The sequence below is a fragment of the Hymenobacter sp. CRA2 genome (assembly GCF_002007105.1).
Lineage (GTDB): Bacteria > Bacteroidota > Bacteroidia > Cytophagales > Hymenobacteraceae > Solirubrum.
This window is the reverse complement of the sequence record NZ_MVBC01000014.1, coordinates 1-57,671: the sequence shown is the minus strand read 5'-3', so window position 1 is coordinate 57,671 and position 57,671 is coordinate 1. Positions and strand designations below refer to the sequence as shown.

At 63.7% G+C, this 57,671-nt stretch carries 43 protein-coding genes and 1 other RNA gene (1 of these 44 running past the window's edge); 21 read left to right on the top strand and 23 right to left on the bottom strand.

Features of this window, described 5'->3' with window-relative positions:
• A protein-coding gene (locus B0919_RS19635) for a sensor histidine kinase (protein WP_078013993.1) crosses the window boundary here: on the top strand, positions 1 to 1,112 show its 3' portion. The gene continues 226 nt to the left of window position 1, outside the view; only the last 1,112 of its 1,338 coding nucleotides appear in the window; its start codon lies beyond the left edge, outside the window; the stop codon is at positions 1,110 to 1,112.
• An 83-nt stretch (positions 1,113 to 1,195) separates the two neighbouring features.
• Here B0919_RS19635 and B0919_RS19630 read toward each other — a convergent pair whose 3' ends face one another.
• Positions 1,196 to 1,606: an STAS/SEC14 domain-containing protein gene (locus B0919_RS19630; protein WP_078013992.1), complete on the bottom strand. Its 411-nt coding sequence runs from the start codon at positions 1,604 to 1,606 to the stop codon at positions 1,196 to 1,198.
• A gap of 67 nt (positions 1,607 to 1,673) precedes the next feature.
• Positions 1,674 to 2,093: a hypothetical protein gene (locus B0919_RS19625; protein WP_078013991.1), complete on the bottom strand. Its 420-nt coding sequence runs from the start codon at positions 2,091 to 2,093 to the stop codon at positions 1,674 to 1,676.
• Positions 2,094 to 2,539: 446 nt separating this feature from the next.
• On the opposite strand from B0919_RS19625, the gene B0919_RS19620 reads away from it, so the two are divergent.
• Positions 2,540 to 4,042 carry a M28 family peptidase gene (locus B0919_RS19620; RefSeq protein ID WP_078013990.1) on the top strand — a complete coding sequence of 501 codons (1,503 nt, stop codon included), beginning with the start codon at positions 2,540 to 2,542 and terminating at the stop codon, positions 4,040 to 4,042.
• Between the two features lie 115 nt (positions 4,043 to 4,157).
• Here the strand turns inward: B0919_RS19620 and B0919_RS19615 are convergent, their stop codons facing one another.
• On the bottom strand, positions 4,158 to 5,327 hold the full coding sequence (locus tag B0919_RS19615; RefSeq protein ID WP_078013989.1) for a tail fiber domain-containing protein: 1,170 nt from the start codon (positions 5,325 to 5,327) through the stop codon (positions 4,158 to 4,160).
• Positions 5,328 to 5,798: 471 nt separating this feature from the next.
• On the opposite strand from B0919_RS19615, the gene B0919_RS19610 reads away from it, so the two are divergent.
• Positions 5,799 to 6,953 carry a galactokinase gene (locus tag B0919_RS19610; RefSeq protein WP_078013988.1) on the top strand — a complete coding sequence of 385 codons (1,155 nt, stop codon included), beginning with the start codon at positions 5,799 to 5,801 and terminating at the stop codon, positions 6,951 to 6,953.
• A 26-nt stretch (positions 6,954 to 6,979) separates the two neighbouring features.
• On the opposite strand, the gene B0919_RS19605 is transcribed toward B0919_RS19610, so the two are convergent.
• Together B0919_RS19605 and gltB are read right to left on the bottom strand one after the other, a co-directional pair.
• Complete coding sequence (locus tag B0919_RS19605) at positions 6,980 to 8,452, bottom strand: glutamate synthase subunit beta (protein WP_078013987.1); 1,473 nt, start codon at positions 8,450 to 8,452, stop codon at positions 6,980 to 6,982.
• A 217-nt stretch (positions 8,453 to 8,669) separates the two neighbouring features.
• On the bottom strand, positions 8,670 to 13,193 hold the full coding sequence (gltB, locus tag B0919_RS19600) for a glutamate synthase large subunit (protein WP_078013986.1): 4,524 nt from the start codon (positions 13,191 to 13,193) through the stop codon (positions 8,670 to 8,672).
• Between the two features lie 286 nt (positions 13,194 to 13,479).
• Between gltB and B0919_RS19595 the strand changes: the two genes are divergently transcribed.
• From B0919_RS19595 to preA, 6 genes are all read left to right on the top strand, one after another.
• Positions 13,480 to 14,952, top strand: a complete 1,473-nt coding sequence (locus B0919_RS19595) for a CoA-acylating methylmalonate-semialdehyde dehydrogenase (protein WP_254846628.1) — start codon at positions 13,480 to 13,482, stop codon at positions 14,950 to 14,952.
• Positions 14,953 to 15,329: 377 nt separating this feature from the next.
• Positions 15,330 to 16,682: an aminotransferase class III-fold pyridoxal phosphate-dependent enzyme gene (locus B0919_RS19590; protein ID WP_078013985.1), complete on the top strand. Its 1,353-nt coding sequence runs from the start codon at positions 15,330 to 15,332 to the stop codon at positions 16,680 to 16,682.
• A 208-nt stretch (positions 16,683 to 16,890) separates the two neighbouring features.
• Positions 16,891 to 18,270 carry a dihydropyrimidinase gene (gene hydA / locus B0919_RS19585; protein ID WP_254846627.1) on the top strand — a complete coding sequence of 460 codons (1,380 nt, stop codon included), beginning with the start codon at positions 16,891 to 16,893 and terminating at the stop codon, positions 18,268 to 18,270.
• A 218-nt stretch (positions 18,271 to 18,488) separates the two neighbouring features.
• Positions 18,489 to 19,346 carry a nitrilase-related carbon-nitrogen hydrolase gene (locus B0919_RS19580; protein WP_254846626.1) on the top strand — a complete coding sequence of 286 codons (858 nt, stop codon included), beginning with the start codon at positions 18,489 to 18,491 and terminating at the stop codon, positions 19,344 to 19,346.
• Positions 19,347 to 19,522: 176 nt separating this feature from the next.
• Complete coding sequence (locus tag B0919_RS19575) at positions 19,523 to 20,851, top strand: FAD-dependent oxidoreductase (RefSeq protein ID WP_078013984.1); 1,329 nt, start codon at positions 19,523 to 19,525, stop codon at positions 20,849 to 20,851.
• Positions 20,852 to 20,995: 144 nt separating this feature from the next.
• Positions 20,996 to 22,414 carry an NAD-dependent dihydropyrimidine dehydrogenase subunit PreA gene (preA, locus tag B0919_RS19570; RefSeq protein ID WP_078013983.1) on the top strand — a complete coding sequence of 473 codons (1,419 nt, stop codon included), beginning with the start codon at positions 20,996 to 20,998 and terminating at the stop codon, positions 22,412 to 22,414.
• A 72-nt stretch (positions 22,415 to 22,486) separates the two neighbouring features.
• Here preA and B0919_RS19565 read toward each other — a convergent pair whose 3' ends face one another.
• From B0919_RS19565 to B0919_RS19540, 6 genes are all read right to left on the bottom strand, one after another.
• Positions 22,487 to 22,696 carry a PID-CTERM protein-sorting domain-containing protein gene (locus B0919_RS19565; protein WP_078013982.1) on the bottom strand — a complete coding sequence of 70 codons (210 nt, stop codon included), beginning with the start codon at positions 22,694 to 22,696 and terminating at the stop codon, positions 22,487 to 22,489.
• A gap of 15 nt (positions 22,697 to 22,711) precedes the next feature.
• Positions 22,712 to 26,248, bottom strand: coding sequence for a LamG-like jellyroll fold domain-containing protein (locus B0919_RS19560; RefSeq protein ID WP_078013981.1), 3,537 nt, complete (start codon positions 26,246 to 26,248; stop codon positions 22,712 to 22,714).
• A gap of 297 nt (positions 26,249 to 26,545) precedes the next feature.
• Positions 26,546 to 27,853, bottom strand: coding sequence for a chloride channel protein (locus B0919_RS19555; RefSeq protein ID WP_078013980.1), 1,308 nt, complete (start codon positions 27,851 to 27,853; stop codon positions 26,546 to 26,548).
• Between the two features lie 193 nt (positions 27,854 to 28,046).
• A complete protein-coding gene (locus tag B0919_RS19550) occupies positions 28,047 to 30,296 on the bottom strand; it encodes a xanthine dehydrogenase family protein molybdopterin-binding subunit (RefSeq protein ID WP_078013979.1) in 2,250 nt (749 codons plus the stop codon).
• Positions 30,297 to 30,303: 7 nt separating this feature from the next.
• Positions 30,304 to 31,287, bottom strand: a complete 984-nt coding sequence (locus tag B0919_RS19545) for an FAD binding domain-containing protein (protein ID WP_078013978.1) — start codon at positions 31,285 to 31,287, stop codon at positions 30,304 to 30,306.
• 11 nt (positions 31,288 to 31,298) lie between these two features.
• Entirely contained in the window at positions 31,299 to 31,940 is a 642-nt protein-coding gene (locus B0919_RS19540; protein ID WP_078013977.1) for a (2Fe-2S)-binding protein, read from the bottom strand.
• Positions 31,941 to 32,126: 186 nt separating this feature from the next.
• On the opposite strand from B0919_RS19540, the gene B0919_RS19535 reads away from it, so the two are divergent.
• The 6 genes from B0919_RS19535 to B0919_RS19510 all read left to right on the top strand — a co-directional run bounded on the left by B0919_RS19535 (position 32,127) and on the right by B0919_RS19510 (position 38,219).
• Positions 32,127 to 32,735: an NTP transferase domain-containing protein gene (locus B0919_RS19535; protein ID WP_078013976.1), complete on the top strand. Its 609-nt coding sequence runs from the start codon at positions 32,127 to 32,129 to the stop codon at positions 32,733 to 32,735.
• 325 nt (positions 32,736 to 33,060) lie between these two features.
• The gene (locus tag B0919_RS19530; RefSeq protein WP_078013975.1) at positions 33,061 to 33,492 is read left to right on the top strand and encodes an HU family DNA-binding protein; all 432 of its coding nucleotides are present in this window, start codon (positions 33,061 to 33,063) and stop codon (positions 33,490 to 33,492) included.
• A 298-nt stretch (positions 33,493 to 33,790) separates the two neighbouring features.
• On the top strand, positions 33,791 to 35,245 hold the full coding sequence (locus B0919_RS25975) for an AAA family ATPase (RefSeq protein ID WP_078013974.1): 1,455 nt from the start codon (positions 33,791 to 33,793) through the stop codon (positions 35,243 to 35,245).
• On the top strand, positions 35,242 to 36,075 hold the full coding sequence (locus B0919_RS19520) for a hypothetical protein (RefSeq protein ID WP_078013973.1): 834 nt from the start codon (positions 35,242 to 35,244) through the stop codon (positions 36,073 to 36,075). The genes B0919_RS25975 and B0919_RS19520 overlap by 4 nt, the downstream gene beginning before the upstream one ends.
• A 76-nt stretch (positions 36,076 to 36,151) precedes the next feature.
• Positions 36,152 to 37,576 (top strand): MFS transporter, encoded by a 1,425-nt coding sequence (locus tag B0919_RS19515; protein ID WP_078013972.1) that lies wholly within the window; start codon positions 36,152 to 36,154, stop codon positions 37,574 to 37,576.
• A gap of 130 nt (positions 37,577 to 37,706) precedes the next feature.
• On the top strand, positions 37,707 to 38,219 hold the full coding sequence (locus B0919_RS19510) for a DinB family protein (protein ID WP_078013971.1): 513 nt from the start codon (positions 37,707 to 37,709) through the stop codon (positions 38,217 to 38,219).
• A 72-nt stretch (positions 38,220 to 38,291) separates the two neighbouring features.
• On the opposite strand, the gene B0919_RS19505 is transcribed toward B0919_RS19510, so the two are convergent.
• From B0919_RS19505 to B0919_RS19495, 3 genes are all read right to left on the bottom strand, one after another.
• Positions 38,292 to 39,968, bottom strand: a complete 1,677-nt coding sequence (locus tag B0919_RS19505; RefSeq protein ID WP_078013970.1) for an amidohydrolase — start codon at positions 39,966 to 39,968, stop codon at positions 38,292 to 38,294.
• Positions 39,969 to 39,997: 29 nt separating this feature from the next.
• The gene (locus B0919_RS19500) at positions 39,998 to 40,432 is read right to left on the bottom strand and encodes a hypothetical protein (RefSeq protein WP_078013969.1); all 435 of its coding nucleotides are present in this window, start codon (positions 40,430 to 40,432) and stop codon (positions 39,998 to 40,000) included.
• Positions 40,433 to 40,529: 97 nt separating this feature from the next.
• Positions 40,530 to 41,303 (bottom strand): AMP nucleosidase, encoded by a 774-nt coding sequence (locus tag B0919_RS19495; protein WP_078013968.1) that lies wholly within the window; start codon positions 41,301 to 41,303, stop codon positions 40,530 to 40,532.
• Between the two features lie 181 nt (positions 41,304 to 41,484).
• Between B0919_RS19495 and B0919_RS19490 the strand changes: the two genes are divergently transcribed.
• Together B0919_RS19490 and B0919_RS19485 are read left to right on the top strand one after the other, a co-directional pair.
• On the top strand, positions 41,485 to 41,964 hold the full coding sequence (locus B0919_RS19490; protein ID WP_078014069.1) for a type I restriction enzyme HsdR N-terminal domain-containing protein: 480 nt from the start codon (positions 41,485 to 41,487) through the stop codon (positions 41,962 to 41,964).
• 98 nt (positions 41,965 to 42,062) lie between these two features.
• Complete coding sequence (locus B0919_RS19485) at positions 42,063 to 42,575, top strand: archaemetzincin (protein ID WP_176133141.1); 513 nt, start codon at positions 42,063 to 42,065, stop codon at positions 42,573 to 42,575.
• A 12-nt stretch (positions 42,576 to 42,587) separates the two neighbouring features.
• Here B0919_RS19485 and B0919_RS19480 read toward each other — a convergent pair whose 3' ends face one another.
• From B0919_RS19480 to B0919_RS24880, 5 genes are all read right to left on the bottom strand, one after another.
• Positions 42,588 to 44,519: an LTA synthase family protein gene (locus B0919_RS19480; RefSeq protein WP_078013966.1), complete on the bottom strand. Its 1,932-nt coding sequence runs from the start codon at positions 44,517 to 44,519 to the stop codon at positions 42,588 to 42,590.
• 102 nt (positions 44,520 to 44,621) lie between these two features.
• A complete protein-coding gene (locus B0919_RS19475; RefSeq protein ID WP_078013965.1) occupies positions 44,622 to 45,224 on the bottom strand; it encodes an SMI1/KNR4 family protein in 603 nt (200 codons plus the stop codon).
• Positions 45,225 to 45,364: 140 nt separating this feature from the next.
• A complete protein-coding gene (gene ald / locus B0919_RS19470) occupies positions 45,365 to 46,495 on the bottom strand; it encodes an alanine dehydrogenase (RefSeq protein ID WP_078013964.1) in 1,131 nt (376 codons plus the stop codon).
• Positions 46,496 to 46,701: 206 nt separating this feature from the next.
• The gene (locus tag B0919_RS19465) at positions 46,702 to 47,199 is read right to left on the bottom strand and encodes a hypothetical protein (RefSeq protein ID WP_078013963.1); all 498 of its coding nucleotides are present in this window, start codon (positions 47,197 to 47,199) and stop codon (positions 46,702 to 46,704) included.
• A gap of 201 nt (positions 47,200 to 47,400) precedes the next feature.
• Entirely contained in the window at positions 47,401 to 48,195 is a 795-nt protein-coding gene (locus tag B0919_RS24880) for a DUF1573 domain-containing protein (protein ID WP_139362268.1), read from the bottom strand.
• Positions 48,196 to 48,465: 270 nt separating this feature from the next.
• Here B0919_RS24880 and B0919_RS19455 point away from each other — a divergent pair, with 270 nt between their 5' ends.
• Entirely contained in the window at positions 48,466 to 50,886 is a 2,421-nt protein-coding gene (locus tag B0919_RS19455) for a thiamine pyrophosphate-dependent enzyme (protein ID WP_078013962.1), read from the top strand.
• A 92-nt stretch (positions 50,887 to 50,978) separates the two neighbouring features.
• On the opposite strand, the gene B0919_RS19450 is transcribed toward B0919_RS19455, so the two are convergent.
• On the bottom strand, positions 50,979 to 51,512 hold the full coding sequence (locus B0919_RS19450) for a hypothetical protein (RefSeq protein WP_139362267.1): 534 nt from the start codon (positions 51,510 to 51,512) through the stop codon (positions 50,979 to 50,981).
• Positions 51,513 to 51,629: 117 nt separating this feature from the next.
• Between B0919_RS19450 and B0919_RS19445 the strand changes: the two genes are divergently transcribed.
• Positions 51,630 to 52,649 carry an acyl transferase gene (locus B0919_RS19445; RefSeq protein ID WP_078013960.1) on the top strand — a complete coding sequence of 340 codons (1,020 nt, stop codon included), beginning with the start codon at positions 51,630 to 51,632 and terminating at the stop codon, positions 52,647 to 52,649.
• A 221-nt stretch (positions 52,650 to 52,870) separates the two neighbouring features.
• Here B0919_RS19445 and B0919_RS19440 read toward each other — a convergent pair whose 3' ends face one another.
• On the bottom strand, positions 52,871 to 54,028 hold the full coding sequence (locus B0919_RS19440; RefSeq protein ID WP_078013959.1) for a sigma-54-dependent transcriptional regulator: 1,158 nt from the start codon (positions 54,026 to 54,028) through the stop codon (positions 52,871 to 52,873).
• Positions 54,029 to 54,495: 467 nt separating this feature from the next.
• Here B0919_RS19440 and B0919_RS19435 point away from each other — a divergent pair, with 467 nt between their 5' ends.
• On the top strand, positions 54,496 to 55,776 hold the full coding sequence (locus B0919_RS19435) for a PQQ-dependent sugar dehydrogenase (RefSeq protein WP_078013958.1): 1,281 nt from the start codon (positions 54,496 to 54,498) through the stop codon (positions 55,774 to 55,776).
• A 7-nt stretch (positions 55,777 to 55,783) separates the two neighbouring features.
• Positions 55,784 to 56,242: a c-type cytochrome gene (locus B0919_RS19430; protein ID WP_078013957.1), complete on the top strand. Its 459-nt coding sequence runs from the start codon at positions 55,784 to 55,786 to the stop codon at positions 56,240 to 56,242.
• Between the two features lie 336 nt (positions 56,243 to 56,578).
• Here B0919_RS19430 and rnpB read toward each other — a convergent pair.
• Both rnpB and B0919_RS19420 read right to left on the bottom strand, forming a co-directional pair.
• Positions 56,579 to 57,053, bottom strand: an RNA gene (gene rnpB / locus B0919_RS19425) — RNase P RNA component class A.
• A gap of 18 nt (positions 57,054 to 57,071) precedes the next feature.
• Positions 57,072 to 57,509 (bottom strand): hypothetical protein, encoded by a 438-nt coding sequence (locus B0919_RS19420; protein WP_078013956.1) that lies wholly within the window; start codon positions 57,507 to 57,509, stop codon positions 57,072 to 57,074.
• Between the last annotated feature and the right edge of the window lie 162 nt (positions 57,510 to 57,671).

Genomic DNA, 57,671 nt, shown 5'->3' with positions numbered 1-57,671 from the left:
ACGGCCGGCAGCAGCACCGGCCCGAACTGCAGCTGCTGCACGCGCACTTCCGGGAAATCAACGCGGCCTTCCGCGCCATGAGCCTGGAAAAGGAAACGCAGTACCAGCACCTGCAGAGCATGCTGGAGCTGATCAACACCGGCATCCTGTCCTACGAGCCGGATACCGGCGCCGTGTGGTGGCTGAACGGTGCCCTGAAGGAGCAGCTGCGCCTGCCGCACCTCAAGAACATCAGCGGCCTGGCCCGGCGCTACCCCGAGCTGACCGCCCAGCTAACCGAGCTGCGCCCCGGCCCGCCGCAGGTGGTCAGCGTGCCCGTGGGGCCGAGCACCGTACGGTTGCTACTAGCCGCCAGCGTGTTTCAGACCGACGGGCGGCAGTACAAACTGGTAGCGTTTCAGAACGTGGGCGAGGCCCTGGACGAAACCGAGGCCGACGCCTGGCAGAAGCTGCTGCGGGTGCTCACTCACGAAATCATGAACTCGGTGGCGCCCATTGCCTCCTTGGCCGAAACCCTGCAGCAGCGCCTGCACGCCGCCGGCCCCAAGCCGCCCGATGCCGAAATGCGCGAAGACCTGGAGCTGGGCATCGAAACCATTAAGCGGCGCAGCGACGGACTGCTGCAATTTGCCAGTACCTACCGCAGCCTCAGCAAGATTGCCGCGCCCACTCTGCAGCCGCTGCGCGTGTACGAGGTGTTCGACGCGGTGCTCCACCTGCTGCAGCCCAAGCTGGAGCAAAAGGGCATCGGGGTGGAGCTCCTGCTGCCCGACCCGGAGCTGACCCTGCAGGCCGACCGGGTGCTGCTCGAACAAGTGCTGATCAATCTCATGGTCAATGCCATGGATGCGGTGGCCGGGCGCCCCGAGCCGCGTATCACGCTCACGGCCACGGCGCCGGCCGGCAGTCGGCCGTTGGTCAGCGTCACCGACAACGGCGCGGGCATGGACCTGGAGGTGCTCGACAAAGTATTCGTGCCCTTTTTCACCACCAAGAAGAACGGCAGCGGCATCGGGCTGAGCCTGTGCAAGCAAATTATGCTGCTCCACAAAGGCAGCATACAGGTACGCTCGGCGCCCGAGGTGGGTACGGCCGTGGTACTGCAGTTTTAGGCGGGTAGCGGAAGGGGCAAAGCGTCTGGGTTAAGGATATGACTTGTCGCTGAGGCCGGGAGGCAGCGCAACGGTCTGGCCGGCTAGTTTTGCATCACGCTGCGCAGCCATGCCTCGGCCGCCTGCCGCGAGGTAAACACCTGGGCTTTGAAGGCGGTGAGCTGGTCGTAGAACGCGGCTGCCGAGCCTTCGGCCAGTGTTTCGGGCGAGGTAATCATGGCGAAGTAGCGCAGGCCGGCCTTAGCCGCGTTCGGCGCCCATTCGTTGATAACCCAATCCATGGAATGGTCCCAGGGGCCGCGCACCTCGCGCGTATCGTTGATGACACACGCAAACCCGGCCTTGGCCAAGGCCGTGGTGTAAGCGTGGGCACCTTCCTGGATGTTGCTGGCGGTAAGGTAGCCCTGCCAGTTCACGTCAATCCAGCGGTTCTCGGTATCGGTAGTCACGGTCAGGAATACCCTGCCCAGCGACGATTTAAGCTCTTGCGTCATGCAATAGGGAAGCTCACGGTGGCCAACCCAGCGGTGCCGGCGGCGGTTATGAGGTAATGCTACGTGATTAAGCGGTAAAAGGTGAAGCCAGCTCGGTGGCCCAGGTGCGGGCGCTGGTCAGGTCGGCAAAAGACTGCTCCTGCAGGGGCAGGGCAGGGGTGACGTTCTGGTACATGTGCCCGATGAGCATGCGGTTCAGCGTTTCCTGAGCTTCGAGCCGGGCAAAGCGCACCACGCCCAGCTCCGCCAGGGTCGGCAGCACGTGCTCGGCTACCCAGCGCAGGTCGGTGGGGCGCACGGCCCCGAGCAGCTGGTCATTGGCAATCCAGCCCCGTACCCGGTGCTGGCGGGCCAGCTCCAACGCCGCGGTGAGGTAGCGGCGAAAGTCTTTGCTGCCGGTAAAGCCCAGCCATTCGGTTTCGAGGGCGGGGCTGGGGCCGGAGTGCAGGTGCAGTACCAGGGTGGGAAACGAAGCGAGTATGGACATGGGTGGAGCTGACGAACGTGCCGCCTTGAACGGCGGGAACACCCCTGGGGGTTCCCGCACTGGCCGCAGTTGTAGCCACTAGCCGGCGCGGCGCGTACTTTTCAGGCCCGCTTGGATGCTGCCGGGCAAGTTGGGGCACCTCGTGCGGCCGCCGATACGCCGGCACGTATCACGGCTGGGCTTTGAACCATGAACTTCCAACGTTAGTCCGCGGGGTGCCTCGGTTGCGCTCGGCAGGGCGGGCTTTGCCGGTTCAGGCGAAGCCGCAGGCGCGCTCGTTATGACAGCCTACAGGTTGAGCGGGGACTGCCTGAACAGAAGTGCTTTTTACTCGCCGGGGCGCTGCCGCACGCGAAAGTGCCGACGCTGGTGTAACATTGCTTTTCCCGGGTCGCCCGCACCGATAAGCAGCCGGCCTCGCAGCTCCGGGAATACTTTATCTGCCTATGAAACCCTTATTTCCCACAACCAAAACCTGGCTTACGGCCAGCCTGGCGCTGGCTTTGGCCCTGCCGCTGCACGCGCAGAAGAAGCCGCGCAAAACCAGCTCCGCCAGCGGCGCCGAATCGGCCATCCGCGAAAGCGACATCAAGCGCGACCTGTTTGCCCTGGCCGACGACCATTTTCGGGGCCGCGAGGGCGGTACCCTCGACGAGCTGAAGGCCTCCGTGTGGCTGGCCGATCAGATCCGCGCCATCGGGCTGGAGCCGGCCGGCGACGACGGCACCTACTTCCAGTTCTTTCACCTGCAGCGCACCCGCCTCACCAAGGCCAGCCGCCTGAGCATCGGCACGCACCAGCTGCGGCCCAACCAGGACGCACTGGTATTTGCCCCGCTCAACGCCGCCGTGCAGGCGCCGCTGGTGTACGTGGGCAGGGGCTCGGCCGCCGAGCTGGCCAAAGTCGATGTGAAGGGCAAGGCCGTGGCCATTCAGTTTTCGGGCAACCCGACGGCCGATATGAGCTTCCGCCGCTTCCTCTCCGCCACCCTGCGCGACAAGTCGGCGGAGCTGCTTAAGGCCGGCGCCGTAGCCGTGGCCTGGGTAGCCGATGCCCGCGCCCAGGATATCTACGAGCATTGGGGCCACACCTACGAGCGGGGCCGCTACGGTCTGCCCGGCGACCCGAATACCAAAGTGGTGGACGGTGCGCCCATCTTGCTGCTGCCGCAGAGCGCCCAGAGCTGGGTGCAGCAGGCGGGCCAGCAGTTCACGGCCCAGCTGCAGGTAGAAAGCTTCCTGTACCCCTCGGTGAACATCGTGGCCCGGGTACCCGGCACCGATGCCCAGCTGAAAAACGAAAACGTGCTCTTCAGCACCCACCAGGACCACGACGGCGTACGCCACGCCGTGGCCGGCGACTCCATCTGGAACGGTGCTGACGACAACGCCACCGGCTGCGCGGCCCTGCTGGCCATCATGCGGGCCTTCAAGCAACAGCCCGCCCGCCGCTCGGCCCTGTTCGTGTACCACGGCGCCGAGGAGCGGGGCCTGCTCGGCTCGCGCTACTACGCGGCCACGCCCACCGTGCCGAAGGAATCCATCGTGGCGGTGCTGAACGCGGAAATGATGGGCCGCAACGTACCCGACTCGGCCGCGCTGCTGGGCTCCATTCCGCCGCACCGCAACTCCTCCGACCTGGTGAACCTGGCCCTGGCCGCCAACCAGCAAGGCCCGAAGTTTAAACTCGACCAGAAGTGGGACCTGGCCTCGCACCCCGAGGGCTGGTACTTCCGCTCCGACCACCTGCCCTACGCGCGCCTGGGCATTCCGGCCGTGATGTACACCAGCTGGCTGCACCCCGATTACCACACGCCCAAGGACGAAGCCAGCCGCATCGACTACGGCAAGCTCACGCGCATGACCCAGTGGATGTACCTCACCGGCTGGGCCGTGGCCAACCGGGACGCGCGCCCCGCGCCCGAGCCGGGCTTCAGGCTGGAGCGGTAAACCCACCATTGCTGGCCGCTGATTCCAGCCGGTCATCAAGCCAAAGGGCCCCGCACAACTTCGGTTGTACGGGGCCCTTTGGCTTGGCTGGTAGTACTTACCGATACGCCTGTGATTATCGGCGGCGACGCAGCAGGCTACCTACGCCAATACCGGCCAGCGCCAGCCCCACGGCCAGCGGCAGGCCGGCGGTAGCGGGGGCGCCGCTGCGTTGTTCCAGGCCGTCGAGGCGGGCGCGCAGGGCTTGGTTTTCAGCTTGCAGGGCGGCGAGCTGAGCTGCTTGGGCGTTGGTGCGCGCGTCCAGGGCTTGCACGCCGGCCAAGGCTACGCCGTCGGCATCGACGGTGCCGATGCTGGTGCTGTCTTGGCCCAGACCAAAGGCGCGGCGGAAGTCCTGGGCCATGGGGCCGAGGTGGCGCACACTGCTCGGGTCGGTCTTGTAGCTCCAGCGCGTGATGGGCACCCGGCGCAGCTGGGCCAGCACATCTTCGCCCGCTATGGTTTCAAAGCGGTGTTTTTTGGCGCGGTCGGAGGAGTTCTCCCACACGCCGGAGGTACTCAGGTAGGCGCCGGTGGAAGTGGATATGGCCGCGTTGGAGCGAAACCAGTTGGGGGTGTTGTCGGAGGAAGGGGTGGTGTTGCCGTAGCGGAAAATGACGCCGGTGCTACGGTCGGAAGACGTGTAAATGCGGAAGCCGCCCGTTACGCGCCAGTTGGCCGAGTGGTTGGCCCCGGCCCGGAAGGCCTCGTCAGTAAAGATGTTGCCGTCGTCGAGGACCGAGCGGTCGGCAAACACAAAGGAGCCCTGGCGGGCGTTGGTATGGGCGTAGTAGCCCAAGGCCACCGAGGCCGCGCCCGAGGCCGTGGAGTACTGGCCAATGGCCGTGCTGTTGATCTGGGCCGCCACCACGTCCTTGCCGAAGGCCGTGCCGTAGTCGCCCGAAGCGCGGGCGTTGTAGCCGGCGGCAATGGAGTACAGGCCCACGTTGGGCGCATCCCACTGGGTGCCGTTGACGTAGCCGGCCCGGAAGGCGGCGTTTTCGGGAAACCACATCATCCGGGTGCCGGCGCCTTCGGCCGGAATTTGATTAGAGTCGTAGTTCCCGATGAAAGTGCCACCGGCCAGCAGGCCCCCGCTTTTGAATGCGGTCAGGCGGCTGACCTTATGGCCCGCCTCCGTGGTATGGACGACGAGCAGGGAATCGGTGTTTTGGGCCAGGGCGGCGGCCGGTAGCAGCGCTAGGCCGTATAGCCCGGCTCGCAGGAGAGAGGTGGAGATAGACATGAGCACGCTAGAGTGGTGGTGAGGAGCGGCTGGCAAATATATCGGCCTTTTGCTACGCGCTTATGCACCGCAACCACTTGCAGCGCCAGCACGCGGCTCTGGCCCGGCCAGCCGATTCTGATAGCTCATTCGCGTCGTTAGCCGGTAGCATAAAAAGCCAAGCGAAGCGCAACGGCCCGCTGGTGATGTGACCAAGCACGTCGCGTGCTGGTGGCAAATGGAAATTGACTAGATGAAGGAAATGTGGATGGGTATGGCCTTGAAAAATATAGGGGTAGCGGCAATATTTGGTACTTATGGTGCTGTAATGCCTGTTAAAAAAGGGGGTGTTGCGTAGATAAGGGTGTGATTTGATGAAATGCCCTGTTATTTTTAGAGCAGTAATTTGACGCCTACTGGTCTTGTTTTCGGCGGTTTTACCGCTGGTTGGTCGACCGGGCAGTGCTCCACCGGTTTTTCTTGCTCCTTCCCATGGCTGCGACGTCGTTGGCTGCTGCCCTGGTAGCCGATTTTGAACAGCATTTCCAGATCCGGCCGCTAGCTGTTTTTTCGCCCGGGCGGGTTACGCTGCTAGGCAAGCACGCCGGGCATTTTGGCGGTCTGGTGCTGCCCGTCAGCATCGACCGCGGCGCCGTGGTGGCCGTGGCGCTGCAGCGGAACGGCCGGGCGCGCCTGTATTCTTACGACTCCGACGTCGTGGTGGACGCCTCGCTGGCGGCCGCACCACCCGCCGGCAAGTCCTGGATGCAGCGGCTGCTGGGCGTGGCCGCGGGCTTTCAGCGGCTGGGCATCGAGGTGCCCGGCTTCGACTGCATGTTCGGCGCCAACCTGCCCGTGGGTGCAGGGCTTTCGGCGGCGGCCGCCGTGGCCAGCGGCCTGGCCTACGCCCTGAACGAGCTGCTCGGCGCCGGCCTCGGCCCGATGGAGCTGGCCCGGCTGGCCCTGCGCGCCGAAGCCGATGCCGAGGGTGCCGCCGGCCTCACCGACTACTTCACCAGCCTTTGCAGCCGCCCCGCGCACCTGGCCCGGCTGGATTGCCGCTCCCTGCACTTCGAGTACCTGCCCTTCGACGCCAGTACCTACCGCTGGGTGCTTTGCGACGCGGGCGTGAGCCGCAGCCGCGCCGATGCGGGCTACGCGGCGCGGCAGGAGGAGTGCGCGCGGGGCCTGGCCGTGCTGCGCCGCCATTTCCCCGAACTGCGCAGTCTGCGCGATGCCACGCCCATGCAGCTGCACCGCTACCGCGGCGAAATGGGGGAGGGCGTCTACCGCCGCTGCGCCTTCGTGCTGGCCGAAAACCAGCGCGTAGAACTGGCTGCCTACCACTTAGCCGCCGGCAACGTGCGCGCCGTGGGGCAGCAGATGTACGCCTCGCACGCTGGCCTGCGCAACGATTACGCCGTCAGCTGCCCTGAGCTGGACGAGCTGGTGTACATCGCGCAGGAGTTTCCGGCGGCGCTGGGAGCCCGTATGCTCGGCGGCCTGGGCAGCTGCACCCTCAACCTGGTGCCCGCCGCCGAAGCCGATGCCTTTGTGCAGCACGTACAGACCGCCTACGCCCGCCGCCGCGCCGGTGCCCTGGCCACCTACCAGTTGGGCGGCGGGGGCGTGCTGACGCAGGTGTAAGCCCGGCAGCCCGCAGCCGACGTGCTTTAGCCCGCAAACATGCCCACCGCGTTCCTGCTCGGCAGCGTCGTTTTGCCCATCAGAAACTGGTCGACCTGCCGGGCCGCTTCGCGCCCTTCCGATATGGCCCACACCACCAACGACTGTCCCCGGCGCATGTCGCCGGCCACGAATACCTTGTCGAGACTGGTGCGGTAGTCGCGCTCCGAGGCCAGCACGTTGCCGCGCTCGTCCAGCCGCACGCCGAGCTGCGCCAGCAGGCCGCCCGGCTCCGGGCCCGTAAAGCCCAGGGCCAGCAGCACCCGCCGCGCCGGGATTTCGCGCTCCGAGCCCTCGATTTCCGTGTAGCCCAGGCGGCGGCCCAGCACGTCGGTTTCCCAGGTGATGTCGGACACGAGCAGGGCGCGCACCTGGCCGTGCTCGTCGCCGAGGAAGGCCCGGGTTTTGATGCCCCAGTAACGCTGGCAGCCCTCCTCGTGCGAAGAGGAGCTGCGGAAGATGGCCGGCTCCAAGGGCCAGGGCGTGTGCGCAGGCCGCTCGTGGCCGGGCTCATTCATCTGGGCAAACTGCGTGACGCAACGTGCCCCTTGCCGGTTGGCCGTGCCCACGCAGTCGGAGCCCGTGTCGCCGCTGCCGACGACGACCACGTCTTCGCCTTCTGCCCACAGCGCCTCGTCCTCGATGGGCAGCCCGGCCACGCGGCGGTTGTGCTGGATGAGGTAGGGCATGGCGAAATGAATGCCGCGCAGCTCACGGCCGGGGATAGGCAAATCCCGCGGCTGCAAAGCGCCGCCGGCCAGCACCACCGCGTCGAAGCCCTGCAGCAGCGCATCGGCAGGCAAGTCACGGCCGATTTCCACGCCGCAGCGAAACTGCACGCCGTCGGCTTCCAGCAGCTCGATGCGGCGGTCGATAACCCACTTTTCGAGCTTGAAATCGGGCACGCCGTAGCGCAACAGGCCACCGGGCCGGTCGTCGCGCTCGAATACCGTGACCGAGTGGCCCGCCTTCCTGAGCTGCGCCGCCGCGGCCAGCCCGGCCGGCCCCGAGCCCACCACCGCTACCATCTTGCCCGACCGGAGCACCGGCGCCGTGGGCCGCACGTAGCCCTTCGCGAAGGCTATTTCGATGATGTGTTTCTCGATTTCCTCGATGGCCACCGGCGCGCGGTTGATGCTCAGCACGCAGGCCGCCTCGCAGGGCGCGGGGCAGATGCGGCCGGTGAATTCGGGGAAGTTATTCGTAGAACTCAGAATCTGGTAAGCCTGCTCCCAGTCCTGCCGGTGCACGGCCTCGTTGAACTCCGGAATGATGTTGCCCAGCGGGCAGCCCGAGTGGCAAAACGGAATGCCGCAGTTCATGCAGCGCGCCGCCTGCTGGGTGAGCTGATTTTCGGCGTACTGCCCCACGAACTCCTGGTTGTGCTGCACGCGCTCCTGCGGGGCCGCCTTGGCCGGCAGTTCCCGCTCAAATTCCTTGAAACCGGTGATGTGTCCCATGTGCGCCTCACCCCCCGGCCCCCTCTCCCTTTAGGAGAGGGGGAGCCTGACGACTTTGGGAGGCTGATTGTTGTCGTTGATGTTTGATTTTATGAGGTCCTGATCCGCTCGTAACCCCAGCCATAGTTGGCTACTCTCCGCCCGGCCCGACTTTGCTGAGGGCTGGCTCCCCTGCTCTTTTTGGAGAGGGGGCCGGGGTGAGGCGAGCGTAAGGGCCTTACCGCTCGGCTGGCTCGAAGCGCGCGGCCTGCACCACCTTCTTGTACTCGGAGGGAAACACCTTCACGAAACGCCCGGCTTCTTCCTGCCAGTTATCGAGCAGGAAGGCGGCCAGCTGCGAGCCGGTAAGCTGCTGGTGCTGGTGCAGCAAGGCCCGAATCTGGTCTTCGTCGTCGGCGTCGAGCGGGTCCAGCTCCACCATTTCCAGGTTGCAGTTCGGCGGGAACGAGCCGTCCGGGTCGTACACCCAGGCAACGCCCCCGCTCATGCCGGCGGCGAAGTTGCGCCCGGTGCGGCCCAGGATGAGGGCGCGGCCGCCCGTCATGTACTCGCAGCCGTGGTCCCCCACACCTTCGACTACCGCCGTGGCGCCCGAGTTGCGCACCGCAAACCGCTCCCCGGCCTGCCCGCGCACAAACAGCTCCCCGCTGGTGGCCCCGTACAGCGCCACGTTACCGATGATGATGTTCTGCTCAGCCGCGAAGCGCGCGTCCGGTGCCGGGTAAATGGCCAGCTGCGCCCCGCTCAGGCCCTTGCCCACGTAGTCGTTGGCTTCGCCTTCCAATGCGAAGGCGAGGCCCGGCGCGCAGAACGCCCCGAAGCTTTGCCCCGCCGAGCCGCGGAAGCGGTAATTGATGGTGGCAGGGGGCAGCCCGGCGCCCTGGTAGCGCTTGGTTACCTCGTTCGAGAGCAGGGTGCCGATGGTGCGGTCGGTGTTGTGCACCTCAAAAGTGGCCGACACCGGCGTGCGTTCCTGCAGGGCCGGGCGGGCGTGCTTGAGCAGCTGCCAGTCCAGGATTTTGCGCAGGCCGTGGTCCTGATCCTCGCTGTGGTACAGGGTGCCGCCCGAAGGATTGGGCACGGGTTGCAGCAGATCCGTCAGGTCCAGGGTGCGGGCTTTCCAGTGGTCGAGGCCTTCGCGCAGCTTCAGAAACTGCGGCCGGCCCACCATTTCGTTCACCGTGCGGAAACCCAGCTCGGCCATGATTTCGCGCAGCTCCTCGGCCAGGAAGCGGAATAGGTTCACGATGTGCTCGGGCTGACCGGTGAAGAGCTTGCGCAGCTCCGGGTCCTGGGTGGCCACGCCCACCGGGCAGGTGTTCAGGTGACACTTGCGCATCAGGATGCAGCCGCCGGCAATCAGCGCCGCCGTGGCCACGCCCCATTCCTCGGCCCCGAGCAGGGCGGCTACGGCCAGGTCGCGGCCGGTTTTGATTTGTCCATCGGCCTGTAGCACCACGCGGCTACGCAGCTGGTTGCGCACCAGCGTCTGGTGCGCCTCGGCCAGGCCCAGCTCCCAGGGCAGCCCGGCGTGCTTGATAGAGCTGATAGGCGAGGCGCCGGTGCCGCCGTCGTAGCCGGCAATCAGGATGACGTCGGCGTGGGCCTTGGCCACGCCCGCTGCAATGGTCCCGACGCCAGCCTTCGACACCAGCTTGACACTGATGCGGGCGGCGCGGTTGGCGTTTTTCAGGTCGAAGATGAGCTGGGCCAGGTCCTCGATGGAGTAGATGTCGTGGTGGGGCGGGGGCGAGATGAGCCCCACACCGGGCGTGGCGTGGCGCACCCGCGCAATCCACTCGTCCACCTTGTGGCCGGGCAGCTGCCCGCCTTCCCCGGGCTTGGCGCCCTGGGCCATCTTGATCTGCAGCTCGTCGGCGTTGGTGAGGTACTGGGCCGTCACGCCGAAGCGGGCCGAGGCCACCTGCTTGATGGCCGAGCGCATGGAGTCGCCGTTGGGCAGCACTTCGTAGCGCATCGGGTCCTCGCCGCCCTCGCCGGTGTTGCTCTTGGCGCCGATGCGGTTCATGGCAATAGCCAGCGTGCTGTGGGCCTCGTGCGAGATGGAGCCGAACGACATGGCCCCGGTGGCAAAGCGCCGCATGATGCTTTCGGCCGGCTCCACTTCCTCCAGTGGAATAGCGGGCCGGTGCTGGGCAAAATCCAGCAGCCCGCGCAGCGTAAACAGCCGCTCCGGCTGCTCGTTCACCAGCCGGGCGTAGCGCCGGTACACCTCGTAACTGTTCGTGCGCGTGGCGTGCTGCAGCAGGTGCACCGTTTCGGGGTTGAACATGTGCGCCTCGCCGCGCCGCCGCCACTGGTACACGCCGCCCTCGGGCAGCAGCGTCTGCTCCTCGGCCGACGAGGTTTTGAAGCCCTGAAACTGCTTGTACAGCGTCTCGCGGGCAATATCGTCCAGCCCCAGCCCACCAATGCGCGTGACGGCGCCGCAGAAGTAGCGGTCCACCACGTCCTGGTTCAGCCCCAGAATTTCGAACACCTGCGCGCCGTGGTACGACTGCAGGGTGCTGATGCCCATCTTCGAGAAGATCTTCAGCAGCCCGTCGCACACGGCCTTGATATAGTTCTGCCGCAGCTCTTCGTAGCTCTGGCTAGTGCGGAACTGCCCGCCCGCGTGCATGGTCTGCACCGTCGACAGCGCCAGGTACGGATTGATGGCCGTGGCCCCGAAGGCCAGCAGGCAGGCGAAGTGGTGCACTTCCCACACGTCGCCGGCCTCCACCACCAGCCCCACCGAGCCGCGGTAACCCTTCTGAATCAGGTGGTGATGCACCGCCGATACGGCCAGCAACGAGGGTATAGGGGCGTGCTTGGAGTCCAGGCCGCGGTCGGAGAGCAGCAGCACTTCGAAGCCGTCGTTTACCGCGTCTTCGGCGTAGCGGCACAGGCGCGCCAGGCCCGCTTCCAGGGAGCCGGGCCTGCCGTCGGCCTTGAAGTAAGACAGCAAGGTCTTGGCGTTGAACAGGCCCGTGTCGATGCTGCGCAGCTTTTCCAGCTCGTGGTTCGTCAGAATGGGCTGGCGCAGCGCCACGCAATGGCAGTGCATCTTGTCCTCGTCCAGGATGTTGCCGTTGTTGCCCAGAAAGGTTGCCAGGCTCATCACCAGCCGCTCCCGGATGGGGTCGATGGGTGGGTTGGTGACCTGCGCGAAGAACTGCTTGAAGTAGCTGCTCAGGTGCTGCGGCTGGTCCGACAGCACCGCCAGCGGCACATCCACGCCCATGGAGCCGATGGGCTCCTTGCCTTCCAGCGCCATCGGCGTAATAATGGTGTCGATATCCTCGCGGGTGTAGCCAAACACCTGGTGGTACTTGAACACCGACTCGGCCGACAAATCCGAAAACACCTGCCGCGGCTCGGGCAGCTCCTCCAGCCGGATCTGGTACTTATCCAGCCACTCGCCATAGGGCTGCTGCGCGGCGGCCCGGGCCTTCAGCTCCTCGTCGGTGATGATGCGGCCCGCCTGGGTATCGATGAGCAGCATCTTGCCCGGTTGCAGGCGGCCTTTACGAATGACAGTATCTTCCGGAATGCCCAGCACGCCCACTTCCGAGGCCACCATCACGCGCCCGTCGTTGGTCTGCACGTAGCGCAAGGGGCGCAGGCCGTTGCGGTCCAGCATGGCGCCGAGCATCTGCCCGTCGGTGAAAAGCAGCGCGGCCGGACCGTCCCAGGGGGCCATAAAAGTGGCGTGGAACTCGTAGAAGGCCTTTTTGAGCGGGTCCATCTGCGTGTTACCGTCCCAGGCCTCGGGCACCAGCATCATCATCACGTGCGGCAGCGGGCGGCCCGAGTGCAGCAGCACCTCCACGATGTTATCCAAGCAGGCCGAATCCGACTGCTGGCTGTCGATAACCGGCAGCAGCATGTCCATTTCTTCAGGCGTGAAACAGGGCGACACGTAGCTGCGCACGCCGGCGTAAAACCAGTTCAGGTTGCCGCGCAGCGTGTTTATCTCGCCATTGTGAGCCAGCAGCCGGAAGGGCTGGGCCAGCCGCCAAGAGGGCATGGTGTTCGTCGAAAAGCGCGAGTGCACCATGCCGAACGCCGAGGTCAAGCGCCGGTCCGACAAATCGGGGAAGTAGCCGCGCACCTGGTAGGTGGTCAGCTGCCCCTTGTACACGATGGTCTTGCACGAGAGCGAGGCGAAGTAAAAATCCGCGCCCGCACCCGGCACCGTTTCGGCCACCGCCCGGGTGATGAAGCGCCGCAACACGTACAGCTTCCGCTCGAAGTCCTCGGCCGCGGCCAGCCCCGCCGGCCGCAGCACGAATACCTGCTCCATATCCGGCTCCGCCGCCAGCGCCGTCGGGCCGATGCCGGCCGGGTTCACGGGCACCGGGCGGTAGCCCAGCACCGGCAGGCCCAGCCGCTGGCCCGCCGCGTCGATAACGGCGCGGCAGGCGGCTTTCAGGGCCGCGTCCTTGGGCAAAAACAGCATGCCCACGCCGTAGCCGCCCGGCTCGGGCAGCCGGATGCTGAGCGCGGTGCACTCTTCAAGGAAAAACCAGTGGGGGAGTTGCAGGAGCAAGCCGGCGCCGTCGCCGGAATCGGAGTCGCACCCGCAGGCGCCGCGGTGCTCCATGTTTTCCAACATGGTCAGCGCGTCGCTGATGATTTGGTGCGACTTCTGCCCGTTCAGGTACGCGATAAATCCCGTCCCACAGGCGTCGTGCTCGAACTCAGGGCGGTAGAGGCCCTGGGAAGGAGTTGGCGTCATGGTAAGTTGTGGTAAGCGGGAATGCGGGCAGAAAGGCGGAGCGAATCAGTAAGGTAGCGAATAAACCTGTTGATGCTGCTCCCTATGGTTAGTAAAAAATATTCATCGAATCATATAAGTGCGCCAAGCGCAAAAACCGCTTAGTTGGAGCCGGTAGCTGGGTTTTAGGGTGCAGGATTTAATAAAATGACCCCTGTAAGGGCTGATTCTTTCCCAATGTCCTAACCAAGAGAGTTGCACATGTGCCTGAAACTCATTACTTGCCGGGGCTTAACAATTCGGTAACATGGAAGTCGCAGTTTTGAAGTACCCGGCGGTGCGCAACTACGTTGCCGGTCAGTTTGTCGAGGACGCCGGCGCGCGCACCCTGGAGGTATTCTGCCCGCTCACCGGCGCGGTGATTTCTACGGTGCCGCTGTCGGGGGGCGCCGCGCTGGATCAGGCCGTGCAGGCCGCCCAGGCCGCCTTCCCCGCGTGGTCGGCCACGCCGATCAAGGAGCGGGTGCAGATTTTCTACCGTTACAAAGTTCTGCTGGAGCGCGACATGCAGGCCCTGGCCGAACTGGTGCGCGAGGAGAACGGCAAGACCTTGGACGAAGCCCGCGCCGAGGTCGAAAAGGCCGTCGAGCTGACCGAGTTTGCCTGCTCCATGCCCCAGCTTATTCAGGGCGAGTTTCTGGAAGTCAGCAAGGGCGTGGAAGCCCGCGTGGAGCGCAAGCCGCTGGGCGTGGTGGCCAGCATCGCGCCCTTCAACTTCCCCAACATGGTACCGCACTGGACCATTCCGAATGCCCTGGTGCTCGGCAACTGCATGATCCTGAAGCCCTCGGAAGTGGTGCCGCTCAGCGCCGGCCGCATCGCCGAACTGCTGAAGGAAGCCGGCCTGCCCGACGGCGTGCTCAACATCGTGCACGGCGACCGGGAAATCGTGGAAGCCATCTGCGACCATCCGGGCATCGAGGCCGTGTCGTTCGTGGGCTCCACCCGAATTGCCAAGGTGGTGTACCGCCGCGCTACTTCGAATCTGAAGCGCTGCGTGGCCCTCGGCGGGGCCAAAAACCACCTGATGGTGCTGCCCGACGCTCACCCCGACATGACGGCCTCCAACGTGGCGGCGAGTATGTCGGGCTGCGCGGGGCAGCGCTGCATGGCCGGCTCCACCATGGTCGGCGTCGGTCAGGTCGACCACATCGTGCAGAAGCTGGTGGAGGAAGCCCGCAAAATCGTGCCCGGCCAGAGCCTGGGCTCGGTCATCAGCCGCGAAGCCAAGGAGCGCATCGAAGGCTACATTACTGAGGCCGAGCAGGCCGGCGCACGGGTGCTGCTCGATGGCCGCAACGCCGTAGTGCCCGGCCAGGAAGACGGCTACTACGTGGGCCCCACCGTGGTCGACTACGTGACGCCCGACATGCGCATCGCGCAGGAAGAGGTGTTTGGGCCGGTGCTGGCCATCCTGCGCACCAATACGCTGGACGAGGCCCTGGCTATCGAAAACGCCAACCCCTACGGCAATGCGGCGGCCGTGTTTACGCAGAGCGGCAGCATGGCCCGCTACGTGATGGACCACGCTTCGGCTGGCATGATTGGCGTCAACATCGGCGTGCCGGTCCCGCGCGAGCCGTTTTCCTTCGGCGGCTGGAACGAGTCGAAATTTGGCGCCTGCGACATCACCGGCAAAAGCTCCATCGAGTTCTGGACCCAACTCAAGAAAACCACGACGAAGTGGAATCCGGAGTCGCGGGTGAATTGGATGAGCTAGGGCGGGCTGAAAAAGGGACGCCATGCTTGATCTGGCGTCCGCTTGTCGAAGCATCTCTCCCGCTTAGTGTAGACATAAGTAGACAGCCAAATAAGACCGTCCTGTCGAGCGCAGTCGAGACATCTCGCGTGCTGATGGCAGGTAGTAATTAGAAATTACTATCCGGCGAGATTGACTTGCGCCTGCCTTCGGGTCCTCGAATTTGCTCGGAATGACATTCTAAAGAAGCAGTAGAGATGCTTCAAGCAGCCTAGCATGACGTCCCAAATTATTGCTGCCTTATACTTGCTGGCAATAATTATTTAATCGCCTTTTTGTCTATATTTAAAGTACGCCGAAATGCGTGCTTATTCTCCCTTTCTCCCACAGCCAAGAAGATGGAAACCTACACCGAAACCGATAAGGAGCAAATCCTGCGAGATAATCTGGATCATACCCTGTTTTCTTGGTCGAAGCAGGCTGGGCTGAATCCGATTAATATCGAGCGGGCGGAAGGCGTGTATCTGTGGGACCGGGACGGCAAACGCTACCTCGATTTCTCGTCGCAGCTGATGAACGTCAACATCGGTCACGGCAACCAGAAAGTAACCGAGGCCGTGGCCGCGCAGATGCGCGAGGTGAGCTACGTGTACCCCGGCATGATTACCAAGGCCCGCGGCGACTTGGGCCGCCGGCTAGCCGACATCACCGCGCCCAACCTAACCAAGGCTTTCTTTACCCTAGGCGGGGCCGAAAGCATCGAAAACGCCGTCAAGCTGGCCCGCATCTATACCGGCCGGCACAAGATTGTGTCGTTGTACCAGTCGTTTCACGGCGCTTCCTACGGGGCCATCAGCGTGGGCGGCGACCCGCGCAAGTTTGCCGTCGATGCGCAGGCCATGCCCGGCACGGTGCACGTCGAAAACCCGTACTTCTACCGCTGCCCCTGGTACAGCCGCACGCCCGAGGAGTGTGCCGAGCGGGCTGCCGCGGCTATGGAGCGCATCATCGGCTACGAGAATCCCGGCAGCGTAGCGGCCATCATTCTGGAGGGCGAGTCGGGCACCTCGGGCTGCATCAAGTACCCGCCCGGTTACTGGCAGCGGGTGCGCGAAATATGTGATAAGCACGGCATTCTGCTCATTGCCGACGAGGTCATGTCCGGCTTCGGGCGCACCGGCAAGTGGTTCGGCTCCGACCACCACGGCGTGAAAGTCGACCTGATGTGCATGGCCAAAGGCATTACCGCCGGCTACCTGCCCCTGGGTGCCGTGATGGTGGATGAGCAGATTGCCGGTTACTTCGACGAGCGGCCCCTGCCGCTGGGCCTCACGTACTCGGCCCACCCCGTATCGTGCGCCGCCGCCGTGGCTGTACTCGATATCTACGAGGAAGAAAACATGCTGCAGAACGTGCAGGATCTGGGCCGTTACCTCGATGCCCGCATGTGCGACCTGATGGCCGAGCACCCCAGCATCGGCGACTGGCGCAACACCGGCCTCTTTGGCTGTATCGAGCTGGTAAAGAACCGCGACACCAAGGAGCCCATGGCGCCCTGGAACGCGGGCGCCGACCAAATGGCGGTGATGAACCAGGTAGCGGCCAAAATCCGTGAGCTGGGCATGTACACCTTCGTACGCTGGAATTACATTTTCATTGCGCCGCCGCTCAACATCACCAAGGACGAGCTAGACGAAGGCTTGGATATTATTTCGCAAGCCATCCGCATTGCCGATCAGCACGTGCACTAAGCGGTGTTGCAGTCGGCAACGAAAGAGCTGAATTATTTAGCTCTTTCGTTGCCAAGCATGCATTATTGCCGGAAATAGTTACCTCACGTTGCCTGGGGTAGGGTGACTATTTTCTAAATGGTAATAATTATACCGTTTGATAAATTGAAATCAGCGCGGAAAAACCTATATTTTCCATCGGTTAACGGCCTTTATTTTTTTCTGCTGAATGGTGTCTTTGCTGATTAAAAATGGCCGCGTCGTGACGGCCGATTCCGACAGCGTATGCGACATCCTGGTTGACGGCGAAACCATTGCCGCCATCGGGAAAAACCTGCCGATGCCGGCCGGTGCCGAACTCATCGACGCCACCGGCAAAATCATCGTGCCGGGCGGCATCGACCCGCACGTGCACCTCGACATGCCCTTTATGGGCACCTTCAGCTCCGACACCCACGAAACCGGTACCCGCGCCGCGCTGCACGGCGGCACCACCACCGTTATCGACTTCGTACTGCAGAAGCAGGGCCATTCGCTGCGTGAGGCGCTGACCGAGTGGCAGGGCCGGGCCACCGGCACCGCCGTGGGCGACTACAGCTTCCACATGGCCGTGACGGACTTCAACCCGAGCACCAAGGAGGAAATCAAGGACATGGTGGCCGAGGGCATTACCTCCTTCAAAACCTTCATGGCCTACAAGGGCGCGCTCATGATTGACGATGCGCAGATGGTGGGCCTGATGCAGGAGGTGCGCAAGCACGGCGGGCTGGTGACGGCCCACGCCACCAACGGCGACATGATTGACACGCTCATTGCTCAGCACCGGGCCGCGGGCAAGCGCACGCCGCGCTACCACTACCTCTCGCAGCCCGAAGTGACGGAGGCCGAAGCCTCCGGCCGCTTCACCGACATTGCCAACTACACCGGCGTCAACGCCTACATCGTGCACCTGACCTGCGAGGGCGCCCTGAACCAGGTGCGCCGCGCCACCGAGCGGAATCAGCGCGTATTCGTGGAAACCTGCATTCAGTACCTGCTGCTCGACGCTTCGCTCTACGGCGACGATTTTGAGGGCGCCAAGTGGGTGATGTCGCCGCCGCTGCGCGAGAAAAAAGACCAGCAGACGCTCTGGGCGGGCATCAACCAGGGCTTGGTGCAGGTGGTGGGCACCGACCACTGCCCCTTTATGTGGGAGCAGAAGCAGATGGGCGCCGACGACTTTTCGAAGATTCCGAACGGGCATCCGGCCATCGAACATCGCATGGAACTGCTTTTCTCGGAGGGCGTCAATAAGGGCCGTATTTCGCTGCAGAAATTCGTGGAAGTCACGAGCACCAACGCAGCCAAAATCTTCGGCATGTTTCCGCGCAAAGGCACTATCAGCATCGGCGCCGACGCGGATTTGGTCCTCATCGACCCCGAAAAGAAGCACCGGATTTCGGCCGAAACGCACCACATGAACGTGGACTACTCCGGCTACGAAGGCTGGGAGCTGACCGGCAAAATCGAGACGGTGCTGCTGCGCGGGCAGGTGGCCGTGGACGCGGGCGAGACCAAAGTCGGGCGCGGATATGGGCAGTTTATCCGCAGAGGGCCAACTATTTATTAACTTAATAGGAGCATGTTAGAGCTAGTTCCCCTCCTCGGACGAGGAGGGGCCAGGGGCGGTTGATTAGTCATTTGAACGTCATCCAGCTCTAGCCTTTTAGTTCTGGTTTTTCCACCACCCCCGACCCCTCAGTTGAGGCAGGGAGCTAGAACTATTTTCTGGCACATCCGCCCGCAAATCCTTTCCCAACCAAATAACCGCGTACCCCAATGCCCAGAATGATTAAATCTGGCCTGATCCAGATGAGCCTGCCCATGACCGAGGGCGAAGGCACGATTGAGGAAATCAAGGAGGCGATGGTGCAGAAGCACATTCCGTTGATTGAGGAAGCTGGGCGGCAGGGCGTGCAGATTCTGTGCCTGCAGGAAATCTTCAACACCCCGTACTTCTGCCCCGGCCAGGACAAAGCCTGGTACGCCTCAGCCGAATCGGTGCCCGGCCCCACGACCGAGCGCATGGCCGAGTACGCCAAGAAGCACAACATGGTCATCATCGTGCCGGTGTACGAGAAGGAGCAAGCCGGCTTCCTCTACAACACGGCCGCCGTCATCGACGCCGACGGGACCTACCTGGGCAAGTACCGCAAGAATCACATTCCGCACACCTCGGGCTTCTGGGAGAAGTACTTCTTCAAGCCCGGGAACCTGGGCTACCCGGTATTCCAGACCAAGTACGCCAAGGTGGGCGTGTACATCTGCTACGACCGGCACTTCCCCGACGGAGCGCGCGTGCTGGGCCTGAACGGAGCCGAAATCGTGTACAACCCCTCGGCCACCGTGGCCGGCCTCTCGCAGTACCTCTGGAAGCTGGAGCAGCCCGCCCACGCCGCCGCCAACGGCTACTTCATGGGCTGCATCAACCGGGTGGGGGAGGAGAAGCCTTGGAACCTGGGCCGCTTCTACGGCACCTCGTACTTCGTCGACCCCCGGGGCCAGATCATTGCCGAAGCCGACGAATACAAAGACGAACTGCTGGTGGCCGAGTTTGACCTGGATATGATTGATGAAGTGCGCGCCACCTGGCAATTCTTTCGAGACCGGCGCCCCGAAACCTACGAGAAGCTGGTGGAACTGTAGGCTAATGATATACAGACCGTCATGTCGGGCGCAGTCGAGACATCTCGCGTGCTGACGCCGGGTCGTAATCAACGTGTGTAACGAAGAGGTTCCCTCCCGAGTGAGATGTCTCGGCTTCGCTCGACCTGAAGGCCTTGCGACTTTTTCTCTCCTTTCGCAACCAACGCCATACCCCCATGGCCGAGTACCCGACCCCCACGACCGAGCAGGAATTTGCGGCGAATTTTGCCCAGATCAAGCCGCTGATGAGCAACACCGAGGCGCTGTACGAAAGCTCGCGGTGCCTGTTTTGCTTCGACGCGCCCTGCATCAAGGCTTGCCCATCCGGTATCGATATTCCGCAGTTTATCCGGCAGATCAACACCGGCAATACCATCGGCGCGGCCAAAACCATCTACGAGGCCAATTACTTCGGCAACGCCTGCGGCAAGGTGTGCCCGACGGAGGTCTTGTGCGAAGGCGCCTGCGTGTACAACCTCAACGACCAAAAGCCCATCGAAATCGGGCGGCTGCAAAGCCACGCGACGCGCAAGGTCATCGACAGCGGCAAACACCTATTCGGGCCGGGGCCGGCCAACGGGCGCAAGGTGGCGGTTATCGGGGCCGGGCCGGCGGGCATCAGCTGCGCCTGCGAGTTGCGCGCTTTGGGCTACGCGGTGGATGTGTTTGAAGCCCGCGAGCAGCCTTCGGGGCTGACCCTATACGGCGTGGCACCTTACAAAATCACCAATGCCGAGGCGCTGGCCGAAATGGACTATCTGGAGCAGCAATTCGGCTACCGCGTGCACTACAACCACCGCATCAGCACCCGTGAGGAGCTGCAGCGGCTGGAAGACGAGTACGACGCCATCTTCCTGGGTATCGGGCTGGGCGCGACGAATGCCCTGCTGCTGCCCGGGGAGGAGCGCACGAACTGCGTGGGGGCGGTGGAGTTTATCGAGCAGCTGCGCACGGAGCACCAGCACGTAGCGGTGGGCCGCAAGGTCATCGTGCTCGGCGGCGGCAACACAGCCATGGACGCGGCCTCCGAATCGGCGCGGCTGGGGGCGGAGGACGTTACCCTCGCTTACCGCCGCGGCAAGGGCGAAATGGGGGCCTACGGGTTCGAGTACGACCTGGCAAAGGGCGCAGGCGTGAAGGGCCTGTTCAACGTGGCGCCGGTGGAAATCGTGGGAAACGGCAAAGTGGAGGGTGTCCGGTTTATTCGCACGGCCACCCTCGACGGGCAGGTACAGATTGTGCCCGGTTCGGAGTTCGTGGAGCCCTGTGACATGGTCATCAAAGCCACCGGCCAGGCCAAGCAGACCGGCTTTCTGCATCTGATTCCGGGTTTGCAGCTGGATGGGAAAGGCCGCATCGTGGCCGATACCCGCACCGGGCAGACCTCGAACCCAAGGTATTTCGCCTCCGGCGACGCGCTGAACGGCGGGGCCGAGGTGGTCAACGCCGCCGCCGAAGCCAAGCAGACGGCCCGGGGCATTCACGAGTTTCTGAGCGGTAACTGAAGCCGAACGTCATGCCGAGCTTGTCGACACATCTCGCGTGCTGATGGCTGACAGTAACTCCCTTCACCAGAACATTATCCTCCAACGTCAGCACGCGAGATGCCTCGGCTGCGCTCGGCATGACGTTCTACTAAACAAACCACCATGCCTGATCTTTCCATAAACTTTGCCGGCATCAAGTCGCCGAACCCGTTCTGGCTGGCTTCGGCGCCGCCTACCAACTCCGGCTACCAGGTGATGAAAGCCTTCGATGCGGGCTGGGGCGGAGCCGTGTGGAAGACCCTGGGCGTGCCCGTGGTGAACGTGTCGAGCCGCTACGGCGGGGTAAATTACCGCGACAAGCGCCTCATCGGCTTCAACAACATCGAGCTGATTTCGGACCGTCCGCTCGCGGATAACCTGCGCGAAATCGAGGAAGTCAAGAAGTTCTTCCCCCACCACGCCGTTATTGCCTCCCTGATGGTGCAGAGCCGGCAGGAGTGGCACGACATCGTGCGCGACGTGACCAACGCCGGCGCCGACGGCATCGAGCTGAACTTTGGCTGCCCGCATGGCATGTGCGAGCGGGGCATGGGCTCGGCCGTGGGGCAAGAGCCGGAAGTGCTCAAAACCATCGTGGAATGGGTGATGGAAGTGGCCCGGATTCCGGTTATCGTCAAGCTCACGCCCAACATTTCGGATATCACCGAGCCGGCCCGCGCCGCCCGCGCCGGCGGCGCCGACGCCATCTCGCTCATCAACACGATTCAGAGCATCGTGGGCGTGGATCTGGACAAGTTTGCGCCGTACCCCATCGTCGACGGGCAGGGCACCAACGGCGGTTACTGCGGGCCGGCAGTGAAGCCCATTGCGCTGAACATGGTGAAGAACTGCGCCCAGGACCCCAACGTGCGCCTGCCCATTTCGGGCATCGGCGGCATCGAAAACTGGCGCGACGCGGTGGAGCATATCCTGCTTGGGGCCTCGTCGGTACAGGTGTGCACGGCGGCCATGCACTTTGGCTTCGGCATCATTCGTGAAATGACAGCCGGGCTGGAGCAGTACATGACGGAGAAGGGCTTCCAGACCATTTACGACTTCGTGGGCAAGGCCCTGCCGAATGTCAGGCACTGGGAAGATCTGAACCTGAAATACCAGGTGAAGGCCCACATCCACGAGGACAAGTGCATCGGCTGCCAGCTGTGCTACACGGCCTGCGAAGACGGCGCCCATCAGGCCATTCGGCTGCAGGAAGGCACCCGCGTGCCGGCCATTATCGAGCAAAACTGCGTGGGCTGCAACCTCTGCTCCCTGGTGTGCCCGGTGGAGCAGTGCATCACCATGGAGCGCCGCGACGACGCCACCGAGCACCTGACCTGGAAAGAGCGTACCGAGGCCGGTACCATCCCCGTGACTTTCAACGATGACCGGGCCGGTGGCCTGCACCACTGGGTGCCCGAGCCGGTGGCGGCCCTGGGCAAGGAGCGTCACAAGACGCTCCCCGGCAAAGCCCGCGCCCTGGGCAGCCCCCAAGAAGCCACGGTGTCGGCGCCCACGGCTACCGACGTGCTCAGCGCCTCCTGATGGAGCGGGGCCGCGAGGAAGGCCCAAAACAAGAACGGCCGCCCGAACCCGGGCGGCCGTTTTATGTTCAGATTATCGTTGTCGGCGCTTGCGCAGGCGCGCTACGGCGTACGTGGCGCCGCCCGCGAGCAGCAATGAAGCGCCGCCGTCGATGGGCACGGCCGTTGGGTCGGGTGGAGGCGTAACCGGGCCGGGCGTAGGGCCGCCTGAGCCCGGGCCCTGGGCGGAAGCTGCGCCGACTACGGCCAACAGTGGAAGCAGAAGGAGAAATGCACGTTTCATCAAGGCAAGCGGAGGTTAGTTGAGCACCAGTTTGCGGGTGAGGGTGCCGGCGGCGGTGCGCACTTGCACGGTGTACACGCCGGCGGGCAGCTGTTGCACCGGCAGGGCGCGTTCGAGCAGGTGGCCCGTGAGGGGAGCCGTTTCCTGGCGCACCACCTGGCCCAAGCTGTTCACCAGCCGCAGCTCGGCGCTGTGGCCCGTCAGGCCCGCCGCCGACAGAGTTACCTCACGGCCGTTGGTCGGGTTTGGGTACACCTGCAGCGCAGCGCCGGTGAGGCGGTTGGGTTGGCTGGACAGCGGCCGTTGGGCATTCAGGTGCAGCACGAAGCGCGTGGGGTGCAGGCCGGCCGGGAGCTGGGCGGCGTAGTCGCCTTGGCGCAGGTTGTGCCAGGCGCCGGTCTGTCGGTCTTCCAACCACAGTTGGGCGCTGGCGTCGAAATTGACAAGCTGCTGGGGCGTGAAGGTGTAGCTGCCGGCCACCGCAGCATTCACGGCCAGCGGCAGATCCAGGGGCTGATTACCCGTCGGCAGGCCCTGAATCGACAATGCATCCGTGCCGGCCTGCTGGTAAAGCGTGGGCTGCTGGCCGCTGTTGAGCTGCAGCTTCAGGGCGTCGTAGGCGCCGTCGAAGCCCGTGGTAGCGCCAGCTTGCTGGTACACGTAGAGTACGTCCTCGTGGGCCGTACTGCCGCCCGTGAGGCGCAAGGCCAGGGCCAGGAGCGGCCGGGTTTCCTGGGTGCGGTTCAGGGCCGGATTTTCCAAGGTGGTTACGCGGGCGCTGTTGGTCAGGGCCAGCGTGGGCGCGCCGCTGTTAGCTCGCACGAAGAAGCCCTGGCCCATGGCAATGAGGTGCGAGCCAGGTGCCCCCACGCCGTTGACGTAGCTTTGGTAGCCGCCCGCGTAGGGACTGGTGGAGCGGTACACGTAGGCAGCCGCGTCGATGCTGGCCGGGCGCGCCACCTGGTCCCAGTCAAGCGGCGAAGGGTAGGGGTTGCCCACCAGGTTCCAGCCCTGGGCAGCCGCGCCGCGCGTCAGCGGAATGTTCACCGCGCCGTTGTTCAGGGTGCCCACGAAGTCCACAGTTTGCGGCGCGAGCTGCACGGTGTAGCCGCGGCCGGGCGTGAGGGCGTCGCCTAGGCTGGCCGGCGAGTACCAACCGGTATCGAACACGTTGCTCGGGCCGGGCTGCAGGCGCACTTCGTCGTAGCCGAACACGGTAGGGAAGGGCGTCACCGCGCCGGGGTTGGTGGCGCCGTTATAGGCCGGATTCACGACCGGTACGAAGCTGCCAGTGCTCAAGTCTACCACCGTCGAGCCGCTGACGGGCGCCGCGAAGTGGCGGTAGCCGGCGCCGGGGTTCAGGGCCGGGTCAATCCAGCGCTGCACCGTGGCGGTGCCCTGCACCACGCCGCCGTTGTTGTACACCGCAGCCGTGCCAGCGGAGTTGGAGAGCAGCGTGAGCATCTGGCCGTTGGTGTTCAGGTTGCCGGCCAGCGTGAGCAAGCCGTGTACCTGCACCGGCGCCATCAGCCGCGCGCCGCCCGCCCCGATGCTCAGGTTGCCGAAGTCGGTGTTGCCCGTGCCGCCGATGTCGTCGGCGGTGGCGCCTTGCATGGCCACCGTGCCGCCGGTCTGGCTGAACAGGCCGCTGTTCATGAACTGGCCCATCACGCTGAAGGTGCCGCCGGTCACGGTCAGCCGCCCGCCGCTTTCGATGGTGATGCTGCCCACCGCGGCGTTGGCGCTGATGACGGGGTAGCGCGTCATGCCGGCCGGGATGCTGATGTTGTCGTTGGCGGTGGGCACCACGCCGCAGGCCCAGTTGGCGGGCGTGTTCCAGTCGGAGCTGACCGCGCCGCTCCACGTGAAGGCGCCGCCCACGTTTACCGTCACGGTGGCCTCGGTGTAGCAGCCGCTGTTCACGTTGGTGGCCCGTACGCGGTAGGAGGTGGTGGCCGTCGGGTTGGCCAGCACGGCGCCGCCGGCGGTGACATTCAGGCCCGCGGCGGGCGTCCAGCTATAGGCCAGCCCCTGGCGGATGGTGGCCGTATTGTTGATCCACGCCGGGGTGGTGCTGCCGCTGCCAAGCGTGCCGTGGTTGGCGTTGGCGGTAAAGTCGGTAAAGGCCGAGCCCGAGCCTTCGTCGAGGCGGTAATAGGCTACCAGGCCCAGCTGCGTAGCCAGCACGGTTTTGTTGTAGTCGGCCTGCACCTGGGCCTCGGTGCGGGCCACATTCCACAGGCGCAGCTCATCCAGCTGACCGTTGTAATACTCGCCGTAGCCGGGCTGATTGCCCAGCGTCAGCCCGTTGGCGTTGGTGCTGACGGCACCCGTCTGAGCCTGCTCCAGCACCTTCGCCCCGTCGATGAAAATTTTTACCAGGTTGCCGTCGTAGGTGGCCGCCACGTGGTGCCAGCTGCCCTTGTAGGCCGTGTATGGCACCGAAAACACGCGCCACGTGCCGCCGATGTGCAGCCACACGCTCAAATCGTCCCAGCGGGCGTCGGTGCGCGGGAAGATGTAGCCCGAGTTGACGCTCTGCGTCGATTTGCTGGCCACGCTCTGGATGGTGGAACCCGTGCCCACGGGGTTGATCCACGCCTCCACCGTCAGGGCCGCGCTCAGGTTGAGGCTGGCGCTGGCAGGCACACTGGCTTGCTCGTCGGTGCCGTCGAAGCGCAGGCCGCGGCCGGCCACCGAGGCCGTACCGTTGGTGGCCGTGGCCGTGAGCGTGGCCGAGCCGCCCGAGCAAATGGTGGTGCTGCCGCTCGGCGACACGCTCAGGCTCGGCGGCGTGTCGGCCATCACGTTGAAGGGCGCCGAGGAAGCCGTGCAGCCCGCGTCGTCGGTCATGCGCACCGAGTAGGCGCCGGTGGTGCTGATGTTGGCGAGGCCCGGACCGTTGGCGCCGGTGGTACCGGCCGGCAGGTCTACGCCGTTGCGGGCCCACTGGTAGCTGGCCGCTTCTTCGGACAAGGCTACCGCGTCGATTTCGTTCCAGCCCGGCACCGCGGCCGAGTTGAGGGCAATCCGCACGTCGCGCACCGGAAAGCTCGTTTGCGGGAAATTGATGTTCAGGATGCGCGAATTTGAGCCCGCCGCGGCGGCCGTGCCCACGTACACCGGCACCCAGGCGTTGGTGGTGGGGTTGCGCACGAAAATGGAGTCGATGGCGCCGGGGTTGTAGGTTTCCCACACCAGAATGCGCTTGGCCGGGGCCGGGTTATCGAAGCGCAGCACCAGGTATTCGCGGGTGCCGTCGGCTGGGCCGCTGGCCCAGGCCTCGCTTGCGTCGCCGTACTGGGGATAGACGTTGGGCGCGCCCGTGGCCATGGCAGCGGCCCAGCTGCTGGTGCTGTACTGCGAGCTGAAGCGCAGCACCGAGCTGGCGTAGCGTACGGGGTTGGTGCCGAGCGAAGTAATCAGGCTCACTTGGCCGTTGCAAACGGAAGCCGAGCCGTACGATGTTACCATAGGCGCTGGACATTGAGCGGCGGCCGAGTAGGCGCCCCAGGTGCTCAGCAGGCCGAGCAGTCGTAAGGATTTGTGCATAGCTGAGAGGAAGGCAGACGTTGGTCGGGACCCCAGGCAGCCGCCACAGTTGGGGCTGGAACAGCTGCTACGGAGTCGTCACAAAGGAACCGCGCCCGTTTGCACTCAGCAATGACATGTTTGGGTTCTGAAGCGCCAGGCTCATCACATAATGATGTGTAGCGCGATGTAGCGCGGGCTTCAGCCCGCGTCCGTCAGGGTAGTGCTATCCGGGAAGTATGGTTCGGGCGGGTGGCGTACTAGCAGGCGCGGGCTGAAGCTCGCGCTACACGGCCAGCAACTCCACGTCCGCAAGCCTTACCGGCGCAGCTGCGCGAGGGGCCGACCGGAGTCGCGGCCGTAGCGCAGGTGCTTGGCCTCGCCTACCACTTGCGCCCCGTAGATGCCGCGGTGACCCGAAGTCAGATACGCCACCACGCAGGCCAATGCCAGGTAAGGCGCCGCCGGCAGGCCAAACAGCTCCAGACCCATCAGCGTGCAGGCCAGGGGGGTATTGGCTGCCCCGCTGAACACGGCCACGAAGCCCATGCCCGCCAGCAGAGCCACCGGCAGTGGCAGCACCACCGCCAACGCCGAGCCCAGCGCTGCCCCCATGAAAAACAGCGGCGTCACCTCGCCACCCTTGAAGCCTGCGCCCAGCGTGAGCGAAGTCAGCAGCAGCTTCAGCGCGAAGCCGTACCACGGCATGGGCGCTTCGAACGCGGCCACAATGGTGGGCACGCCGAGGCCAAGGTAGCGTCTGATATCCGGCACTAGGCTGATGCTCAGCAGCCACACCAACGCCAGCAGCAGTGCCCCGCCCACTACTGGGCGCAACGGCGGCCACGCAATCCGACGGCTGAACCAGCCCTGAATGCCATGCACCGCCGCCGTGAAGCCTCGCGCCGTGAGCCCGCTCAGCAGGCCCAGCAGCAAGGCCGTGCCTACGCCCGCCGCCGACAGCGCCGGCACTACCGGCACGTGGTAATGCGTGTGGCCCACGCCCCAGGCACGCGTGACCCAGTCGGCGCCGAAAGCGGCCAGCAGGCTGGCCAGCAGCGCATCGTAGCGCAGGCGGCCGATCAGGAAGACTTCCAGCCCGAACACGGCCCCGGCCAGCGGCGTGCCGAACACCGACGCAAACCCCGCGCTGATACCGGCAATGAGCAGCAGGCGCCGCTCGCCGGGGCGCAGCCAGCGGCTAAGCTGATCGGCCAGGGCGCCGCCCATTTGCACGGCCGTGCCCTCGCGACCCGCCGAGCCGCCCACCAAGTGCGTGAGCAGGGTACCCAGCAGCACCAGCGGGGCCATACGCAGCGGAATCACGTCGCGCGGCCGGTGGATTTCCTCGATGAGCTGGTTGTTGCCCCGGGCCACGCTCTGGCCGAAATAGTGGTAGAGCAGACCCACCAGCAAACCGCCCAGCGGCAACAGCAGCACCAGCCACGGGTGCGCTTCGCGGGTGCGAGTGGTCCAGTCCAGCGCCACCAGAAAGCCCGCCGACGCCGTGCCTGCCAACGCGCTGACGACGGCACAGATCAGCAGCCAGCGCAGTAGGTAGAGCAGTTGGGGCAGCGGGTCGGGCCAGCGGGAGCGGCGCCGGGTGGTAGGGCCGGTGGTGGACAATGTCGGATAGAAAGCGGGCAAAAATACTCGCGCAGGCTGCTATATGCCGGCTATCATGCGGGCTAAAAAAGAACGTCATGCTGAGCTGGTCGAAGCATCTCTACCGCTTCGTTCGCACGAAATCGTTCGGTAGAGGTGCTTCGACCAGCTCAGCATGACGCGCCATATGTCTACACAGTGGCCAATCGTGCTACTACGCCAGCAGCACCTTATCCGGCGTAATGGGCAGCTCCCGGATGCGCTTGCCGGTGGCGTTGAAGATGGCGTTGGTAATGGCCGGGGCCACGCCGATAATGGCAATTTCGCCGATGCCCTTGGTGCCCAGCGGGTCCACCAGCGTGTCGGGCTTGTTCACGAAAAACACCTCCACTGGTGGCGCGTCGGCGTGCACGGGCACGTGGTAGTCGGCCAGGTCCTTGGTCACGTAGCGGCCGAATCGGTCGTCCATCACCGCGCCTTCCGTCAGGGCCATGCCGATGCCACCGATGGCGCCGCCAATCATCTGGCTGCCGGCCGTTTTCTGGTTGACGATGGTGCCCGCGTCGGCGCACGACACCATTTTGGTCACGCGTACTTCGCCCGTCATGGTGTGCACCTTCACCTCGGCGAAGTGCACCGAGAAGGAGTACATGGAGTAGTTCTGCCGCGTCGAGCCGTCGGGCTTCGACTCAATGGTCACCTCGATGTCCTGCCCGTTGTTGGCTTTGCGCAAATCGGCGAAGGACATGCGCGGGCCACCGTTGGCCTTCAGCCCGAGTTGCCCGCCCGTCAGCGTGAGTTGCTCGGGCTGCACGTTGGCAAAGGAGGTGCCGCCCAGTTCCTGCAGCTTCTTTTTCAAGGCCAGGCAGGCGTCGTTCACGGCCGAGCCCACGGTATTCACCGTGGAGGAGCCGCCCTGCGAAGGCGCCTGCGGAAACAGCGAGTTGCCCAGCTCAAAGCGAATCTTGTCGGTAGGCAGGCCCAAGGCATCCGAGGCAATCTGCACCATGGCCGTACCGGTACCGGGGCCGATGTCGGTAGTAGCGCTTTGCAGCACCACCGAGCCGTCGGCCAGCAGCGCAGCACGGGCCTTGGCCGAGCCGCGGTTGGCCCCGAAGGTGCCCACACCCATGCCGTAGCCCACCAGCCAGTCGCCCTCGCGCAGGGCGCCGGGCTTGAGCTGCCGCTTGTTCCAGCCGATGCGGTCGGCGCCGGCCTGAAAGCACTCTTTCAGGTACTTCGTCGACCAGGGTTTGTTCTTTTCCGGGTCGGTGTCGGTGTGGTTGCGCAGGCGGAACTCCAGCGGGTCCATGCCGATCAGGTGGGCCATTTCGTCGATGGCCGACTCCAGCGCAAAAGCGCCGGTGGCTTCGCCGGGGCCGCGCATCCAGATGGGCGTGCTGATGTCGAGCCCGAGGATGCGGTAGCGCGTGCTCACATTCGGGGCAGCGTACATCATGCGCGTCTGCTGCACCGTCGACTCGGTAAACTCCTCGTAGGTCGAGGTTTGGCCTACCGATTCGTGCGAGATGCCCACCAGTTTCCCGTCCTTGGTAGCGCCCATCTGGATGCGCTGCCAGGTTTTGGGCCGGTAGCCCACCATCGTAAACATCTGCTCGCGCGTGAGCACCACCTTCACCGGCCGGTTGGTCACCTTGGCCCCGATGATGGCCGCCGTTTCGTGGGGCCAGTTGTGCAGCCCGTTGCCGAAAGCCCCGCCCACGAAGGTGGCAATGACTTTCACGTGGTCCTCGGGCAGGCCCCAGTCCTTGGCAAAGGCCCGCTGCGTGCCCTTCACGGCCTGCACCTTGTCGTACACCGTGAGCCGGTCGGGGGCTTCCCAGTGCGCGATGATGCTTTGCAGCTCCATGGGGTTGTGCATCTCCGATTCGTGCACGTACTCAGCCTCGAGCTTCACCGGGGCGTTCTGGTAGCCGTCGGCCTGCCCGCGGGTGTAGTCGTTTTGCGCCGATTTGGGGTTGCGCTTGGCCTGCGTGGGCAGAAAAGCCCGGCTTTTGTTGGCTTCGAAGTTGGTGCGGTGCTGCTCGGCGGCGTATTGCGTCTTCACCAGTCTGGCCGCGTAGCGCGCCCGTTCCAGCGTGTCAGCCACCACCAGGGCAATGGGCTGGTCGTTGAAGTAGATTTTCTCGTCGTAGAACACGCGCAGCGGCTGCCCGATGGTCGGCGGCTCGTCGGGGTTGCTCTTGGCCGCGAAGCCCGGCACCTTGGGCGAGTTCAGGTGCGTGATGACGGCCAGCACGCCCGGCGCGCGTTCGGCGGCCTTGGTATCGATGCTGGTGATGCGGCCCTTGGCCACGGTGCTGCCCACCAGCACGCCGTGCACCAGGCCCGGTAGCTCGTATTCGGCTGAGTACTTGGCGGCGCCCGTCACTTTCAGGCGGCCATCCACGCGGCTGAGCCGGTCGCCCACCGCTTTTCCGTCTTGCAGAAGTTGTTCTTTCATCGGGAGCTTAGGCCACGCTAGCGGCGTTTTTCAGGGCTTGCACAATGGCGTTGGGCGCCAGCTTGAGCTTGTATTCGTTGTACTTGAAGGCCTTGGCCCCGCGCATGGCTATGTCGGCGGCCTGCCGGAACGTGGCCTCGGTTGCCGGCTTGCCGATCAGGCTTTTCTCGGCTTCACTGAGCCGCCAGGGCTTGTGCGCCACGCCGCCCATGGCCAGGCGCGCGTCCTTGATGGTTTGCCCGTCCAGGCTCAGGGCCGCCGCTACCGATACCAGCGCGAAGGCGTAGGAGGCCCGCTCGCGCACCTTCAGGTAGTGCACGTTCTTGGTGAAGGGGCTGTCGGGTACTTCCACGGCCGTAATCAACTCGCCCTGCTCCAGGTTGGTATCCTTCTGCGGGGTGTCGCCGGGCAGGCGGTGAAAGTCGGCGAAGGCAATGCGCCGGTCGCCCTTGGGGCCGCTCACCAGCACGGCGGCATCCAGGGCCACCAGGGCCACGCTCATATCAGAGGGGTGCACGGCAATGCACTTGTCGGAGAAGCCGAAGATGGCGTGCATGCGGTTGAAGCCCTCCAGGGCGCCGCAGCCGGAGCCCGGTTCGCGCTTGTTGCAGGGCAGGGCCGTGTCGTAGAAGTAGTGGCAGCGGGTGCGCTGCAGCATGTTGCCGCCCACGGTGGCCATGTTGCGCAGCTGCGCCGAAGCGCCCGCGTTCAGGGCCTGGGCCAGCAGCGGGTGGCGCTCCAGCACCAGCTTGTCCTCGGCCACGGTGCTGTTCAGGGCCAGCGCCCCGATGCGCAGGCTGTCGTTCTGCTTCTCGATCTTGTCGAGCGGCAGCTTGTTGATGTCGACGAGCTTCTGCGGGGCCATCACGCCGCGCTTCATCAGGTCGAGCAGGTTGGTGCCCCCGGCAATAAACTGCGCGTTGGTGTCGCGGGCCAGCGCGTCGATGGCGGCTTTGGGCTTGGTGGGCCGTAGGTATTGGAACTGGTTCATCGGGCTGCGCTTTAAACTTTCTGACCGCCGCTTTTCACTTCCTGAATGGCCGCCACGATGTTGGGGTAGGCGCCGCAGCGGCAGATGTTGCCGCTCATGTATTCCTTGATTTCGCCCTCCGAATCGGCGTGCCCTTCGCGGATGCAGGCCACGGCCGACATGATCTGACCCGGTGTGCAGTAGCCGCACTGAAAGCCGTCGTGCTTGAGGAAGGCCTCCTGCATGGGGTGCAGCTTGTCGCCGTCGGCCAGGCCCTCGATGGTGGTGACTTTCTTGCCGTCCTGCATCACGGCCAGCGTCAGGCAGCTGTTCACGCGCTTGCCGTCCACGTGCACGGTGCAGGCGCCGCACTGGCCGTAGTCGCAGCCTTTTTTGGTGCCGGTCAGGTGCAGCTGCTCGCGCAGCAGATCGAGCAAGGTGGTGCGCGGCTCCACCGACAGCTTGTATTTCTTGCCGTTCACGTCGAGCTTGAGCGGTACTTTCTCGAAGGCGGCAGCCACGGTTTCGTCCAGCTCGGCTTCGGCGGCTTTGAGGATGGGGCCCGGTGCCAGCGCCAGTGCCGTCAGCAAGGATGACTGCTTCAGGAAGTTACGGCGGGTTTCGTTGTGGCCGCAGCCCTCGGCGGCAGGTTGCGGCGGCATTTCGTTGTCCATGGCGGTGCGTTTCGCTAATAATCGACGTACAAGGGTGCGTAGGCAGAAAACCGACGCGGCGCCGTCCGGTTTGGCTGCGCCAGTCGGCAAGATTCTGAAATTGCCTGCTGCAAACTTTCTTCGTACGCAGCACCGTACGTTTCGTTCCGTTCAGGCCCCGATTCCACCCACTCGCACCCTTTCCTGATGAGCCCAGCTATTCCCCCCATTGCGGCCGTACTGCTGGCCGCGGGCGCCTCCACCCGCATGGGCCAGCCCAAGCAGCTGCTGCCCTACCAGGGCAGCACCCTATTGCGCCGCGCCGCCGAAACGGCCCTGGCCGCCGGCTGCCAGCCCGTCGTCGTGGTCACCGGGGCCCTGCACGCGGAGCTGGCGGCCGAGGTGCGCGACCTGCCCGTGCTGCTGGAGCACAACGACGTGTGGGAGGCCGGCATTGGCACGTCCATCGGGGTAGGGGTGCGTGCGGTGGAAAAGTCGGCTCCCGAAGCCGCCGCCGTGCTGGTCATGCTCAGCGACCAGCCCCTCGTCACGCCCGCGCTGCTGGGCCAGCTGCTGACGGCCTGGCGGCAGAGCGGCCTGCCCGTGGCCACCACTTACGCCGATGCCGTAGGCGTACCGGCTGTGTTTGGGCGTATGGTGTGGCCGCAACTGCTGGCTCTGCCCGCCACGGCCGGGGCCAAGCCCCTGCTGCAGCGCCTCGGCGACGAGCTGGCCCTGATATCCTTCCCGCCCGCCGCCACCGATGTGGACACGCCCGAGCAGTACGCCGCGCTGCTGAGCGAAACCACGGAATAGATAAATATCCCCTGTTGCGGAGTAGCCTGGAGTTAAGGTTAGGGCTAGTTCCCCTCCTCAGCTGAGGAGGGGCTAGGGGTGGTTGACCCCGGTTTAGCACATTCAACCCAGAACGTCATGTCGAGCGCAGCCGAGACATCTCGCGTGCTGATGCCGGATAGTAACCTTAATCTCATCAACCACCCCCAACCCCTCCTCAGCTGAGGAGGGGAGCTAGCTGTAGTCTTGCAACTTTAGTTACATAGTTGAAAAGCTGGTAAGAAGCGGTGGGAAGTGCCGGGAGGGTGATATATTTAGGTTCAACTTTCTAACATCTTTATTTCCTATGCCCATCGAGTATTCGCTGGCCGAGCGCGGCAACCCCGCCCGGCCCAACGACCCCAAGAAATTCTACGCCACGGCCCGCTCGCAGGGCGACACCACCGTGCGCGGCATCGCCGAGCGCATCAACCAGATGAGCACCGTCAGCACCATCGACGTGATGGCCGTGCTCGAAGCCTTCTTCCAGACGGTGCCTGAGGAGCTGGCCGCCGGCCGCATCGTGCGCTTCGGCGACTTCGGCTCCTTCTCCGTGAGCCTGCAGGGCGAAGGCGCCGCCACCGAAAAGGAGTTCAACGCGGCCCTTATCAACAACGTGCGGGTGCAGTTTCGGCCCGGCAAGCTCTTTGACCAGGCCATGCAGGGCGCCGAGCTGCGCAAGGTGAGTGCGCCCATGCCCGCCACCCAGGCTCGGGCGGCGTCCCGGAAGAAAAGCTAGGACGCTTCCGCCAAGACATCCTAATGTCTTGCCTCAGACATACCGATGTCTTAGCTCAGACATTAGGATGTCTTGCAAAAGCCACCGACGGGCCTGCCGCTACCGGCAGGCCCGTTATTTTTGGCGCCTATGCAGTTCCGGCCAGTTGTAGAGACGCATATTTGCGTCTCCTCGTCCGCGCCGTGCGGGCGTTATCGTTCAACGATGGGACGCAAGGTTGCGTCTCTACACCCAGCCCTGCCTCGTTCCGAAACCGCCGCCGCTGCGCCGTCCGGCTTCGTACTTACCTGCTCTTACTATGACCAAGAAAACCACCGCGCCGCCCCCCGCTTACTTCCTCTCGCTGAGCCTGGAAAACGTGCGCAGCTTCGGGGAAAAGCAGACGATATACTTTACCGAAGGTGGGGTGAGACATCAAGAATTCACAGAAGATCATTTAGGCGATGGAGTCCCTTCACAATGGACTATTATTCTCGGTGATAATGGTGTAGGTAAAACAACAATATTAAAATCCCTTGCAGCATTAATGCCAAGTAGGAGACCCTTTGAAACAGATACTGCAAGGAAAGTAGGGCAAGCAGAATATTACTCAACATCTTATTTTGATGGTTGGAGGCATGACTGGTTGCTTTTGCGCAATGAGGAAAATAAAAGAGCTGAATTTACAAATCTAAAATATGTTGCATGCACAGGAAAGAGACTTGAAGACTTCTCACGCAGCTATGTCTATGACGCTACAACAGATCATACTATGGCTACTATAAATTGCACCTATGTTAATGATCATGTCTATAATGCACACTCCTTAGTTGATAGTAAGTCTTTAGGGTTAATTTGCTATGGGTATGGTGCTGGTCGCACAGTAGGGAATTCTGCTATAGGAGAAGTGTATGGCAACTCTGACAGTTATATTAGTTTATTCGATGATCGAGCTGCTCTTCTTGATCCTCAAGAATGGTTCTTGAATATTGACTATGGAAGTAGATTGGCAGGTGGAAATGCTAAGCAATTAGAAAATGCACGCAATCTGGTTGAATCTATGCTTAAAAAAGTTCTTCCAGGTGTAACCGAGTTGCGCATATCCTCAACCGGTACACCTCAAAAGCCTCAAATAAATCTAGAATTTCTACTTTTTGATAATTGGGTGCGCCTGCGCGACATGAGCCTGGGCTACCAAACTCTGGTCGTGTGGCTGACGGACTTTGCCAGCAAGCTGTTCATCCGCTACCCTGATAGCCCGAACCCGCTGGAAGAGCCGGCCATCGTGCTCATCGATGAAATTGATTTGCACCTGCACCCAAGCTGGCAGCGCAAGCTCATTGGCTTCCTCAGCGGCGTCTTCAAGAACACCCAGTTCATTGCTACCGCTCACAGCCCGCTGGTGGTGCAGGCCGCCGGCGACCAGCCCGGCGGGGCCAACGTGGTGCTGCTCAAACGCGAGGGCGACCAGACCAAAGTACACCAGAACCCCGAGGACGTGCGCGGCTGGCGCCTCGACCAGATTATGACCAGTGAACTGTTTGGCCTGGAAACGGCCCGCTCCCTGGCTACGGAAGAGAAGCTGGCCGAGCGCGCCGCCCTGCTCAGCAAAACCCGCCGCACGGCCGCCGAAAAGAAGCGCCTGCAAGAGTTGACCGCCGAGCTGGATCAGCAGCCCCTGGGCGAAACGCCCTCGGAGCGCGACGTAAACGCCGTGCTGCAACAGCTGCGGCAGAAGCTGGGCCGCAACCCTTCCGACGCGCCCGCCGCATGATTCCGGTGCAGAAAAGCCCCGTCGCGCCGGCCTCGCTGCAACGGGAGGCCGGCGCGGCCCGCGCCCGGCTCGAGCAAACCTACGACGCCGACGAAGCCGCCTGCCAGCAGCCCGGCACCCCGGCCCTGAAGCCCCTGCGGCGCATCTACGCGGCCCGCGACGTGAAAGCGCGGCTCAAGGAAGACCAGCACGGCAAATGCGCCTACTGCGAAGCCCGCTTCGGCCACAGCAGCCCCGGCGACGTGGAGCACTACCGGCCCAAAGCCGGCTACCGTCAATCGGCCGCCGCGCTGGTGCAGGGCCCCGGCTACTACTGGCTGGCCTACGAATGGAGCAACCTGCTCTATGCCTGCGAAGACTGCAACCGCATCCGGAAGCATCAGCTGTTTCCGCTGGCCAACGACCCGGCGGGCCGGGCGCGTACCCACCACGACGACCTGACGCAGGAGCGGCCCCTGTTGCTGAACCCTGCCGTGACGCCTGATCTGACCTTGCACCTCACCTTTGAGGATGAAGTAGCCAAAGGGCACACGCCGGAAGGCCGGGCCTCCATAGTGGGTTACGGGCTGAACCGTAAAGAGCTGCTTGATTACCGGCGCGACTACCTGCGTTGTCTGCGGAACCAGGAGTTCTTGGCGCGTATCCTCGACCATAATCCGCCCGTCGTGGACCTGGAGCTGCTGATAGCAACGTACGGCTCGGAGGAAGAGCTAGGCCGGAAGATAGCCCAAGCCCGGCTTGACTACCGAAAAGCTGCCCACGCTACGGAACAGTACGCCGGCATGGTGCGGGCTAACTTCCCGGAACTATGGCCGCCGCTGGGCCACTAGCCTCGACGGCCCACAACCGCCCCGGCCAATTCCCGTTATCTTGCCCGCTACCACACCTTCACCTTTTCCGAGCTATATGAGCACTGCCACGCCCGCAGCCCCCCCGGCCGACGCGGGCTTTGAAAACGTACCCAAGGACGACAAGCGCATCACCCGCGGCTGGACGTTCTACGACTGGGCCAACTCCGTGTACCCGCTGGTCATTACCAGCTCCATCTTCCCGATTTACTGGGGCAGCGTCACCAAAGAACTCAGCCCGCAAACCGACGTGGTCAGCTTCCTGGGCTACCAGGTGCCCGGCTCTTCGCTGCTGACCTACGCCATTTCGGCCGCCTTCCTGATCATCGCGCTGATCAGCCCGTTCCTTACGTCCCTGGCCGACTTCTCGGGGCGCAAGAAGCTGTTCATGCAGATTTTCTGCTACCTCGGGGCCATTTCCTGCGCGGCACTGTTCCTGTTTACGCCCGACACGCTCACGCTGAGCACCTTCATCTTTATTTCGGCTACGGTGGGCTTCTCGGGCTCCATCGTGTTCTACAATAGCTACCTGCCCGTCATCAGCTCGGAGGAAAAGTATGATTCGCTGTCGGCCCGCGGCTTCTCCATGGGCTACATCGGCTCGGTGTTGCTGCTGGTTATGTGCCTGGTGCTCATCATGGGCCACGAGACGTTCGGGCTGGAAACGGGCCTGGCTACGCGCATCGGCTTTCTGCTGACGGGCGTGTGGTGGGCCGGCTTTGCGCAGATTCCCTTCGCCGCGCTGCCCAAGGACCCCGGCCGCCCCGCCGGCGCAGCCACGTCTGATTCGGGCTGGGTGCTCAACGGCTTCCACGAGCTGGGCAAGGTGTGGGACCAGCTCAAGCACCTGCCCAACCTGAAACGCTTCCTGCTGGCCTATTTTACCTACAACATGGGTGTGCAGACGGTGATGTACGTGGCCACCATCTTCGGCGACAAGGAACTGCACCTGGAAAGCACCGCGCTGATTATCACCATTCTGCTGCTGCAAATCGTCGGTATCCTCGGCGCTTACCTGTTTGCCAAGCTCTCGGAGCGCATCGGCAATACGCGGGCGCTGAGCTGGTCGGTGGTTATCTGGGCCCTGATCTGCATTGCCGGCTACTACGTGCAGGCCGGTTGGTCATTCTATGCCCTGGCTTCGGTTATTGGCCTGACGATGGGAGCCGTTCAGAGCCTGTCGCGCAGCACTTATTCCAAGATTATCCCCGAAAACACGCCCAACACGGCCGCCTTCTTCAGCTTCTTCGACGTGACCGAGAAGCTCAGCATCGTGATTGGCACGTTCTCTTTCGGCTACATCGCCCAGATTACCGGCTCGATGCGCAACAGCATCCTGGCGCTGATTGTGTTCTTCATCCTGGGCCTAGTATTCCTGCTCACGCTGCGCGGCAAAAAGCTGCGCGACGAGCCTACCGAAGGCCCCGCGGCCGTGCCTCCGCCGTCCGCCACGCCCAACGTCGGTATGCCGGCGACGCGCTAGACTGGTCCGTTTTCGAAAGCCCTGCTTCACTCCGAAGCAGGGCTTTTTTCTGTTCTTGCCGTAGCCGCAATCCGCTATTGCCAACCTTCCGCTGCGTGGCCGGTTAGGCAAGTCAATAACCCTTTCTCCCATGTCAACCGCTACTGCCCAACCCACCCTGCAGGCCACTTTTGCAGCCGAGCTACAAACCGAGCTGCAACTCACGCGCCGCCTGCTGGAGCGCGTGCCCACCGACCAGTTCGACTGGCGCCCGCACCCCAAATCCATGCCTATCGGCAAGCTGGCCTGGCACATGGCCAACCTCATCGGCTTCCTCGAACTCTCCTTGCAGGGCAGCGAAACCGACATAACGGCCGTGCAGTGGCCCACGCCGGCTACTACCACGGATGAAGTCTTGAGCCGCTTCGACGTCAACGCCGCCAGCATTCAGCAAGTCGTTGCCGGCATCGAAGACGAGCAGCTGCACAGCTCCTGGGCCATGCGCCGCGGCGAGCAGGTGGTGCGCACGCTGCCGCGCGCCGGCGTGCTGCGCGTGCTGGTGCTCAATCACCTCATCCACCACCGCGGGCAGCTGTCGGTGTACCTGCGCCTGCTCGATATTCCGGTACCCGCCATCTACGGCCCCTCGGCCGACGAGAAATAAGCGGGCCATACATCAAGAAAAAGGCCGCTGCCCATGGTTGGGTAGCGGCCTTTTTCTTGGCTATAAGCCGGGCTACTTGGAGCCATGCACTTTCTCCCCCTGGATGTAGGTGCCCAGCACTTTCACCGCGCGCAGTTGGGCGGCCGGGGCGGTCATGATGTCCTGGTCGAGGATGACGAAGTCGGCCCACTTGCCTTTGGTCAGGGTGCCTTTTTTGTCGTCCTCGAAGGCAGCCCAGGCGGCCCATTCGGTCATGCCGCGCAGGGCTTCCTGGCGGGTGAGGGCGTTTTCGGGCTGAAAGCCGCCCTTGGGGAAATTCTTGGCGTCTTGCCGGGCCACGGCGGCGTGGAAGCCAAACAGCGGATTGAGGTACTCCACCGGGAAGTCGGAGCCGAGGGCCACGCGGCCGGTGGCGCGCAGCAGGTCCTTGTAAGCATAGGCGGTTTTCAGCCGCTCGGCGCCCAGCCGCTCGCCGGCCCAGTACATATCGGAGGTAGCGTGGGTGGGCTGCACCGAGGGCACAATGCCGTAGCGCTGAAACTTAGCCACGTCGCCCAGGCTGACCACCTGCGCGTGCTCGATGCGCCAGCGCCGGTCTTTCTGCCCGCGCAGCACCTCGCCGTAGATGTCGAGCAGCAGGCGGTTGGCCGAGTCGCCGATGGCGTGGGTGTTCATCTGGAAAGGACTAGCCGCCAGGCGCTGGGCCAGGTCGCGATATTCCTTCACCGAGGAAAGCAGGAAGCCCGTCTGCTTGGGGCGGTCGGAGTAAGGATGCAGCAGGCAGGCGCCACGTGAGCCAAGGGCCCCGTCGGCGTATACCTTGAAGGAGTTGACGGTGAGCCGGTCGGTGCGGTACGGGCCTTTTTTGAGGTAGTACTGCACGTTGGCCGGCGTGGCGCTGATCATGGCATCCAGCCGGATCTTCAGCTGCTTGGCCTGCTGCAGCGAGTCGATGCGCTCGATCTGGCCGGGCTCCAGGCCGGCGTCGGCGAGGCTGGTGAGGCCCAGTTCCACGCATTCCTGCTGGGCCTGCAGGAGCAGCTTGGCCGCTTCGGCGGGTGTCGGCTCCGGAATCTTGGCCGACACCAGGTCCACCGCGTTGTCGACGAGCAGGCCCGTGAGGCGGCCCTGCGCGTCGCGCTCAATCATGCCACCGCTGATGGGCGTGCGGGCCGTAACGCCGGCCAGGTCCAGCGCTTTCTGGTTGACCAGCGCCGCGTGCCCATCGACGCGGATAATGAACACGGGCACGTCGGGAAACTGCCGGTCCAGCGAGTCTTTGGTCGGAAACTGCTTCACGGCCCAGTCATTCTGGTCCCAGCCGCGGCCCGTCAGCCAGGCGGCCTGCGGGTACTGCCCGCGCTGGGCGCGCAGCTTGCCCAGTACCTCGCTCCAGGAGCCGGTGCCCACTAGGTTGGCGTCGCGCAAACCGAGGGCGTAGCGGTAGAAGTGGCAGTGCGCGTCGTAGAAGCCGGGGTAGATGAACTTGCCGTGCGCGTCGACTTGCTCCTGGGCCTTGTAGCGGCGGCGCACCTCGTCGGAGGAGCCCACGAACAGAATCTGCCCGTCCTGCACGGCGAAGGCCTGCGCTTTGCTGAACGCGGAGTCCACGGGGTAGACGGTGGCGTTGTACACGACCAGATCGGCCGAAGTCTGGGCACTGGGGCAGGCCGTGAGGCCAACCAGCAGGGGCAACATGGCGGCCGACAGGCCGGCCAGCCGCTGCCACGGGCGGAGCGTACGAATCATGCGGCGAAGGTACGCAGCGCGGCCGCTGCTTAGGCTACCTGCGCGTCCTGGGAGGCACACTGCCGCAGCCATGCGCGGGCCTGCTCCTCGTGGGTGAAGCGCGCCAGGTCGTAGGGGCGGCCGTCGAAGTAATCCATCGTGGGCATAGCCCGATCGGTGAGCATGCCCGCCAGCTGGTGCGGGGCCATCAGATACGCCAGGTAGGTGGTGCGGCCCAGGCGCGGCTGCAGCTGCGGAAAGAACTTATCCATCATCCACTGCACGTCGGTGGCATCCACCCCAATCATGCGCTGGCTGGTATCGATAAGCCAGTAGCGGCAGGCGTGCTCGGCCGCCGCATCGAGCAGGCGGGCGTAGCCGCGGTGCAGCTCGAAGGGCATCACCAGCCGCTGCCAGCGGCCCACCAGCAGGCCCGCGTCGGCTTCGTAGTCGATGGATAAGTAATGAGGAGTAGGTGTGGGCATAGGGTAGGGTGGAGGAGAAGGGGTAAAAATAGAAGAGCCTCGGCATCAACTGCCAAGGCTCCCAAAATAAAGTGCAATTCGTCCGGGCGGAATGCGTCTACTCGAAGCGCATGTGCTTCACCGATTCGCCGGAGTTTTTCAGCTCCAGCAAGGACTCGATGCCAATCTGCAAGTGCGACGTCACGTAGTCGGTGGTTACTTTCTTGTCGCTCTCGGCCGTCTTCACTCCCTCCGGCGTCATCGGCTCGTCCGATACTAGCAGCAGGGCGCCGTGCGGAATTTCATTGGCGAAGCCCACCACGAAAATCGTTGCCGTTTCCATGTCCACGGCCATGGCCCGGATCTGCTTCAGGTACTCCTTGAAGTTGTCGTCCTGCTCCCACACGCGGCGGTTGGTGGTGTATACCGTGCCCGTCCAGTAGTCCTTCTCGTACTTCTTGATCATCGACGACACGGCCCGCTGCAGGCGGAAGGAGGGCAGCGCGGGCACTTCCGGCGGCAGGTAGTCATCGGAGGTACCTTCGCCGCGGATGGCGGCGATGGGCAGAATCAGGTCACCGACCTTGGTATTGTGCTTCAGGCCGCCGCACTTGCCCAAGAACAGAGCTGCTTTGGGCTTGATGGCGGAGAGCAGGTCCATCACCGTGGCGGCCATGGGGGAGCCCATGCCGAAATTGATGATGGTGATGCCGTTGGCCGTAGCCGTCTGCATGGGCTTGTCGAGGCCGCGAATGGGCACGTCGAACTGCTTGGCAAACATCTCCACGTAGTTGATGAAGTTGGTCAGCAGGATGTACTGGCCGAACTCCTCCAGCGGCACGCCCGTGTAGCGGGGCAGCCAGTTCTTGACAATATCGGGTTTGGTCTTCATGTAGTATGGGAAGTAGGGGAAGGGGCGTTTGGTTGGGGTGTAGAAACGAAGCCGGCCAAGCGGCGGTTGGTTTCAACCGAAAGCAGCGGGTACAAAAAAACCGTCGCACAAGAACTGAACGACGGCTCTGCGGAGCGAAAAGCGGGTGCAGGAGCCTGACTTAGCCGTACCTTTGGAGGTGATGCAAGCGTTGAACCTGCCGCCTTTCGCCCACAAACTTACGCAATCCGGGGAACATCTGCTGATCTGGGACCAGCTACGGCGCCGCCACGTGGTGTGCACGCCCGAAGAATGGGTGCGTCAGCACGTGGTGAATTACCTGGTGGAGCACCTGGGCTACCCGCGCGGCCTGCTCAGCCTGGAGCGCGGGCATACCTACAACACCCGCCGCAAGCGCACCGATCTGCACGCCCTCGGTCCCGACGGCCAGGCGCTGTTGCTGGTGGAGTGCAAAGCCGCCGCCGTACCGCTCACCGCGGCCGTGACCATGCAGATTGCCACCTACAACCAGACCGTGGGTGCGCCGTTGATGCTCGTCACCAACGGCGTGCAGCACTACTGCTGGCGGGTGCATTCCCTGGAGCGCACCACGCAGGCGCTGACATTCATCCCCACCTACGCCGAGGCGCTGGAGCTGCTGGCGGTGGCGCGGCCGCAGTAAGGCCGGGTATGCGCACCATCGGCGGACGGATTGTTGGGCATTTGCTCGGGGCCAGCTTGCTGCTGGCCTGTCTGGTCGCGTGCCAACCCCGGCCGCGCGTGATTTACCTGGCTTCCTTCGGCGGTGTTTCGGAAGCCCGGGTGCAGTTGGTCCAGCGCGTAATTGGGCAGTTCTACGGCCTGCCGGTGCGCCGCCTGCCCACTCAGCGGCTAGCTGCGGCGGTGCAATGCCCGGTGCGCAGCCGGCCGCGGGCTGCCATGGTACTCGAGCAGCTGCAAGCCCTGCTGCCGGATAGCACCAACGGCAAAATCATTGGGCTGACGACGCAGGACGTGGAAATCAAAAACCGTCGGCAGCCGCACTGGGGCGTGATGGGCCTGGCCAACGACATCGGCGGCGACGCGTGCGTGGTATCCACGTTTCGGCTGGCCGGCAAAACCAACCGCCTGCGCAAAGTCAGCCTGCACGAAATCGGCCACCTGATGAACCTGCCGCACTGCACCGCCGGCACCGCGTACTGCTTCATGAACGATGCCCGCGGCCGCGGGGCCGTGGTGGACCGCACGCAGGAGCGCCTGTGCCCGGCCTGTCGGGCCCGGATGGAATGGTAATAAAGTGGCTGCTTAGCGTGCCAGCGGCTGCGCGGGGGCGGGCCGGTACAGCGCGTTGTCGAGCAGGCCGTTGGTGAAAAACTGTACCACGGCCCGCAGCTCATTGCCGTACTGCTGCCGCTTGGCCGCCGGTGGATTGGCCAGCGGCTCGGCCGGCATATCGTGGGTGCGGTAGGGGTAGAGGCGCACCTGGTTATCGGTGGTCAGCTCGGTCACGTAGTCGTGGTGCACGAGGTAGTGCGTATTGCCCGAGAGAAACAAGGCCCGGCCCGGCGCCGCGGCATCGAACACGGAGTATCCAAACGGCAGGAGCTGGCCGGCGTCGGCCCCCAGGCCCAGAAAGTCGAGCACAGTGGCTGGCACGTCGGCTTGTTGGGTGATTCGGTGTGCATCAGCCAGGGGCAGCGGCCGGCCGGGGTGGAAGAGCAGCAGCGGCGTCTTGTAGGCCCCGAGCAGGTTTTGGTAATCCGGCCGCAACGACTGCGAGGTGTGGTCGGCCAGCAGCACGAACAGGGTATTGCGGTACCAGGGCTGGCGGGCCGCTGCCTGAAAAAAGCGGCGCAGCGCGAAATCGGTGTAGCCGATGGAGGCGTGAATGGGCAGCTCGCCCGGGGCGAAGCGGCCGCGGTACTTCGCCGGCACCGGGAACGGCTCGTGCGAGGTCAGCGTGAACACCGTGGAGAAAAACGGCTGCCGCTGCCGGCTGAGCTGCCGGGCAAAGTACTGTAGGTAAGGCTCGTCGAAAATACCCCAGTGCCCGTCGAAATCGGGGCTGCGGCTGCCGCCGGGGTATTCTTCCAGTCCGAAGTACTGCTGCACGCCTGCTTTGCCGGCAAACACGTTGAAGCCCATCGTACCGTTTTGCGCCCCGTGAAACACGGATGTGGCGTAGCCGCGGCGGCCCAGCAGCTCGCCCAGCCCGTGCAGCTCGTCGGTCTGGAAGTTGGAGGTGATAAACGGCGACTCCATCAGCGCGGGCAGCCCGGCCAGCACCGCCGGCAGCGACTCAATGGAGCGGCGGCCGTTGGCGTAATGCTCGCGCATCAGCAGGGCGCCGGGGCTGGTGGCCAGCGAGTCAAAAAACGGCGTGTAACTGCGCCGGCCGGGGTTTTCGACGCCGTTGTACTCCGAGGCGAAGCTCTCCACCAGGAGAATCACCACGTTGTCGCGCGGCGCGTCGGGGCGCGGGGCGGGGTAATGCGCGGCCAGGGCCTGCTGCAAGGCCGGGGCCGAGGCAAAGTATTCCGGGCGTTCCAGCGTCTTCTGCCCGAAGCTCTTGATGAAGGTGAACGTGCTGTTCAGTGCCACGTGCCCCAGGGAAGGCGGCGTTTGCACGAAGGCGTGGCCGGGCCGCAAGGGCTTCAGCTGCAGGCCGCCCCGAATGCCGAGCACCGCCAGGCCCGCCACCAGCGCCACTTCGGCCATGGCTGTAGCCATGCGGCGCACGTCCCGGCCCGGGGCTTCTGGCGCCGGTGCCGCTGTAGGCGTAGGGTACAGGTACCACAGCAGCCCGAAGAGCACGCCGAAGGGCACGAGCAGAAACCAGTAGTGCCACACCAGCTGCCCGGCCTGCCGCTCAATGTCGCCGGTGATGGTGAACAGCTCGTCGGAAGTGCGCCGCCCGATAAACTTGAAGTACTGGCTGTCGATGATGTTCAGCGCCAGCCCCGGGGCATTCAGCGTGAGGTACACACCGCGCAGGGTGCGTTGCCACGCGCGGCCGTACCACGGCACGAACGAGAGCAGCACAAACGGCAGGTTCAGCAACAGCAGCGCCGACAAATCAAACCGGAAGCCGTGCCAGAACGCCAGCAGCGTCTGCCCCGCCGAGGCGTCGGCGAATACGCCGTGGTTGGCCGCGTAAAACCCGATGCGCAGCAACAGGTACGCGGCCAGCAGCAGCGAAAAGCGGCGCAGCAGCAGGCGAAGTAGGGGAGAAGGCATTCGGGTATTGAGTTAGCGAGTTAATGAGTTGGGGAGTTAATGAGTTAGGGAGTCGGCTTAATGACAACTCCCTAACTCATTAACTCCCCAACTCATTAACGCCTAGTAGTCTTTGCGCAAGCGGATTTTCTGGCCCGGCTTAAGACGGCGGATCTGCTTGTACAAGTTGGCCAGGGACCCCAGCCGCACATCCGTCGGCATGCGGGTCAGGTCGAAGTTTTCGTCCTCGGCCTGAATGCAGTACGGCGGGTACACGGCCAGCAACTCGCCCGGCATCAGGGCACCGCCCCCCAGGTCGCGGAACGTGATGACGGCGCGCAGGTCCAGGGCCTGGTCCGGGAAACGGTCCACGCCCTCGATGAACCGGCCAAAGTTCACCTCCAGGTTCTGGGTTTCGCCGGTTTCGGTATCGAGAAACCACACCTGCCCGCGGCGCAGGAAGAACTGGTTGCCCACGGCGTCCTGCGCAAAGGGCAGGTCTGATTGCTTGATGGAGGTGTAGGTGCGCCAGAAGGCGGTTTCGCCCTGCCAGGCTTCGTGCAGGGAGTGCCAGAGCGGCTCCTTGCAGCAGCCGCGGATGTGAATGCCGCCCAGGTAGGCAATCAGGCCGTTGTGCTGTAGCATAAACGCCTGCATATCAAACGGCAGCAGCTTGAAGGTCGCCGAATCCGAAACCGGCTCCCCGATGTAGGTAATGTCTTGCATCAGCTAGAAAAGCAGTGAATTAACAAAAAGCCTCCCCAGTCGCGTGCGGACGGGAAGGCTTTGGGAAGGAGGAAAGATGAATGAAGAAGGCTGAAAAGCGGTTGGGCTATTTCTTCTTCCTCATTCTTCCCTCTTCATTATTACGCCACGTAGGCCGAGTCGAGCACCTTCGACACGTTGGTCAGCGGCAGGCCCCAGGCTTCGGCTACGCCTTTGTATACCACCTCACCGTTCACCACGTTCAGGCCCAGGCGCAGCGCCGCGTCGCGGGTGCAGGCCTCGCGCCAGCCCAGGTTGGCCAGCTTGACGGCGTAGGGCAGGGTGGCGTTGGTTAGGGCCAGCGTCGAGGTGTAGGGCACCGCGCCGGGCATGTTGGCCACGCAGTAGTGCACCACGTCGTCGATGATGAAAGTCGGGTTTTCGTGGGTCGTGGGCGTGCAGGTCTCGATGCACCCGCCCTGGTCCACGGCCACGTCCACCACCACGGCGCCGGGCTTCATGTCCTTGAGCATCTCGCGCGTCACCAGGTGAGGGGCCTTGGCGCCCGGAATCAGCACGGCGCCAATCACGAGGTCGGCCGTCTTGATGGCTTCGCGGATGTTGTAGTCGTTGGAATACTGGGTCACCACGTTCTTCGGCATGATGTCGTCCAGCTCGCGCAGGCGGTTCAGGCTGATGTCCATGATGGTTACCTGCGCGCCGAGGCCCGCGGCCACTTTAGCGGCGTTGGTACCTACCACGCCGCCGCCCAGGATGAGTACTTGGGCGGGACGCACGCCGGGCACGCCGCCCAGCAGGATGCCACGGCCTTTCAGCGGCTTCTCCAGGTATTTGGCGCCTTCCTGCGGGGCCATGCGGCCGGCCACTTCGCTCATCGGCACCAGCAGGGGCAGCGAGCGGTTGGGCAGCTCCACGGTTTCGTAGGCCAGGCAGGTAGCTTTCCGCTCGATCATGGCGTGCGTCAGCTCCTCCGACGAGGCAAAGTGGAAGTAGGTGAACAGCAGCTGACCTTCTTTGATCAGGCCGTACTCCTCCGAAATCGGCTCCTTCACCTTCACGATCATCTCGGCCTGGCTGTACACCTCCTCGATGGTCGGCAGCAGCAGGGCGCCAGCTTGTTCGTACTCGGCGTCCGAGAAGCCGCTGCCGACGCCGGCGCTGGCTTGTACGTACACCGTGTGGCCCGCCTTGCGGAATTCGGCCACGCCGGCAGGCGTTACGCCCACCCGGTTTTCGTTATTTTTAATCTCCTTCGGTACGCCGATGATCATGGGAATGATGATGGGGATGTGATGACGGGGAAAACGCCGGCAAATATAGGCAAGGTTTGCGCGCGGGCGGGCGGCCAGGGGTTAGTTTGCCCGAAAGATCCTGGCTAGCAGCCATGAGCCCCTGACCGGCAGCAAATAGCTCTGCAGCTATATTGAACCGTTGTTTTGCGCAGCAGAGCTGATTCCCAGTTGAATCGGGCGTGACTCTAAAACCGGTGCTTGTTGCTGGGTATCTCGATGACGCGGGCAAAGCTGCCCGAAGGTGAGTACACTTTGGGGTGGTAAAACAGCTGCAACTGGTACTCCTCGGGGCCGCTCGGGCGCTGGCGGCCGGCGTACTGGCCCAGCGGCAGCTCGTAGGTGGCGCGGTAGGTGGCGTGCGCAGGAACGGTTACGAGCTGGTCTTTGGCACGGCGCATGTGCAGCTCCCAGCGGCGGGCTTCGCCGTTTACCCACACCACCGGCAGGCAGGCTTGCGTCTGGGCCGGGTCCGACACGGTAAAGGGCAGGTCGTTGTTGTTGGTCAGCTCCACCGCCACGCGCACGTTATCGAGGTCGTCGCCGGGCTGAATGGGCGGCAGGCTCACGCGCATTTGCAGGCCGTATTGCGGCGTAGTGACGGGCACCTGCACGTTGCGGGCGCAGCCCGTGAGCAGCGGCGCCGCAGCCGATAGCACGAGCAGGGAGAGTAGCGGAAAACGCATAGGAATACGATGGCTGATGAGAGAGGGAAGGGGCCAACGGACGGCCAACGCACCGCCCTTAAAAAATGATGCCACGACCGGCGGCCGTGGCATCAAAACTGGCAGGAATTTACGAAGTAGGGTCAGCGTCAGGCGGAAAGATTCAAATCAATCGTCCGCGAAATCCGTGCAATTCGTCAAATCCGCTGCAATCCGTGATTCTTACTTGAACGGTACAGCCGCGCCGCCTTCCTTCAGCATGCTCTGCTGGGTGAGGCTGCCCACGATGTTGGCCTTCAGCGTAATCTTGGCGTCGGCGCCGGTGATGTCGTTGGAGTGCAGCGTCACCACGTCGGCCATCTGCCCGATCTGGCGCTGGCTGTACTGCAGCTCGAAGGTGCCCGACTGGCCGGGCTGCAGGGGCTTGGGCATGTTCTTGGCCGTCACGCAGTAGCAGCTGGAGGTAATCGAGCTGATTTCCAGCGGGCTTTTGCCGGTGTTCTTCACCGTGAACTTGGCCACCGGCTGCTGGCCCGTTTCCATCTTGCCGAAGTCCACGGCGGTGCGGTCGAGCACCAGCTTAGGCGACTTGGCCATTTCAGCTGGGGTGTACTTCTTGACCATTTCGGCCTTGTCCACCACCGTGCCCTTGATGGTGAGCATCAGCGTGGGCGTGGCGGCGTTGCTGGTGATGGTCACGGTTTTGTTGAACTGGCCCGGGCGGCCGGCGCTGTTGTAGGCGGCGCGCACAAAGCCCGTTTTGCCCGGCAGGATGGGCGTCTTGGTCCAATCAGGGGTGGTGCAGCCGCAGGAGGCCTGCACGTTGCTGATGACCACGGGCTGGTTACCGGTGTTCTTGAACTTAAACTCGTGGGTGGCCATGTTGCCCTCGGCCACGTTGCTGAAGTCGAACTGGGTTTCGGTGAATTCCATCACGCCCTGCGCCGACGCGCTCAGGGCGGTCAGCAGCACCAGGGCCAGCGTCAGGCGAAGAGAAGTAAAAATGTTGCGCAGCATACGACAAGAGGTTGAACAGCCGAAAGGTAGCAAGCCGCAACCACCACCCGGCACCATGAAGACCGCGTGATGATGGCGTCGGGCCCGGGAACGAAGTGCTCCAGCATGGCCCGTCAGCAAATATAACCATAACGAGCGGGCCCTGTGCAAGCCCAAGGGCAGGTCCGTACCCTAACGCTCGTTTTGCGTACTTTTGCTCGCCTGTCCGAGCGGCCAGGCCGCCCATCCCACCGGGCGCTGCTCCCATCGTATCCCCCGACTCTCAACTGCATGTCCACCGCCGAATCGGCCGTTGCTCCGGCCGCCGCCACGCTTAGCAAGGAAGAACTGCTCCGCGACTACCGCCTTGGCTGGGAAAGCCGGCAGGCGTCGCTCACCGGCCGCAAGGAAGTATTCATGGGCAAAGCCAAATTTGGCATCTTCGGCGACGGCAAAGAGCTGCCGCAGCTGGCCATGGCCCGTGCCTTCCGCCCCGGCGACTGGCGCTCGGGCTACTACCGCGACCAGACCTTCATGTTTGCCATCGGCGAACTGACGCTGCAGCAGTACTTCGCCCAGCTCTACGCTCACCCCGACGTGGAGGCTGAGCCCAGCACCGCTGGCCGCGCCATGAACGGCCACTTCGGCACCCGCATCCTCGACGAGGACGGGCAGTTCAAGAACCTGGCCGAGAGCAAAAACTCCTCCGCTGATATTTCGCCCACCGGCGGGCAGATGCCCCGCCTCGTGGGCCTGGCTTACGCCTCCAAGCTGTTCCGCCACAACCCCGCCCTGCGCGAGCTGACGCAGTTTTCGCACAACGGCGACGAGGTGGCTTTCGGCACCATCGGCAACGCCAGCACCTCGGAGGGCATGTTCTTCGAGGCCATCAATGCCGCTGGCGTGCTCCAGATTCCCATGCTCATGAGTGTGTGGGACGACCACTACGGCATTTCGGTGCCGGCCGAGTACCAGACCACCAAGCAGAGCATTTCGGAAATCCTGGCCGGCTTCCAGCGCAACGCGCCGGGCGAGCAGGGCTTTGAAATCTTCGTGGTGAAAGGCTGGGACTACGCGGCCCTCGTCGATACCTACCAGCGCGCCGCCGAGGTGTGCCGCCGGGAGCACGTGCCGGTGCTCATCCACGTGACCGAGGTGACTCAGCCCCAGGGCCACAGCACCTCCGGCTCGCACGAGCGGTACAAGAGCAAGGACCGCCTGACCTGGGAGCAGGAGTACGACTGCCTGCGCCAGATGCGCCTGTGGCTGCTGCAGGAAGGCCACGCCACCGAAGTGGAGCTGGACCTCATTGAGAGCGAAGCCCGCGAAACCGTGCGCCAGGCCCGCGCCGCCGCCTGGGAAGGCTTCTTCAATCCCGTTAAGGCCGAGCGCGACGAGGCCGTGCAGCTGCTCAACCAGCTGGCTACCGAAACCGGCCGCGAAAACGAGCTGCACGAGCTGATCCACCAGCTGGAGCAGAACCCCACGCCGGTACGCGCCGACATCATGCGGGCTGTGCGCCGCTCCCTGCGCCTGGTGCGCGACGTGAAGCGCAGCGGCGCCCGCGCCGAGTTGCGCCGCTGGCACGAGCAGGCCTTGGCCGACAACGCCGACCGCTACAACTCGCACCTGCACAGCCAGAGCGAAGAATCGGCGCTGCAGGTGGAAGAGGTGAAGGCCGAGTATGCTCCCGACGCCGCGCAAGTCGACGGCCGCGAGGTGCTGCAGGCCTGCTTCGACGCCATCCTGGCCCGCGACCCGCGCGTGTTTGCCATCGGCGAAGACGTGGGCCGCATCGGCGACGTGAACCAGGCCTTTGCCGGCCTGCAGGAGAAGTACGGCGAGCTGCGCGTCACCGACACCGGTATCCGCGAGTGCACCATCGTGGGGCAGGGCATCGGCGCCGCCCTGCGCGGGCTGCGGCCGATTACTGAGATTCAGTACCTGGACTACCTGCTCTACGCCATCCAGATTCTCAGCGACGACCTCGCTTCGCTGCAGTACCGCACCAAGGGCGGGCAGAAGGCGCCGCTCATCGTGCGTACCCGCGGGCACCGGCTGGAAGGCATCTGGCACAGCGGTTCGCCCATTCAGATGATTCTGGGCTCCATCCGCGGCATGCACCTGTGCGTACCCCGCGACATGACGCAGGCCGCCGGCATGTACAACACCCTGCTCAAGAGCGACGAGCCGGCCATCGTCATCGAGCCGCTCAATGGTTACCGCCTCAAGGAGCGCATCCCCACCAACGTGGCCGAATTTACCGTGCCGCTGGGCGTGCCGCAGGTGCTGCGCGAGGGCTCCGACCTGACCATCGTCACCTACGGCTCGATGTGCCGCATCGTGCTGGACGCGGCCAAGCAGCTGGAGCAGGTAGGCATTTCGGTGGAAGTGGTGGACGTGCAGACGCTGCTGCCCTTCGACCGCGAAGGCGTGATTCTGGAGTCGATTCAGAAGACTTCGCGCGTGCTCTTCGCCGACGAGGACGTGCCAGGCGGCGCCACCGCCTACATGCTGCAGCAGGTGCTCGACGAGCAGGGCGGTTACCGCTTCCTCGACTCGCAGCCGCGCTGCCTCTCGGCCCATGCGCACCGCCCGCCCTACGGCTCCGACGGCGACTATTTCTCGAAGCCCAATGCCGAAGACGTGTTCGACGTGGTGTACGAGGTGATGCAGGAAGTTGCCCCGCAGCAGTTCCCGAACATCTACTAGCGCCCGCCAGGGGCCGTAAAACGCCACCGCCCCGCTATCGGCTTGGCCGGCAGCGGGGCGGTGAGTTTTTCAGGCTTCTAGCAGAAGCTTGCTTAGGGCAGCGTTACCGGATCGGTGGTGACGGTGTTGCTTTCGTGCAGGGCGCGGTCGGCAATGCTAATTTCGAAGCGCACCTGGGCGTTGCGGGGGAAGTAGCCCACCGGGAACTTGACGGCCGAGTAGTTCAGCACTCCGCGCAGCGTTTCCTTCTGATCGGGGTTGGCCAGCGGCATGCGCGGGAAGCGGCCGTTGTAGGAAATACCGAAGTTGATCGGGGTCCAGCGACCTTGATCCAGCAGGTAAGGCTGAATGAAGTAGTTGTAGTAGAAGCGGTTACGGCCGCGGGCAGTATATACACCTGTGGTATCATCCAGCGAAAGGCCTAGGTCGCCGTCGCCGTCTTTCCAGTTTAGGCTGATTACCAGCGAGTCCCGGTCGCCGAAGTCGTCCGAGACCCGGTAGCGCTGGATCGGGCCCGCTACTTCAATGGATGGTTCGATAGGGTAGGTAGGAGCGTTTTCGCAGGCTGCCAGCCCCAGGCCGGCGGCGGCTACCAGCAAAGCCGAACGTAAAAGTATGCGCAGCATAAGAAGAAGACTAAGCAGGAAGAGTCAGGATCCGGCGGCAAAAAGTACGCATTTACTTTGCACAGAACGCTGAGCCGGCGCATTTGTTATGCTTTTCCCAAACCCGGTTTGTCCTTAATGAGTTTCCGCGCCAACTACTTGTCCGACCTGGCCCGCGTGACGCCCGCCACGGCCCCCGCGCTGGCTTTGCGCCTGTTCCGCCACCAGGCCCAGCACTGCGCGCCCTACCGCCAGTGGCTGCAGCAGCTGGGCTGCCAGTGGCAGCACGTGGCGCACCTCGAAGAAATACCGTTTCTGCCCATCGAGTTCTTCAAGACGCAGCAGGTTGTGACCCTCACGCCCGACGACGCGTGGCAACCCGCGCAGGTATTTCGCAGCAGCGGCACCACCATGGCGCAGCGCAGCCGCCACCTCGTGCGCGACCCTGAGCTCTACCACCGGCACGCCGCCCGCATCTTCGAGCAGCAGTACGGCCGGCTCAGCGGCTGGACGTTTCTGGCGCTGCTGCCCTCGTACCTGGAGCAGGGCGAGTCGTCGTTGGTGGATATGGTGGAGCACTTCGTGCGGGCCTCGAACCAGACGCAGCAGGAGGCCTTTTTCCTGCACGACCACGAGGCCTTGCTGCTTGCCATGCAGCAGGCCAAACAGGAACAGCCCAGCCGTAAGCTGATGCTCATCGGCGTGACGTACGCACTGCTGGACCTATTGGCGGCGTACCCTGGGCACCCGGCTTTGGCCCTGCCGGATGCCGTGCTGGAAACGGGCGGCATGAAGGGCCGGCGGCGCGAAATGATTCGCGAGGAGCTGCACGCCGAGCTGATGGCCGGTTTCAGCCAGCAGGTCATTCACTCTGAATATGGTATGACGGAGTTGCTGTCGCAGGCCTATAGCCCCGGCAATGGCTTGTTCTACGCCCCGGCTGCCCTGCAAATCCTGCTGCGGGAGCCTACCGACCCGTTCAGCCCCGATTTTGAGCGTGCCGCCGGCGCCATCAACGTCATCGACCTGGCCAACGTGGACAGCTGCGCCTTCCTTGAAACCCGCGACCTGGGCCGCCGCCACCCCGACGGCTCCTTTGAGGTGCTGGGCCGCCTGGACAACTCCGATATCCGGGGCTGCAGTCAGCTGGCGGGGTAGAGCCGGCTCACTTGGTTGTCATTGCGAGGACGCAGGACATTCCGCGCATCAAGCGGCGTCAACCCTTCCTCTCGCGGCACAAACGGTACAGACCGTACCAAACGCGAAGCACCGCTCGAAACCACAGATGCTGGTTTTGGGCGGTGCTTCTCGTTTGGTCGGCACGCTGGCCAGGACCGATTGCTTCGGCTACGCCTCGCAATGACAGCGGGGGCTACCGCTTACTTGCCGGCGAAGCTCTTCGCGTCGTCCTCCGTAATCGGGTCGCCGCCCATGATGACGAGGCGCTCCACCACGTTGCGCAGCTCGCGGATGTTGCCGCGCCAGTCGAGGCCCTGCAGGTACTTCATGCCATCGGGGCTGATCTTCTTGGGCTTGGTGCCGTAGTCGCCCCCGATGTCGGCCAGGAACTTTTCCACCAAGGCCGGAATGTCGTCGCGGCGGTCGTTGAGCGCGGGCACTTGGATGAGGATGACCGAGAGCCGATGGTAAAGGTCTTCGCGAAAGTTGCGGTCGGCAATTTCCTGCAGCAGGTTTTTGTTGGTGGCGGCCACCACGCGCACGTTCACGCTGATTTCCTTTTCGCCGCCCACGCGGGTAATCTTGTTTTCCTGCAGGGCGCGCAGCACCTTGGCCTGAGCCGAAAGGCTCATATCGCCGATTTCGTCGAGGAACAGGGTGCCGCCGTCGGCTTGCTCGAACTTACCGATGCGCTGCTTCACGGCCGAGGTGAACGAGCCTTTTTCGTGGCCGAACAGCTCCGACTCGATCAACTCCGAAGGAATGGCGGCGCAGTTCACCTCCACCATCGGGCCACCGGCGCGGTTGCTCAGCTCGTGAATCTGGCGGGCCACCATTTCCTTGCCGGCGCCGTTGGGGCCCGTCACCAGCACGCGGGCATCGGTAGGGGCGACTTTCTCGATGGCCTTGCGCACGGCTTCGAGGGCGGGGGAGGAGCCCACCATTTCCGAGCTCTTGGCAATTTTCTTCTTCAGCGTCTTGGTTTCCGTCACCAGTTTGCTGCGGTCCAGGGCGTTGCGCACCGTTACCAGTAGGCGGTTCAGGTCCGGGGGCTTGGGGATGAAGTCGAAGGCGCCTTTCTTGGTGGCGTCCACGGCCATTTCGATGTTGCCGTGGGCCGACACCATGATGAAGGCCGTATCGGGCGAAATTTTCTGGGCGCGCTCCAGCACTTCGAGGCCGTCCATCTTGGGCATTTTTACGTCGCAGAGCACCACGTCGTACTTGTCCTTGATGAGCATGTCGAGGCCGGCCGGCCCGTCTTCGGCTTGGTCGACGGTATAGTTCTCAAACTCGAGGATTTCCTTGAGCGTGTAGCGGATGGCTTTTTCGTCGTCGATGATGAGGATGCGAGGCATGTAGCAACGGGTATGTCAGTCGGAGACCAAAGTAACGAAAAGCGGGGCGTCGGCGGTTGGTTCCCGGCAGAGTAGCACGCGCTACGGCCCATAATCCAAAATTGAAATTTTAGGCTGTGTAGCATCAGAACGTAACCGCAAGTCAGCCCTTACCAGACTGCGCTTCGAATCCCGCCAAGGCTACAAGCCCGGTCGGCTTTCCTCGTCTGATGCTGCCCGCAGCGGTAAGGCGACAACCCCGCCCCGGCCGACGCAGTAAGTGCCTAGCACTGCGCAGTCAGGCAGGGTTGAGGCAGGGCATGTGCGTGCCTCCATCCTTGTTGACACTGAACAGGAGCCTTGTACGTCGTCACGTCGATAAACGCCAACTGTTCAACGGCAAGGCGCAAGTGGGTGTCTCTACAGCCGGCTAAGGTGCTTCCGTTTACCTTCGCCCTCTGCAATCCGACCTTGACTATTTGCCTTTCATGAAAACCTCCGTACTCCGCTATTTATTGCTGCCCGCGGCGCTCGTCGGCAGCCTGTCCCTGTACGCCCTGCGCAGCGAAGAGCGCGTGGTGCCCGACCCCGACAACGCCGGCCTGAAGCTGCCCGCAGGCTTTAAAGCCCTGGTAGCAGCCGAAACCGGCGGCCGCGCCCGCCACATTACCGTCACGCCGCAGGGCTTGATTTACGTGAAGCTGAACCGCCCCAACGCGGCCGGCAAGGGGATTCTGACCCTGCGCAGCACCGCTACCGGCAAGGCTGAAGCGGTGGGCGGGTTCGGTAACTACGGCGGCACCGGCATCTACGCCAAAGGTGGCTACCTCTACGCCTCGTCCGACGAGGAAGTGTTCCGCTACCAGCTCAATGCCAAGGGCGAAGTCGTGAACCCCGACAAGCCGGAGAAAGTGGTGACGGGCCTCATCAACCGGCGCCAGCACGAGAGCAAGTCGGTGGTGGTCGACAACGACGGCAACCTGTACGTGAACGTGGGCGCGTACTCCAACTCCTGCCAGGTGAAGGACCGGCAGAAAGGCTCCCTGGGCCAGCCCAATTGCCCGATTCTGGACTCGGCGGGCGGCATCTGGCAGTTCCGGGCCGATAAGCTGAACCAGAACTACGGCACCGGCACGCGCTACGCCACCGGCCTGCGCAACGTGGTCGGCCTCGACTGGAACGCGCAGGCGGGCCAACTCTTCGTGATTCAGCACGGCCGCGACCAACTGCACGACATCTTCCCCGAGATGTATACCACCCAGCAGTCGGCGGAGCTGCCGGCCGAGTGCCTGTACGCGCTGAAGAAAGGTGACAACGCCGGCTGGCCCTACATGTACTACGACGGGCAGCAGCGCAAGAAAATGATGGCACCCGAGTACGGCGGTGACGGTAAGAAAGAGGCTACCGGCAACTTCATCGAGCCGGCGGCGGCATTCCCGGCCCACACCGCGCCCAACGGCCTGCTGTTCTACACCGGCACCCTGTTCCCCGAGAGGTACCGCAACGGCGCGTTCATCGCCTTCCACGGCTCCTGGAACCGCGCCCCCGAGCCGCAGAAAGGCTACTACGTGGTGTTTCAGCCCTTCAAGAACGGTAAGCCCTCCGGCGACTGGGAAATCTTTGCCGACAACTTCGCCGGCGACGCGGCCAAAGCTGCTGCCGGCCGCCCCGACCACAAGCCCTGCGGCTTAGCCCAAGGCCCGGACGGCTCGCTCTACGTCACCGACGACAAGAAGGGCACCATCTTCCGCATTGTGTACCAGAAGTAAGCCTGCTATGAAATTCGCTCTGGTAACTCTGCTCGGTCTGCTGATTGGCGCAACTCCTGCTGCCCTGGCGCAGCAAAAGAAACCCACGCCGAAGGGCAAAACCGCCGCTAAGCCAGCTGTTTCGGGCGCTGTGACGCCGGCCATGCTGGCCGCCGGCAAAACTATCTACACCCAAAACTGCCTCACCTGCCACATGGCCGACGGCGGCGGAGTAGAGACCATGAATCCGCCGCTGAGCAAAACCACCTGGGTGCTCGGCGAAAAAACCCGCCTGATCAAGGTGCTGCTCAACGGCCTGCAGGACCAAGACATCGACGGGGAGCCGTACCGCAACGTGATGCCTGCCCAGGACCTCACCGACCAGCAGATTGCCGACGTGCTGACCTACGTGCGCAACAGCTTCGGTAACAAAGCTTCGGCTGTGAAAGCAGCGGAAGTGAAAGCCGTGCGAGCCTCGAATAAGTAGTCAAAACGCTCTTAGCCGTAAAAGGCGGGCGGTTCACCCCGCTGTCATTGCGAGGAAGAATGACGAAGCAATCGGTCCTGTACAATGTGCCAACCGTACAAATGAGCACCGCCCGGAACCAGTAGCTACAGTTTCTGGCGGTGCTGTTTTCGGTTGGTGGGTCTTGTGCTGTTTCTGCTACTAGGGGAAGGATTGACGCCGCTTGATGCGCGGAATGTCTTGCCTCCTCGCAATGACAGCGGGGTGAACCGCCGCTTGACCTCATCCTGTCAGCACTATTTCTCCTAAACATGGAACCGGCCGCCGCTGCTTGTGCAACGACGGCCGGTTCCATGTTTAGGTGATGCGCCTGTAAGCCGGGTTCTGTCCGCCGCCTTGCGGCTGCGGCCCCACCATTTATCTAGGCCCGAACTCGCGCGCGGGCTCCATCAGCCTACCCGCCGACACCGGGCGAGCCACCCGGTGCGAGGCCTTGCGGCCCCGCCTGCCGGCCTATTTGGCCTTTCAACCCCTGAGGTTTACCCAGCCGGACGGTCACCCGCCCGCTGGTGCGCTCTTACCGCACCTTTTCACCCTTACCGGATGGTGAGTTGGTGAAATTGTGAAATGGTGAGTGCCGTTGAACGTCAAACTCACTAGTTCACCAATCACCATTTCACCGCCTGGCGGTAGTTTTCTGTGGCACTTGCTGTCCGGCGGCCGTTCCCAGCCGCCGTCCTTCCCGTTAGGAAGCAGGGCGCTCTGCGTTGCCCGGACTTTCCTCTCCGCTCCCCGGTTGCCCGGTTCGCGCAGCGGTAGGGCGGCGCATCACTTGCGGGCAAAGGTAGGGCTAATCTTCACTTGCAGCCGCGCCTGACTGTCCATCGGTCATGGGCGGGTACTGCGAAATCATTAAATCTGCCCCAATACAGCCCAAGCGCGCCAATAATTCAGCAGGAAAGGAGTCAATCTGGATGCCCACCTTTTCGTCGAACATTCGGGTGCTGAAGCCAAAATCTAGTCGGCACCAATACTCGTCGCAGCATCGAATCAGCTGGCCGATCTGGAGTAAATCAGCTTCATGTTCGCGCAGGAAGCCAAGTGTGTCTTCTATCTGAAGCTCCAGATCATCGAAATCGGCATTGCTGGTGTCAAAAGACAGGCCCGAATATTCCTGCCGGCCATTACGGTCGCCAGCCCGAAAAATGCTGTCAGGTGTCCTTGCTAGCGTGGGCGTTAAAGCGTCTACATCAAGGTTTTTTGCGGCGAAAGTCAGGTGGCAAGGCATTGTCAAGTAGGTTATAGCAGATTCACAGACAATGTAGCTGCTGGCGCTCCGCGTACGTAAGCGGCTGTATGCAAGCATACTCGATGGATTTGCGTCAGCGCGTGGCGCAGGCGCTGGCCGAGCCGGGCGCCCGGCAGGCCCAAGTGGCCGCGCGCTTTTGCG

Excerpts from the sequence above, each read along its gene's own strand:
- B0919_RS19540 (WP_078013977.1), bottom strand. The coding sequence starts at position 31,940 with ATGGACAACGAAATGCCGCCGCAACCTGCCGCCGAGGGCTGCGGCCAC.
- B0919_RS19465 (WP_078013963.1), bottom strand. The coding sequence starts at position 47,199 with ATGCGTTTTCCGCTACTCTCCCTGCTCGTGCTATCGGCTGCGGCGCCG.
- B0919_RS19550 (WP_078013979.1), bottom strand. The coding sequence starts at position 30,296 with ATGAAAGAACAACTTCTGCAAGACGGAAAAGCGGTGGGCGACCGGCTC.
- B0919_RS19535 (WP_078013976.1), top strand. The coding sequence starts at position 32,127 with ATGAGCCCAGCTATTCCCCCCATTGCGGCCGTACTGCTGGCCGCGGGC.
- B0919_RS19625 (WP_078013991.1), bottom strand. The coding sequence starts at position 2,093 with ATGTCCATACTCGCTTCGTTTCCCACCCTGGTACTGCACCTGCACTCC.
- B0919_RS19605 (WP_078013987.1), bottom strand. The coding sequence starts at position 8,452 with ATGGGACACATCACCGGTTTCAAGGAATTTGAGCGGGAACTGCCGGCC.
- B0919_RS19515 (WP_078013972.1), top strand. The coding sequence starts at position 36,152 with ATGAGCACTGCCACGCCCGCAGCCCCCCCGGCCGACGCGGGCTTTGAA.
- B0919_RS19455 (WP_078013962.1), top strand. The coding sequence starts at position 48,466 with ATGTCCACCGCCGAATCGGCCGTTGCTCCGGCCGCCGCCACGCTTAGC.
- B0919_RS19560 (WP_078013981.1), bottom strand. The coding sequence starts at position 26,248 with ATGCACAAATCCTTACGACTGCTCGGCCTGCTGAGCACCTGGGGCGCC.
- preA (WP_078013983.1), top strand. The coding sequence starts at position 20,996 with ATGCCTGATCTTTCCATAAACTTTGCCGGCATCAAGTCGCCGAACCCG.
- B0919_RS19480 (WP_078013966.1), bottom strand. The coding sequence starts at position 44,519 with ATGCCTTCTCCCCTACTTCGCCTGCTGCTGCGCCGCTTTTCGCTGCTG.
- B0919_RS19450 (WP_139362267.1), bottom strand. The coding sequence starts at position 51,512 with ATGCTGCGCATACTTTTACGTTCGGCTTTGCTGGTAGCCGCCGCCGGC.
- B0919_RS19620 (WP_078013990.1), top strand. The coding sequence starts at position 2,540 with ATGAAACCCTTATTTCCCACAACCAAAACCTGGCTTACGGCCAGCCTG.
- ald (WP_078013964.1), bottom strand. The coding sequence starts at position 46,495 with ATGATCATCGGCGTACCGAAGGAGATTAAAAATAACGAAAACCGGGTG.
- B0919_RS19475 (WP_078013965.1), bottom strand. The coding sequence starts at position 45,224 with ATGCAAGACATTACCTACATCGGGGAGCCGGTTTCGGATTCGGCGACC.
- B0919_RS19545 (WP_078013978.1), bottom strand. The coding sequence starts at position 31,287 with ATGAACCAGTTCCAATACCTACGGCCCACCAAGCCCAAAGCCGCCATC.
- B0919_RS19495 (WP_078013968.1), bottom strand. The coding sequence starts at position 41,303 with ATGAAGACCAAACCCGATATTGTCAAGAACTGGCTGCCCCGCTACACG.
- B0919_RS19610 (WP_078013988.1), top strand. The coding sequence starts at position 5,799 with ATGGCTGCGACGTCGTTGGCTGCTGCCCTGGTAGCCGATTTTGAACAG.
- B0919_RS19520 (WP_078013973.1), top strand. The coding sequence starts at position 35,242 with ATGATTCCGGTGCAGAAAAGCCCCGTCGCGCCGGCCTCGCTGCAACGG.
- B0919_RS19500 (WP_078013969.1), bottom strand. The coding sequence starts at position 40,432 with ATGCCCACACCTACTCCTCATTACTTATCCATCGACTACGAAGCCGAC.
- B0919_RS19565 (WP_078013982.1), bottom strand. The coding sequence starts at position 22,696 with ATGAAACGTGCATTTCTCCTTCTGCTTCCACTGTTGGCCGTAGTCGGC.
- B0919_RS19420 (WP_078013956.1), bottom strand. The coding sequence starts at position 57,509 with ATGCCTTGCCACCTGACTTTCGCCGCAAAAAACCTTGATGTAGACGCT.
- B0919_RS19505 (WP_078013970.1), bottom strand. The coding sequence starts at position 39,968 with ATGATTCGTACGCTCCGCCCGTGGCAGCGGCTGGCCGGCCTGTCGGCC.
- B0919_RS19445 (WP_078013960.1), top strand. The coding sequence starts at position 51,630 with ATGAGTTTCCGCGCCAACTACTTGTCCGACCTGGCCCGCGTGACGCCC.
- B0919_RS19440 (WP_078013959.1), bottom strand. The coding sequence starts at position 54,028 with ATGCCTCGCATCCTCATCATCGACGACGAAAAAGCCATCCGCTACACG.
- B0919_RS19575 (WP_078013984.1), top strand. The coding sequence starts at position 19,523 with ATGGCCGAGTACCCGACCCCCACGACCGAGCAGGAATTTGCGGCGAAT.
- B0919_RS19615 (WP_078013989.1), bottom strand. The coding sequence starts at position 5,327 with ATGTCTATCTCCACCTCTCTCCTGCGAGCCGGGCTATACGGCCTAGCG.
- B0919_RS19510 (WP_078013971.1), top strand. The coding sequence starts at position 37,707 with ATGTCAACCGCTACTGCCCAACCCACCCTGCAGGCCACTTTTGCAGCC.
- B0919_RS19630 (WP_078013992.1), bottom strand. The coding sequence starts at position 1,606 with ATGACGCAAGAGCTTAAATCGTCGCTGGGCAGGGTATTCCTGACCGTG.
- B0919_RS19580 (WP_254846626.1), top strand. The coding sequence starts at position 18,489 with ATGATTAAATCTGGCCTGATCCAGATGAGCCTGCCCATGACCGAGGGC.
- B0919_RS19595 (WP_254846628.1), top strand. The coding sequence starts at position 13,480 with ATGGAAGTCGCAGTTTTGAAGTACCCGGCGGTGCGCAACTACGTTGCC.
- B0919_RS25975 (WP_078013974.1), top strand. The coding sequence starts at position 33,791 with ATGACCAAGAAAACCACCGCGCCGCCCCCCGCTTACTTCCTCTCGCTG.
- B0919_RS19430 (WP_078013957.1), top strand. The coding sequence starts at position 55,784 with ATGAAATTCGCTCTGGTAACTCTGCTCGGTCTGCTGATTGGCGCAACT.
- B0919_RS19490 (WP_078014069.1), top strand. The coding sequence starts at position 41,485 with ATGCAAGCGTTGAACCTGCCGCCTTTCGCCCACAAACTTACGCAATCC.
- gltB (WP_078013986.1), bottom strand. The coding sequence starts at position 13,193 with ATGACGCCAACTCCTTCCCAGGGCCTCTACCGCCCTGAGTTCGAGCAC.
- hydA (WP_254846627.1), top strand. The coding sequence starts at position 16,891 with ATGGTGTCTTTGCTGATTAAAAATGGCCGCGTCGTGACGGCCGATTCC.
- B0919_RS19590 (WP_078013985.1), top strand. The coding sequence starts at position 15,330 with ATGGAAACCTACACCGAAACCGATAAGGAGCAAATCCTGCGAGATAAT.
- B0919_RS19435 (WP_078013958.1), top strand. The coding sequence starts at position 54,496 with ATGAAAACCTCCGTACTCCGCTATTTATTGCTGCCCGCGGCGCTCGTC.
- B0919_RS19530 (WP_078013975.1), top strand. The coding sequence starts at position 33,061 with ATGCCCATCGAGTATTCGCTGGCCGAGCGCGGCAACCCCGCCCGGCCC.
- B0919_RS24880 (WP_139362268.1), bottom strand. The coding sequence starts at position 48,195 with ATGCTGCGCAACATTTTTACTTCTCTTCGCCTGACGCTGGCCCTGGTG.